This is a genomic window from Pseudidiomarina sp. (assembly GCF_048268165.1).
In the GTDB taxonomy this organism is placed as follows: domain Bacteria; phylum Pseudomonadota; class Gammaproteobacteria; order Enterobacterales; family Alteromonadaceae; genus Pseudidiomarina.
In genome coordinates this window covers 461373-518336 of record NZ_JBLWWA010000001.1, presented here as the reverse complement: position 1 = coordinate 518336, position 56964 = coordinate 461373, and the positions used below count along the sequence as shown (strand labels likewise).

The following is a 56964-nucleotide window of genomic DNA, read 5'->3' as shown; positions in this document are numbered from 1 at the left end:
CGACCTAGTCGCGCAAGTTATTTCCGATAGCGTAGATAGCACTAACGACGTCAGCACCGAATTGTTGGCTACGATTCGCTGACCAACCGAAGTCGGCATCAGGCAAGTTGGCATTATCTTTAAATGGCATCTCTAAAGTAAATGCTAAACAGTTGAATCGCTCGCTAACTGCGTTACTTGCAACCGTTAAGTTGGCTTCACCTGGCTTATCAACTTCGTAACCGTATTCAACCTGAAACTCAGGCGTGATAGAAAGCAATACCTGCTTAAACTTCTCACCGAGTGCATGGTTGCGCTCGCTGTAACTGGGTACGCCCTCGCAACCCGCTAAAAAGTTGTAAGGCAGTGCTTCATCGCCATGCACATCAAGGTAGAAATCAACACCAGTTTCTTGCATCGCATTGAGTACATAGAATACTTCTGGGCTTTTCTCCAGCGACGGTTCAGCCCATTCACGGTTTAAGTTCACGCCAACGGCATTGGTACGTAAATGACCGCGCACGCTGCCGTCAGGGTTCATGTTTGGTACGACATAAAACACATTATTCTCTAATAATTTCCGTGCAGCAGCATCTTCATCATCCAACAATCGGCTCAGAAAGCCCTCCATAAACCATTCGGCCATGGTTTCGCCCGGATGTTGTCGCGCGGTCACCCAAATTTTGGCTTTGTGATCTGCAGGCTCACCAATTACCAGCAAGTTCATATCACGGCCGTCTAGAGTTGGGCCGAGCAACACATGTTGGCATTCGATCGACTGCTGTGCCCACTGAATAAGGTCTTGATGGCGTTCGTATGAATACGGGGTAAAGTAAGCGTAATAAACACTCTCTTGGTCTGGCGTATGACGAATAACGAGCTCTTTGCCGTTATATTCGGTGGGTACACGAAACCAGTTTTCGCGATCATAAGAAGCTAATGCTGAATAGTCTTTCCACCCGTCAGGATACGCTGACTGACCCGCGTTAGTGATATGCATAACGTGTTCAACGCCCGGTTCACCGTACAGTTTAAAATGGAACCACTGATAAAAATCAGATTGATTGTCCTGGCGAATGGCTAATTGGATTGAGCTGGCCTTATTGGCCTCGATAACTTCAATATTGCCACTATCAAATTGCGCAGTTATAAACATGAATTCCCCTATTCCTGAAAAAACAAAAGCGCCCCTAAAAGGCGCTTTTGATAACACTATTTTATTTTGGTAAGTTCAGCAACTGCTGCCCTGCCATCTGTTCAGCGACACGCACTACCTGACAGCTATAGCCAAATTCGTTGTCATACCAAACATATAGAACCGCACGATCTTCGTCAACGATAGTTGCTTGTGAGTCAACCACCCCCGCATAACGCGAACCAACTAAGTCAGTAGAGACAATTTCCGTTGATGCTGTGTAATCAATTTGCGCTTGTAATTCAGAATGCAGCGCTTGATCACGTAAAAAAGCATTGAGTTCTTCTTTATTAGTTTGCTTATTAAGATTTAGATTCATAATCGCCATAGATACATTCGGCGTTGGCACTCGAATGGCATTGCCAGTTAGTTTACCCGCAAGCTCAGGCAATGCCTTAGCAACCGCTTTCGCTGCACCGGTAGACGTTAACACCATGTTTAATGGCGCCGAACGGCCGCGACGGTCAGCTTTATGGTAATTATCAATTAAGTTTTGATCATTGGTGTACGAATGCACCGTTTCAACGTGACCATTACGGATACCATATTGGTCATTGATAATTTTCAATACAGGGGTAATCGCGTTGGTGGTACAGCTTGCCGCACTGATAATTAAATCATCGGCCTTGATGTCTGCCTGATTCACACCAAACACCACGTTTTTAATGTCACCCTTGGCTGGAGCAGTAAGAAGCACTTTCTTCACACCTTTTGATTTTAGGTGCAAGCTGAGCCCTGCTTCGTCGCTCCAAATACCCGTGTTATCAATGATAATTGCGTCATTAATACCGTACTGCGTGTAATCGACCTGGTCTGGCCCATCTGAGTAAATCACTTTGATACTGGTACCATTGGCTTTAATTGCGCTGTTTTCGTGGTCAACAGTAATCGAACCATTGAATGGACCATGAATTGAATCACGACGCAACAAGCTTGCACGTTTCTCAAGGTCGCCATTACGCCCGCCGCGCACCACAATTGCACGTAAACGCATTTTGTTGTTGCTGCCGTTACGCTCAATTAATAATCGAGCTAGGAGTCGGCCAATACGCCCGAAGCCATAGAGAACCACGTCTTGAGGTGCAATTTCATCGGCTTTATCGACAATGTCGATCAGTTCGCGTTTCAAGTAGGTTTCAATGCTGTCGCCCTTGCCCGCATCTTTGTGCAAGTAATTAAACGCAAGCTTACCTAGGTCAACACGCGCAGGCGCAAGTTTCATTTTGCTTAAGGCTTCAATAAACGGAAAACTTTCACGTAAGCGCAACTTCACACCTTCATGGCGACGAATCAAACGATGCGCCTTGATGATGTTAATTGTATCGACATTAAGTAGTGAACGACCATACACCAAAATTTCAACACCGTAGTTCCGGTATAGGCGGCCAATAATTGGCTGCATCATTTCGGCATATTCCTGGCGCTCCTGCCAACTAGCTAAGGTCAGATCCTGTTGCTGATCACTCATGTGGTTACCTTTATGTTACGTGAATTTGACGGTTGCATTAAATCAGGCGGGTATTGTACTGAAATACTCCCACGAGCGCCAGAATCTATGTAACTCCTGTTCAGGCGTGGTATAATTTTGGACAAAATAACAGGAGTATAAATATGTTACGGCGCACCAAAATCGTTACCACACTCGGCCCTGCAACTGATGACCCACAAGTACTTGAGGCACTTATTAAAGCAGGCGCAAATGTTGTTCGACTTAATTTTTCGCATGGCGTTGCAGCGGATCATAAGCGCCGTGCTGTTCAAGTGCGTGAGATAGCCCAGCGCTTAGGTATACACGTAGCTGTTCTGGGTGACCTTCAGGGACCAAAAATTCGAGTCGCAAAATTTGAAAGTGGCGCCGTAACCCTTGATGTTGGTGATGTGTTCGTGCTTGACGCAGAACTTGAAACCAATGCAGGCAATCAACAGCGTGTAGGCATTGACTACAAAGAGTTACCCCAAGACGTAAACGAAGGCGATATCCTGTTACTTGATGACGGTCGCGTACGGTTGCAAGTTGAAGATGTGAGCGGTGCTCAAATCACTACAACGGTTACGGTCGGCGGTAAGTTGTCCAACAATAAAGGTATCAATCGACTCGGTGGTGGCCTTTCTGCGGCGGCCTTAACTGAAAAAGATTATCAAGACATTGTAACTGCAGCTGAAATTGGCGTTGACTACTTGGCCGTCAGTTTTCCGCGCAGCAGTGCTGATATTCATGAAGCGCGTCGGCTACTTCGAGCTGCTAATGGGCGTGGCTTGATTTGTGCCAAAATTGAACGTGCAGAAGCAGTTGCCACTGATGCAGCGTTAGACGACATCATTCGTGCATCCGATGCGGTAATGGTAGCGCGTGGCGATTTAGGTGTGGAAATTGGTGATGCCCAGTTGGTCGGTAAGCAAAAACGAATCATCGAGCGTGCGCGCCAATGCAATAAAGTTGTTATTACTGCCACACAAATGATGGAGTCGATGATTGAGAGCCCGATGCCAACACGTGCAGAAGTCATGGATGTTGCCAATGCGGTGCTTGACGGCACCGATGCAGTAATGCTCTCAGCAGAAACTGCTGCCGGTAAATATCCTGTGGCCACGGTTAAAGCGATGGCTGAAATCTGTTTGGGCGCGGAAACTCATCCAAGTGTAACGATCGATAAGCATGATTTAGATGAAACCTTTACTTCAATCCAAGAGGCAACGGCTATTTCAGCAATGTACGCGGCAACCCATTTGGCTGGCGTAAAAGCTATCATTGCGTTAACTGAGTCAGGCTCTACGGCCAAACTTATGTCGCGTATCAATACCAATCTGCCAATATTTTCGTTGTCGCGACATGATGAAAGCCGTGCTCGCTGCGCGTTGTATCGTGGTGTCTACCCTATCGCTTTTGATTCAACCAAAAGTGAGCCGCAGCAACTTGTTCATGATGCGGTGAATGAAATTAAATTACGCGGCCATGTGGTGCCGGGCGATTTGGTTATTCTCACCCACGGTGATGTAATGGAAACCGTTGGTTCTACCAACACCTGTAAAATTATTGAAGTAAAATAGTAGCTGTTAGTTCGTTGGCCCTTGCTGGCGAAAATGTTCAGCGAGTTCCCGCATGTCTTCAATATATTCGTCCAGCTTCGCCAACACCCGGCGACGCTGGCGGTCAGTTAACGATTGTTCAAGCTTTAATATGAGCGAAAGCGTCGCATCTTGATTGGTTTGTATGCTTTCGCTCAGTTGTTCTGAACGTAACTGTTGCGGTTTAAACATCAGCATATCGAGTTGGGCAGTAAATCGCTCTGTATCGTGACGAATCATCAAGGTTTCCTGAAACGATGACTGCCATTTTTCGTTATAATCCAACCATAACGCTCTGGTTGGTATGCGCTCTGTAACCCAACTACGAATCAGTCTTTCTTGCAACGGGGTCAACTGGCCTAACCAACTCCGGGCATTCTTCTCTGCGCGCTTCCGAGTCCGCTGAACAAGCTCTGAATCATTGTACTCAGCAAGCTCGTCACGTTCTTCTTGCTGGCGTTCATGTAACTTTTCAATTAGCTGTGTGACTTGGGCGTCAGTGAGCTCTGGTAACAATTCCAACGCGTGAGGCCGCAAGCCGTTCAGAATGCGTTGCCATGCCACAAACACCTGTTCATAGGTCGCAATCAAATTGGCCTCATCAAGCTGTTTATCGGCCACTTGATCACGCAACTGTTGCAGCTGTTCGGCATAAAAAGGTAATTCAGACGTAGCATGCCAGTAATGAAGAGAGGTTATTGCGCTATCAACACGCTGTTCTTGCTGTGCATTCAATTCAACGTAGTCATCGAGCTTCCACTCAACAAAAGTATCGGCAAAGCGATACCCAAGCTGGCTCGAGCAAGCACTCAACAACACGACAAGAGTTACAGCGACTAGCATACCTGCATAGCGCATAAGTTCGCTCCGTTAAGAGTTTAGAATTAACTTCTTGATGCGATCTTTGTAACTGCGGCTAACTTTTAATTCTTTACCATTACGTAAAATAATGTGGTATTCGCCATTTTGGCGGCTACAGAGCTTTTCAACATGTTCCATATTAACAATTGCCGAGCGATGAATACGTTGAAAGCGCTGTGGGTTTAATTCTTCTTCAAGCTCTTTCATGGTACGCCGCAAAATATGCGTTTCGTTACTTGCATGAATACACATGTAGTCGCCCGCCGCATCAACCCATTCAATAGAGTTTATTGCTACGCGGGTTATTTCACCGCTTTCTTTAATCGCGATATGCTCAGGATAACGCGCTACCCCAACGTCTTCGCCACTAGCCAAGCGTTTTAAAATGTCTTCGCAGTCTTCACCGGTCGCATCGGCGAGTAAGTTTAAAATACGGTCTTGCTGAACTTTTTGTTCACGGGCCGCTAAACTTTTTTCAATACGCTGAATACTTTGCGCCAAGCGCTCGTTGTCTACCGGTTTAAGCAGGTAGTCAATGGCCCGCACTTCAAACGCCTTAATCGCATATTGATCGTAAGCCGTTACAAAGACAATAAGGGGCATTTTATAACCATGGGCTTGAACTTCCCGAAGTAGCTCGAAGCCATTCATGCCAGGCATCTGGATATCAAGGAAGACTAAATCTGGTTGTTCTTTGCCGATCATCGCCAAAGCTTCACGAGCACTTGGGCACTCTTGCAATAATTCAATATTTTCAAATTCTTGCAGTCGTACCACCAACCCTCGACGGGCTAATGATTCATCATCAACAACAAGAGTACGAATTTTATGCGTCATGCCTGCTCTACCTGCTCTAACGGAATGCGAATTTCAATACGAAAACCACGTGGCTTGTTAGCTGTTAATGTAAATGAGTAGTTCTTTCCATACAAGGCCTGTAATCGTTCTCGTGTATTAGCGAGCCCTACACCACCAGCTTTGGTCAGTGTTTCGAGCGGCTTGGTGCAGCCTGGGCCGTTGTCTGCGACGGTAATTAACAAGTCTTCGCTGAAGCGCTGTGCACGAATGGTAATTTCACCGCCCTCTTCTAATTTTGCAATTGCGTACTTGATTGAGTTTTCAATTAGGGGTTGCAGAAATAAGCTTGGAACCAGTGCTTTTTGAACATCCTCATCAATCTCGAAATTCACCTGCAGGCGTTCATCAAACCTTACTTTCTCAATATCTAAGTAAAGTCGCAGCGCATCCAGTTCGCGTTCTAGAGGGATTTTTTTAATCGGTTCATTATCAAGGCTAAAGCGCAAAAACAAGCTTAACTTAGACATCATCCGGTTAGCGAGCTCATTTTCTTTCACCAAGATAAGCGTTGAGATTGCATTTAAGGTATTGAATAAAAAATGCGGGTTCAGTTGGTAACGCAACATTTTTAATTGTGCTTGATGGGCCATCGCCGTCGCCATCAAGGCTTTCTCTTTCTCGTCTTGCAGCATTTGGTAATACTTAATTCCAAAATATAGCCCGCTCCAACTCAGCATGATGTAAAACTTGGCAATGGTATTTTTAAAATAAAACCAGTTACTGTCCGGACTAAAACCAAATTTATAAATTTCCCAGTAGGTTGCGTTATCAACTACAGCCCATAGCGCCGCTGACACATAACTTGCGGCGAGCACAACGATAATCAACAACCACGGGCTTGCATCCCAGATACGGCGATACAAGTAACGCAACGGAACGGTTAATAAAAAACCCGCATAAGCGCCGAGTAATAGAATTAAAGCGTAAATATCACGCATTTCGTGCATTAATGAGCCAATATAATGCACTAATGCATAACCGCTCCAACCGGCTGCCTGCAGCACCCAGAAGAAGCGATTGCGATCATCAAGAAGTGTTTTCCAATTGTTCAACATAAAGCCTCAAGTGAGGTTAAATCATTGCTAGTAGTATACCGCGTTAACAGCCGCAAATAACGCTCTTCATCGCAATTGAATAGCTATATAGCGCGACCAACGCATGCTAAGATATTTAACAAACGCTAATACTAGAGCGAATGCTCCCCCCCTATTCGCTGTAAGAGGAACCTTATGCTTCACTACCGAATTCGCGTCAAAAATGCTAATGCTCACATCTTTGCTGTAGCCATTGAGATTCCTATTACAAAACCGCAAGACTTCGTTAAGTTGAGTTTGCCTGCTTGGATTCCCGGTAGTTATATGATTCGTGACTTTGCTAAAAACATTAGCGATCTTCGCGCCGAGCAGCAAGGCACAGCATTAAAGGTAAAGCATTGCGACAAGCAAACTTGGCAAATTGACGCGCCTGACGTCGGCATGCTGCTTATTAGCTACGAAGTTTATGCCTTTGATTTGAGTGTGCGCAGCGCCTACCTCGACCAGTTTTGGGGGTTCTTCAATCATTCAAGTTTATGCATGGCCGTGGCAGAGCGAACTCATGAAGCCTGTCGCGTGACCGTCGAAGCACACGAAGGTTGGCACGTAGCGACAGGCATGCAACGCGACCAGGGGCATCGATTCGGTCCGGGCGAGTTTCGTGTCGATAGTTATGAATCGCTCATTGATTATCCAGTATTAATGGGGCCACTAGATATCCACGAGTTTATTGCCGGCGGTGTCAAGCATGCATTGGTATTCGCTGGCCGCCATTACGGCGATGTCGATCGTATATGTCGCGATCTTGCCGCTATCTGCGAATACCAAATCGAATTATTTGGCCACGAACCGCCATTTAAAGACTATCTATTTTTAACTATGGTTGTCGGCAAAGGGTTTGGTGGGCTTGAGCATCGCAACTCAACGGCGCTCGTTTGCAGCCGCAAAGATTTAGTCTTACCGGGAAAACAAGGTAACGACAATGACTACCGTACCTTTCTTAGCCTATGCAGCCATGAATACTTCCACAGCTGGAATATCAAAACGCTGAAACCAAAAACCTTTATCCCCTATCAACTGGATCAAGAGCATTACACCGAGCAACTGTGGTTCTATGAGGGCGTGACCTCTTACTATGACGACTATGTGTTGCATCAATCCGGATTAATCGATTCAGGTGCTTACTTAACGCTGATTGGCGAAACCATGGCGCGTGTGCAGCGCGGTGCTGGTATTGACCGGCAAACGGTTACAGAATCAAGTTTTCATGCCTGGACAAAGTTTTATAAACAAGATGAAAACTCACCGAACAGCATTGTCAGTTACTATGCCAAAGGCGCGCTCATTGCGTTATGTCTGGATTTAACCTTGCGCTTAGAGTCAGATCATCGAGTTACCCTTGCCCAAGTCATGCATGACTTGTGGCACCGCTACGGTAAAACCTTAGAAGGTACTGACGACGACACGGTGCAAACGTTTATTGAAACAACTTATGGCATCGACGTATCCGGTTTCTTGCAGCAAGCGCTCTATACTACGCAGCCACTGCCAACAACTGAACTACTCGCAAAGTTCGGTGTTACGGTGAAAAAAGACCAAAGTGCGGATGACAACAGTTTTGGCGGTAAACCGGCGACAGCACGATTACCTGTCGCTTTAGGTGCCAAATATAAGGCATCCAACAATGGACTGGAATTATTAGTTGTATTCGCTGGTGAAGCGGCACAAGAGTGTGGGCTAAGTGCTACAGATCGGATTATTGCTATCGACAACTTACAGATAACCGATAGCAATATTAAAGAAATTTTTGAGCGTTATCGGCCCGGTGATGAAGTCACCGTACATGCCTTTCGACGCGATGAACTAATAACGCTACAACTAAGCTGGCACGCCCCGAAACCTACTAGCTATCTGCTCAGCGTTAGCGATCCGCAGCAGGTACAGGGCTGGTTGCGGTTGCAGAAAAATGCTCAATAACCAAAGCTGGGTCTAACCGCTCATGGCGCCAGTTAATGCGCCAGTCAAGGTGAGGCCCAGTTACACGTCCGGTGGCACCAATTTCTGCAATTTTTTGACCTTGCGTTACTTCTTCACCAACGGTTGCATGCAACTTGTGTAGATGGATGTAAGTGCTGGTAACACCATACCCATGATCGATAATCAACGTGCCACCGGAATAAAACAAATCATTTTCGGCTAGAATGACCTTTCCTGACCAGGGAGCTAAAACTGGGCTACCTGTCGGCGCGGCAATATCGAGGCCAAAATGTGGGTTACGCGGTGTACCATTAAAAATACGTTGGCTACCATACACCCCACTAATTCGGCCTTGTGCTGGCATTTTCACCTGCGCTAAAAAGTCGGTGCGATCACTGAGCGCGTTATTACGTGCTGTCCACACCTGTGCAGCTTCGCGTTTGGCGCGTTGTTGTTGTTCGGGATCAGGGGTAACTGTTTGTTGCGGCACACCATCAACCCGATCAATCTTGTACTGGCGCGGTTTTATCTGAATCGTTTTCTTGAATTTGCGCCCATGATGGTCAAATAGGGTCAGTTCTTGCGCACCGTGCTGATCGCGACCAAAACCAAACACCACCTGCCCCTCTGGGGTCATGCGCAGCGGTTCGCCGTTGAGTTCAACCCGTTCTGCAGCGCGCACATCACCAATGAGTAGAGTGCCCGAGGTTAACGCACCGCGGATATCAATGTCAGGTGTAACAGGTTGCTCATGAGCCTGAGCCGTTGCTGCAATAGCTAGAATTACCACCAGTATTTTACGCATACCCAATAGCTCCTTTGCCGACGCCTTCAAAACCGGTGACTTTAACCGAAGCGTCAGGCTGTTGGTGTTTGATCTTTTGCGCCAAATAAGTCGCAATGCACTCAACCGTGGAGTCCGTTGGAATAGTATAGTTTTCGGTTTTCGGAACCAGCAGCTCGAACAAGCCTTGGTCTGCCGTATAACTATAAGCGACGTGCGTGGCTGAACTTAGCTGCTGGCTATGTTCGGATAGCTGTAACACATCGAACGCTACGATATCTTCTTCTGACCCCAAGTAGATATCCTGCCAGGTCGTCGCCCAAAATTGTTCCAGCGTGGTGTCACGCTGATCATTGAGGGCAATATAAATACGCGAACGGTGGCCGTGTGCAATGCGTTGGCAATTACCGTCATGCTTTTTCAGGCCATGGGTATAGTGATAAAACGCGCCGGGAATTTCCTCAGCGCGTAGCTGCAATTCCAAACCCTGTACATTATCGGGTAGCTCACGTTTTATCACCGCTCTTAAATAGTCGGTGATACTTGCCATAGTTACCTGCTGCGCATCAATAAACGCAAAGGCGTCGGCGGGACAAAATAGGTGAATGGAACGATTATTAGGCCGCATGAAGTCCACCCAGTAGCTGTTTCCATCTTCATGATGGCTGACTTGAGTGTATTCATGCTCGGCAGGAACCGCCAATTTATGGTCAACCGCGCTATCAATGATGCGCTTGATTTGCTTCTTAACTCGACCAAAATCAAGCACCATAGACTGCTCATTCAGTGAGCCATCTAAAATAATATCAACAATCCAACTTTCACCAACCATTCCGCGCTCTGGGCACAGGTATGAGAAGTCGATGACGGTCAAATCGTTTACAAATAACTGCATAGTTCTCTCGATTAAATGATTCTCATAGCAACATTAGGCGAAAGTATACCACTACCTATCACTGGGCGATAACTTTGATAAGCATCAACCAGTCGTAAATTAACTTCGCGCTCAACAGCAGTAAAGCCAGCCCCATCGCACGATCTATCCAATGACTAGCTGCCCACATGCGACGATAAAACGGTGGCCAAGTGATTAGTGTGGCTAAAAACGAGAACCACAACCCGGTTGCGATGGCCATGTAAATGCCATACCCAACTTTTACCGATGTTGGCGTAGCAGGCGCGATAACCGTGCTGAAGAGGGCTAAGAAAAAAAGAGTGGCTTTGACGTTTAAACCATTCGTTAGAAATCCAATTCGGAACGCTTTAAGTGCCGTGATGCCGTGTGTTGGTATATTTAAGTTGTTTGGCAGCGGGCCGCGCGGCTGGGCGCGAATTGCCTGCCAACCCAACCAACCCAAGTAGCCAGCACCAACCAAAAGAAGCAGCCCATAAACCCATGTATAGCGGTGAATAATTAACGCCACCCCAAGTACTGAATAGGCAACATGCAAAAGAATGCCTGTACCTATACCAAGCGCTACCCAACGTCCGATGCGTCCGCCATAGCTGATGCTGTAGCGTGTTGTTACAGCAAAGTCGGGCCCGGGGCTCGCTACAGCAAGCAAGTGCAAGGTAGCGATAGTTAAAAATTCTGCCCAATAGATTGCTAAATGTTCCATTGTGATTTACTTTTAGTTAATTAAACTTGCACCAAGGTTATTCAGATGGCTAGCGAAAAATCACCTTCACTCAATGCATTACGGGTATTCGCGGTTGCGGCCCATGCCGACTCATTTAAACAAGCTGCACAACAACTTGGCGTATCGCAATCGAATATTACGCGACAAATCCAAGCGTTAGAAGAGCAATTGGGTACACGATTATTTCAGCGCGACAACCGTGTTCATGCCTTAACCCCAGCGGGTGAAGCATTAGCACCCGATTTATTGCGCTTGTTTAAAGAGCTTGATCGTACCGTTGAGCGCACGCGCCATATTGGCGACAGTGAATTAACGACATTGCGGATTGCGCTTCCAGAGAGTTTATTACGTTGGTGGTTATCAAGCCGACTGGCGGAATTTTATGCGCTGTATCCGCATATTCAAGTCCAGTTTAACACGGTACCGCTCTTTCCTGACGCCAATGAACGAGCAAACATCTGCGCACAACTTCAGCACGAACAACTCGACGTGGCCATTCATTATGGCCATTTACGTGACAAAGCCCTGAAACAGGTAGCCTTGTATACCCCAACCTATGTGCCTGTTGCCCCGATGCATAGTGACAAGGCTTTAGCATCACGACCTTGGTTAGTTGACGTGAATGCCCCCTACTGGCTCCATTTTAAAAAAGCACAGGCCCATTTAGCGAAGCAATTGAAAGCTCACCCGGTCGGAAATAGTAATATTGCGGTGGACTTAATTCAGGGTACCGATCAAATCACGCTTATTGATCAATTATTTCTTGCCCACACGCTATTACGTGATTACGTCAAGCATACTGAGTACCAAGTAACTTTGCCTGAGCCGGTCGCCTTAACCCTTAAACAGCGTCAAAGGCAGCCTGTTGCACTTGTCGCGTTTGTTAAATGGCTTGAAGCACGCTTAGCTAGTTCACTGGCGGGTAATGTTCGGCCAAACTAACACTGATACCGGTATGCGTAACCACCCGCGCATGACGGCGGTTTAATTTGCGCGGATCAGAAACACCGCATGAGTGCGCGATAATATTCACACCATATTCCAAAAACTTGTGGTAATTGGCGACTCGAACGCTCTTGTCGGCAGGGTCTAAGCCCTGCTGCAGTCGTTTGTCATGCGTTGTTACGCCTGTTGGACAGGTGTTTTTATTACATTGCATTGCTTGAATGCAGCCCAGCGAGAACATAAAACCGCGCGCTGAAACTACGAAGTCAGCGCCAATTGCCAATGCCCAAGCTACATCAGCCGGGGTTATCATTTTTCCTGAGGCAATAACCCGAATACGATCTTTGATACCGCCGGCAGCAAGCTTATCAATCAGTATTGGTAAACTTTCAGACAGCTTTAACCCAACGTAGTCCATGAGCGGTTGTGGCGATGCACCGGTACCACCATCCGCACTATCAAGCGTAATAAAGTCAGGTGCACTGCTTGGTCCGCGCGCGTTAATGGCGGCAACGAGCTCGTCAATCCAGTTGGGTTCGCCCATCACAAATTTAATTCCCGTAGGCTTCCCAGTTATTGTGCGTACACGTTCAATAAAGTCGAGCAGCTCTTCGTTGTTTTGAATTTCCGGGTGGCGATTTGGTGATATCGAGTCTTTACCTACGGGTATACCGCGAATTTCTGCAATTTCTTGATTTACTTTAATGGCTGGCAGAATGCCGCCTTTACCTGGTTTAGCGCCCTGACTTAATTTAATCTCGAACATTTTTATCCGCTCGTCACTCGCCAACTGCCTGAGCTTACCTTCGTGCAATGCGCCGGAACCAGTTCTTACACCATACTTGGCGGTACCTATCTGAAACACGATGTCGCAATCACCAGCTAAATGGTACGGGCTTAATCCACCCTCGCCAGTATTTAACCAACACCCAGCCAATTTGGCGCCTTTCGATAATGCAGTAACAGCAACCGGTGACAAGGCACCGTAACTCATGCCTGAAATATGAAAATAACTGGTTGGCGAATAAGGCTGCTCACAGTCAGCGCCAATGGTGACCGGTTCAGGGTGTGTCTTCTCTTCTTCTTGATGGGGGTAAGCACTGTTAGCGAAGATTATCGTACCGTTTTTGGTTAAATCGCGGGTGGAGCCAAACGCTATGGTTCGGTCTGCATTTTTTGCTGCGCGATACACCCAACTGCGTTGTGAACGGTTAAACGGCATTTCTTCACGATCCATTGCGTAGAAATACTGTCTAAAAAATTCACCAAGATGCTCAAACATATAACGAAAACGCCCAATAACCGGGAAGTTTCTGCGTATGGTGTGGCGTGTTTGGCGTTTATCAACCACATACATAACGATAACAGCGCCGAGCCCAACAATTAGTAGCAAGACAAAAAGTGCAACCAGCCATTGTGCCAGTATTAATAATGTTCCCATCCACCCTGCTGCTTCCATAATTGCTGCCTTTTTTATTTGCGTTTATCGTTCAAGCTTATAATACAACATATAAAAAGCCCTCGAATTTAGCGAGGGCTTTCGTAAAAAAGGTTTAATTTCCGACACTTTCGGGATGCTTTATTGCATTAAAAACTTCCGCAAAAGTTGTTGCGCGCGGATACAAACGAATGGACTCGCCCGTTACCGCCATGATTTTAAGAGAAACGACGATACCGCTAATACTGTTATCGGTTGTAATCACAATAAAATCAGAGCCTGCTGCTTGCATGGTTGCGGCAATATCGCCAATTTTTGCAGCCCTGACTTGCTGAGAGCTTAACATCGGAATTTGGCTTATCGGCCGCATTAAGTACCCTACAGTTAACTCGTGCCAAGGCACTTGCAGTAAATTGGCAATCACGCCACCATGGCGGCCATGCAACTCGCGGGCCATTAACACGCCAACAACTTGTCGATTATCATCTATTACAACACCATAACGCTGTTCTGACGCATTAAATACCGACTCAGCTTCCAGTACTGGCATCTGCGGCGTTAACAGTACCAGTGTATTGTCTTGCAGTTCATCAACGATATGGTGCGCGCTTTGATGCCAATCTAAACGTTTTTGACCCAATTGTTTTTGGGGTAACGGCAAAAAGTGCGTGTGTGGGGATGACTCCCAGTGTAATGCGTGGAATTCGGACATAACTCACCTCAATACTGATTGATTAATTTTGTATTTAAAATAATTAAATCAATTCAGAACTGGTGGAGCTCTAGCCGGATTAGACGAAACAATATAACTGAAGGCTGCAACCGCAGTACCAATTATAGATTGGTGGGTATGCGTACTTGCAAGTGGGCTCGTGTGCGTACATAGCGCATAATCAGGCTCATCCAGCGAGTTTCGCTCGGATGAAACATTCAATTCAACGGCGGTTTGCTGCAGGTGGTAACCGTCAACAGCATTAACCTCAGCTTGTGGCGCCAACCACAACAAGGAAAATATAACTGTAACAATCCCAAAACGTAACAAGGCCACTGTTCAACCGATTATGTTTGCATGATGTAGTAAAGATATGGGTGGTTTAGATGTTTGACAAGCGTCAATAAAAAATAAATTCTGAGGAAGTGGTGCCCGGGGCCGGACTTGAACCGGCACGCTGTTACCAGCGAGGGATTTTAAATCCCTTGTGTCTACCAATTTCACCACCCGGGCACATACTGTATTACCTGAGGTCTCTCAATGGAGGCGGGTCCCGGAGTCGAACCGAGATCCACGGATTTGCAATCCGCTGCATAGCCATTCTGCCAACCCGCCATTGAGTTTGGAGCGGGAAACGAGATTCGAACTCGCGACCCCAACCTTGGCAAGGTTGTGCTCTACCACTGAGCTATTCCCGCATCCAGTGCTGACGCATTCTACTGTCTATTTCGGCAAGGTCAACGACTTTTTCGCCTGAACACGTCTGTTTGCCTATTTTTAATCCACTTGGCTTAAATCTGACCATGCGGCGCGCAAATATTCGCCCATTGACCACAGTGTTAGAACAAAAGCGACATAGAGCAATACGGTTGCCGTTACGATAACAAAGGTGTTGGCTTCCCAAATCAAGCCACCAATGGCGACCATTTGTGCAATCGTTTTGTATTTACCTAAATTTGATACTTTCACCTGATCGTGTCTGCCAATCTGCGCCATCCATTCACGCAGTGCTGAAATAACCAGTTCACGACTGATAATTGTTAATGCAGGTATGCTTATCCACCAAGTGGCATAGTGCTCAACAACCACCACCAATGAGGCTGCAACCATTACTTTATCGGCAACTGGGTCTAAAAAAGCGCCGAACTTGGTAAATTGATTAAATTTACGCGCAACCCACCCATCAAGAGCATCCGTAAATCCAGCCACGGCAAACACAAAAGCGGCCCAAAAATGGGCATCTTGGCCCGGTAAATAATAGATAATCAGAAACACCGGAATCAGTAAAATCCGGAAGCTGGTCAAGATGTTAGGAATATTCCACATCAGCGCTATTGTCCTCTATTCATCACGAAATGCATGGTAGATAATTTCTGCTAGTTCGCGACTAATTCCTGGCACTGCAGTAAGTTGCTCAATACTAGCCTGTTTTACTTCCTGTAATCCACCTAGATTTTGCAATATTTTTTGTCGGCGCTTGGCACCAATTCCTGGAATATCTTCAAGTTTTGATGATCGACGAACTTTCGCGCGACGTTGACGGTGCCCAGTAATGGCGAAACGATGTGATTCGTCACGAATATGCTGAACTAAGTGCAAAGCAGGCGCATCGCCGGATAATGGAACGGTCGCATGACTGCCGGCCAAAATTAGTGTTTCTAGCCCAGGTTTGCGTGACTCGCCTTTCGCCACACCAATAAGTAATGGTGGCCGCACACCTTGCTCATCGCCCCAATCGTTAAAATACGCTTCAGCCTGAGCCAGTTGGCCTTTACCACCATCTATAAATAAAATATCGGGTACTGCAGCCTTCCCTTCTTCACTTAAGAGTGCGGCATCAAACCTTCGTTGCAACGCCTGAGCCATGGCTGCGTAGTCATCACCAGGGGTAATGCCTTTGATATTAAACCTGCGGTAATCTGATTTTTTCGGTCCCTGTCGATCGAATACCACGCACGAAGCAACAGTCTCTTGGCCCATGGTGTGGCTAATATCGAAACACTCCATGCGCTGCACGGGCTGCTCAAGGTCCAATACCTGTTCCAGCTGTTGGAGCCGCAGAACCATCGTATTTTCTTGATTTAATTTACTTTCTATCGCATTCAACGCGTTCTTTTGTGCCAGCACTTGATATTGCTTCCGCTCACCTCTTACGTTGTGAGTCATGCGAACATTCTGCGCGAGTGCTTGCTCAAGAATCTGTAAATCGTGTTCAGGGTCGAGTACCTGAGCCGCATTGGCTTCCGGCAAAATAATTTCACGCGGTAAGCGCCGACCTACTTGGTCATTCAAGTAAAATTGCAGCATAAACGCGAGTAAAATTTCTGAATCTTCAGTATTCGGCGGTACCTTGGGAAAATAACTGCGACTGCCCTGCACCGCGCCTTCGCGAATAAACAACAAATGTACAGCGGCAATTCCACCGCGACGTACAAACCCGATCACATCAAGTTCTTGTTGATTACCGGTAACAGCATTACGCTCTTGCACCTTACGCATCGCACCGATTTGATCGCGAAACCGCGCAGCACGCTCGAAATCCAAAGCCGTGCTGGCTTGCTCCATGCGTGCAACCAACTGATCAATAACTTGCTGGTTCTTGCCTTGCAAAAACGCTTTGGCGAGATCGACCTGCTCTTGGTACTCATCGTCTGTGCAGTAACCTTCCACACAAGGGGCTAAACAGCGCTTTAATTGATACTGTAAACACGGGCGGCTGCGAGCTCGGTAATAGGAATCTTCACACTGGCGCACGGGAAACAGTTTCTGCATGAGCCGCAGACTTTCCCGCACCGCCACACCGCTTGGGAACGGCCCAAAATAGTCACCTTTCTCACGTCGCGTTCCGCGATGAAAAGCTAAACGCGGGTGAGAATGATGACTGACGAATATATAAGGATACGATTTATCGTCGCGCAGTAACACGTTATAACGCGGCCGATATTTTTTAATAAAGTTGTTTTCGAGTATGAGTGCTTCGGCTTCCGTATTGGTTACCGTCACATCCATGGAATTAATTTGCTTAACCAAGGTTTGCGTTTTCGGGCTGTCGACATTTTTACGAAAGTAGCTGCTTACGCGCTTCTTTAAGTCTTTAGCTTTGCCCACATAAATAACAACACCCTCACCATCGTACATGCGATACACGCCAGATTGATGGGTCAGGTGTTGGATAAATGCTTTAGCATTGAATACGGAGTCAGTCATACCTTTGCGATTGGTCAATTTCAACAAGCCCTGATTGTATCGCAAGATGAGTCAATTCAACATCACCCGCAACACCTAGCTTCTGAAATATTCGATATCGAAAGGTATTTACTGTTTTACTGCTGATATTTAGATGCTTCGCAATATCAACCACGCGAATGCCGCGGCCTAACATTTGCGTGACTTGAAGCTCTCGGTCACTTAGCGACTTCATCAAACGGCGGAAGTTTTGCGAACGTGGGTTTTTCGCCAAATACTCAGCCACAGCACTGGCGACGTACATCTGGCCCCGGCTCGTATTCGCACACGCGCGTTCAAACTCCTCATAACTCGCATTCGCTAACAAAAACGCATCGACTGTGTGCGTATTGCATTGAAAATCGAGTACATCCTGGAAGTTTTCAGCCCACAATATGAGTTGCAAGTCATTGTACCTTCGGTGCAGTCTTCGCCAACTTTCAATTGTCCCATCACCTGCGAGTCGACTGGATAAAATAACAGCTGCAAACGGATGATTTTTTACTTCATCACGTAATTCATTTATGGTCGAAACACTCGCTACTACGCGGTATTTTTTATTGCCCGAACTTAATGTTGTGTACATCCCAGATCGCAACAAGTCGCTCGGTATTGCAATGATAAAGTCGGTCATGACAACACATTCCTTGTGAGGTATTTCCTAGTGACGAATTCACTAGGTGAGTTCAGATATGACCTATTTGTGAGCTAAAATCAATAACAAATTCATCGAATTACAGTAAGATCATTATATTTCTTACAAACTGATCAAGTATTAACCAAACACCGTCACAGTTTGTCGGCTGATGGCCACTAATTTGCCTTCATCGTCCCAAATGTGCGCATGCGTATGCCCATATCCGTGTGCGGCGTAATCGATATATGCGACATATTGCCACCAATCGTGCGTGCTCTTTTGCGCATCCAGAGGTTCTGGAAATTCGATAGTCCATGTGAGTGAACTGGCGGGTGCTGGTTGTTGCAAATGTGGCAAAACAGCCGGTGGCCATGCATCGACCAACCCTAACAATAAACCGATCGTAATTGGCTGTTGTTCCTGGCGGTAGCGCATCCAGCCACCAAATTCGCGTGAGGTATTGCCTGAAAAAGGTAAACCGCCAACAGAAACCGCGTAATCATAGTGCTCTGTAAATTCAGGCAGAATACTTACTTTGGGAAACTCAGCGCCAAGTTCACGGCTTGGTACATTTGCCTGAAGGGTGTCCGTTACTTGCACTGCCGAAGGGCGTGACCGACCATAGCTTGCTAAAGCCGACAGCACCACAGCACCGCCCTGTAGAATTTCAACAGCAATCTGAGTCACATTTTTACCTTCACGCAGAATACGTCGTGCCAGTGTCGCCTCGCCCGGTTGCACCGGCGCAACAAAGGACACAGTGAATGCGCGCAGAGCTTGTTCCGCGTTTGCCCCATAATGTGCATGTTGCCACGCAATAGCTGCGGTAATCCCGCCAAAGAGTGCACGGCCCTGCCCCCATCCTTCAGGCAGTTGAATGGTCTGTTCCGCTGCGGGCGTTATTTGTTGAAGTATCGCTGAAAACTGCATGTGGCCTCCTTGACTGCACGACTCGATATTCTAGCAGACGCAAAACGAAAAAAGCCCGCTCAAATGAGCGGGCTTTCCGAATGTGGCGGAGAGAGAGGGATTCGAACCCCCGGTGGGCGCGAACCCACGCCTGATTTCAAGTCAGGTGCATTAAACCGAACTCTGCCATCTCTCCGCGGTCTCTAAGGTGTGTGCCTCAAGACGAAGCGAATGATAAAGAGCTGAAACACGCTTGTAAAGGAAAAATTTAAACCAAATGGTTCGTTTGCTGTCATTTTATACAATCAGGTATGAATTTCGCTTGAAAACATTGCCTTTGGTACCCATTTATACGGTACACTCTAGGTGATTAACTTGTTCGTAGAATAAGCCATTGAGAACAACACGGAGATTTACATGAGTAACCAAGCTCACATTTCTACCGCACAGCGCGGTGAAACAGTTTTACAAACTAACAAGGTACTGCGTAACACCTACATGTTACTCGGTTTAACACTGGCATTTAGCGCCTTTACCGCGTTTATTGCTGCGAGCATGGGATTACCTCATCCAGGCTTCATCATTACGCTGGTCGGTTTCTATGGTTTATTATTCCTTGTTCATAAAACGGCTAACAGCGCAGCAGGATTAGTTTCCGTGTTTGCGTTAACAGGATTCATGGGATACACCCTAGGCCCAATTCTTGGTTCAATCAGTGCCATTGGTCCTGCTGGTGATCAAATTATTATGACCGCGCTTGGTGGCACCGCATTAACCTTCTTTGCCTTGTCAGCTTATGTGTTGACAACCAAAAAGGATATGTCGTTTTTAGGTGGCATGATGACCGCATTATTCGTTGTGGTATTGGTTGCCTTTGTCGCGAATATCTTTATGAACGTGCCAGCGTTGAGCTTAACCCTGTCAGCCTTGTTTATTCTGTTTTCGGCAGGTGCCATTCTTATGCAAACCAGCGCCATTATTCATGGTGGCGAGCGTAACTATGTGTTAGCGACAGTTACGTTGTACGTTTCAATTTATAATATTTTTGTAAGCCTACTGCATATTTTAACCGCGTTTGGCGGCGACGAGTAAAGGTAGGGCTGTGGCACGGATTATTCTAGCGTTACATGCCGCACCTGCGGCTGACGTTCCGGCCCATAATCGCAGCCTGTTAGCGTATCACTACGCGCAGGCTGCGCTTGTTTCTGGCCATCACATTGATATGGTGTTTTTCTATAGCGCTGCGGTACTGCACGCACAGCAACCCGCCGAGTCTGATGCAGTGGCGCTTTGGCAAACATTCGCGCACGAACACAATATCCCACTGGTCATTTGCAATACCGTTGCAGAAACAACCTATAACATGGGTGTCGATGAACTTGTGGCCCCCTTTCAAAATGGTGGTCTCAGCGAGTTTTCGATGGCTGCAGCTGCAGCCGATCATGTCATTCAGTTTTAGCATCGCGGACCCTAATCATCATGACACTCGCTGTAATTCAAACCCAGCCAAGTGATAGCCAAACAGCCTGGCATGGTCAGGATATGTTGTTGGCCCTTGCCAGCATGGACTTGAACCCCCAACTGATACTTACCGGTCGTGGCATAGATTTGTGGCTGCATAACGGTGACACACTACAAAACAATCGTTCATTGCATAAACGTTACGCCATGTTGGAGTTATTTGATTGCCCTGCGCCATGGGTTCATGAAGAAGAACTGGCAGCGCGCGGCTTGTCAGAAAGTGACTTTATAGCTGCTATCAAGGTACTTGACGCCGATAGCTGGCAGGCGAAACTTTCACAACTAACCAAAGTACTTACCTACTGAGCGCCTATTATGATTGATTTTTCTTTACCTGATACTCAGCCGGCGCCTGTGATGCTTGTGAGAAGTTGGCCTAATCAAGCGTGGCTACAACGTTGGCTATTGCCAAACACCATTTTAATTTTAAGTGAACAAGCGTTGTTGGATGTTGTTGAAAGGCCTGAGCTGGTTGAACAACTGCCAGTTACTCCCTATGCCCTGCATGCAGAATTGAAGTTACTCGATATCGAGGAATTACCTGCTACTATCATTCAACTCGGCGCTGCGCGCTGGGTTGAAATGACGCTTGAGGCCACTAGCTACATAGTTTGGGATGAAACCAGCGATGTTTAAGTTTAATGGGCGGGAATATGAAACCGACAAGCACGAATATCTGGCTAATTTCGATGAGTGGTCACCGGAGCTTGCGGAGTATATTGCGAGCTTGGAGAGCATAGAGCTAACAGCAGCGCATTGGGAAGTGGTGAATTTTGTTCGAGAGTTCTACCAAACTTACGATACCAGCCCTGCCATGCGGGTATTAGTAAAAGCCATCGGTAAAAGCTTGGGGCCAGACAAAGCCAACAGCATTTATTTATACAAATTATTCCCTAAAGGCCCAGCCAAGCAAGCGACACGTATAGCGGGCCTGCCCAAGCCCGCTAAATGCATTTAAACAGCCTCGAAAGCTAGCAGCGACATTATTTCGCTGCAATTCGAGTAACGCCACCCATATATGGCTGCAAAGCCTTAGGTACAGTTACAGAGCCATCTTCTTGTTGATTGTTTTCCAGTAACGCAACCAGAGTACGGCCAACTGCTAAACCGGAACCGTTCAAGGTGTGCATGAGTTCTGGTTTGTTCGCACCTTTACGACGGAAGCGTGCTTGCATGCGACGCGCTTGGAAGTCCTGCATATTCGAGCAAGAGCTGATTTCCCGATATTTTTCTTGAGTGGGTAACCACACTTCCAAATCATAGGTTTTCGCAGCACCAAAGCCCATATCACCAGTACATAGCAGCACTTTTCGGTAAGGTAGCTCCAATAACTGCAATACTTTTTCGGCGTGCCCAGTCAGCTGTTCCAAAGCGTCCATTGATTCTTCCGGTTTCACCAGCCACACCAGTTCCACTTTATCGAACTGATGCTGACGAATTAAACCACGGGTATCACGGCCGTGTGAACCGGCTTCACTACGAAAACATGGGGTATGCGCCGCATACTGCAATGGCAGCTGGTCTTCATCAGCAATTTCGTCACGCCACAGATTGGTTAATGGCACTTCTGCTGTGGGAATTAACGACAGCGCTACCTGATTTTCAGTTGCGCCCTGAACATGAAATAGGTCTTCACCGAATTTAGGTAACTGCCCTGTACCGAATAACGTGTCATGATTCACCAAATAAGGCACATAGGTTTCTTGATATCCATGTTCCGTGGTGTGTAAATCAAGCATAAATTGGGTTAACGCACGGTGTAGGCGCGCTATTTGCCCTTGTAAAACAACAAAGCGCGCACCCGCCAACTTAGAACCTAATTCAAAATTCATACCGTCATTGATTGCACTTGCCACATCCACATGGTCGCTCGGCGCGAAATCAAAACGGCGTGGCTCGCCCCAACGGCTAACTTCCTGATTATGGTCCTCATTTGGCCCCAATGGCACCGACGGATCAGGTAAATTAGGCACGCCAGCAATAATTTGCTGCAGTGCATCCTGCACAGTCGCTAACTCTGCTTTTGCTGCATCGAGTTGGGCGCCCAAATCATCAACGGCGGCCAATAACGGTGCGATATCTTCGCCTTTAGCCTTCGCTTGACCAATCGATTTCGAACGGGAATTGCGTTCAGCCTGCAAGGTTTCAGTGCGAACTTGCAAGTCTTTGCGCTGCTGCTCTAAGGTTTCTAAGCGTGATACATCCAATTCAAAACCACGTGTGGTCTTGAGGCGTTCTGCCGTTTCAGCGAGTTCACTACGAAATAACTTAGCGTCTAACATGAGTTTCCCAATCGATTAAATTTATGACTTCAGCCACAGCGCCAACAGCACCGCAGCAATACATCCAAAAGCGTTTAAGCAAGCATAGAGCAATGCTTTTATGTAATCCCCTTGCTGTGCGAGCAATACTACGTCCAGCGAAAAGGTTGAAAAGGTTGTGAATGCGCCTAAAACACCAACACCTAAAAAGAGCCAGAGTTGTTGGTTTGGCTCTGCTTGTTGGTATTGCGTAGCAAATAGCAAAGCCAACAAAAATGAGCCCGTTATGTTAACGATTAGCGTCGCGAAAGGAAATATTTTGCTGAGATTAATTAACCACATTCCCATGCCGTAACGTGCCATGGCGCCAATCGCTCCACCTGTAGCAACCCAAAATAAGTTAGTCATCTTCGCCGCGCTGCCAATCGCTATTTTGGTGTTGTTGCTGCATCCACTTTAATTTTTCGTGCAATTGCTTTTCTAACCCGCGCTCAGTTGGAGCATAGAGCTGCGTATCGGCAATCGCACTTGGTAAATAGCGCTCACCCGCCACAAAAGCGCCGGGATAATCGTGTGCATAGCGATAGTCCTTACCATAACCATCCGCTTTATGCAGTGCGGTTGGGGCATTGGTTAAGTGTTTCGGCACGGGTAAATCTGGATAATCTTCTGCGAGGCGTTTCGCTTGATTAAACGCTTGATAAACTGCGTTGCTTTTGGGCGCCATTGCACAAAATATAATCGCCTGCGCAATCGCGCGCTCGCCTTCGGCCGGCCCTACCCGCGTGAATGTGTCCCATGCATTGAGAGCCAGTTGCATGGCTCTCGGGTCGGCATTGCCGATATCTTCCGAGGCAATAGCGAGTACGCGACGCGCTACAATCAGCGGATCTCCGCCACCGTGCAGAATGCGCGCATACCAATACAAGGCGCCATCGGGTGACGAGCCACGCACTGACTTATGCAACGCCGACAGCAGTTCGTAATAAGCATCGCCCTGCTTATCAAACAGCGCCTGCCGTGAACCAACCGCTTCTTGTGTTAGCTCTAATGAAATCACGCTATCGGTGGCAGCATCCGCACAAATTTCTAAAAAGTTTAAAACACGCCGGGCATCACCGGCCGCTGCATGAATCAAAAAATCTCGCGCGTTATCACTCAGCTGTAACGGGCGTTTGCCCAGCCCTCGTTTTTGATCAGTTAACGCTTGCGATAAAACCTGCTCAATCTCGGTATCAGCAAGTAACTGCAAGCGATAAACGCGGGTACGGGACAACAAAGCGTTATTCAGCTCAAACGCTGGGTTTTCTGTGGTTGCGCCGACAAAAATGATGGTGCCGTTTTCAATATGCGGAAGAAACGCATCCTGCTGACTTTTATTAAACCGATGTACCTCATCAACAAACAGCACAGTACGTTGCTGGTGGCTTGATGCACGCTGCTTTGCGGCTTCTATAGCCGCACGAATATCTTTTACACCTGCTGTTACAGCACTAATTCTATCCAGTACCGCAGCACCACTCATGGCCACCAGTTCTGCTAAGGTTGTTTTCCCAGTTCCTGGCGGCCCCCAAAGAATCATCGAATGCAAAAGCCCCCGGCTAATCGCTTCATAGAGCGGTTTACCAGGGGCCAGAATATGTTGCTGCCCGATGTATTCGTTTAATGCTGTCGGCCGCATGCGGGCAGCCAACGGCCTAAAATCAGGCTCCAGCTCAAATTCGCCGTTAGCGTTGGTCATCCAGATCAATCCCTTCCGGCATATCAAATTTAAAGAGTTTACCGTCAAGTGCCTTGTTGAGATGCACTTGCTCTAGCTCAATTGTACTGATTTGGCCTTGCCCATCATCAAGAATAATACGCTGTAGCTGAGCCGGTGCGCCCTGTTCGGCAAACACCAACTGTAAACTTTGTGCGCTTGCGGCACCTGCGTTGGGTTGTAATGAAAAGCTGTTGGCTTCGCTTTTCACGTTGTAATCGCGCCAAGCTTGGCTATCACCATCGAGTAGCAACAGTAATGGGCTTTGCGCCACAGCATCCGACTGGCTGTATACCGTAACTTGTTCCACAAATGGATTGTAATACCAGAGGTTTTGGCCATCAGCGACCATCAATGTTTCGTCGGGCGCGTCAGTTTGCCAATATAGTAAGTTCGGGCGAGCAATTGCCATGCGTCCGTGCAACTGTTGCACCAACTCACCATTCACATCGGTAACCTGTTGACTAAAATCAGCCTCTAATGTGGTTAAACCTTCTAAGCGCTGCAATAGCGCTTGGCGATCGGCTTCACTGGCTTCAGCCGGGAGCCATGTTGCGGTAACGAGCGTTGTTACAGTAACGCCAACAGCTACTAATAATTTCAATGCGTTCATGTTGTGTATTCCATTTACTTCAAATTAATCGCGCGGTGGACGCGGCGCGAGCACTTCGCGTTGACCGTTATTACCGGCACTACTAACGACACCACTGGCTTCCATTTGTTCCACAATGCGCGCGGCACGGTTGTAACCAATTCTAAATTTGCGTTGTACACTGGACACTGAAACACGACGTGCTTCGGTAATAAAGGCGACCGCCTCGTCGTACAATGGATCGCTTTCTTCGTCGCCCAAGTCGAGTTGTTCGCCGGGTAGCAGGCTGTCTTCATCCACACCGCCTTTGAGAATTTCTTCTAAGTAATTCGGCTTACCACGTTTCTTCCAGTCTGCTACCACCGCATGCACTTCGTGATCATCAACAAAAGCACCGTGCACACGCGTGGGCACACCGCTTCCCGGTGGTAAATACAACATATCACCCTGCCCTAACAACTGGTCAGCGCCCGGTTGATCCAAAATGGTGCGTGAATCAATTTTGGATTGCACCTGAAACGCGATACGCGTTGGAATGTTGGCCTTGATTAACCCGGTAATCACGTCAACAGACGGTCGCTGCGTGGCTAGAATCAAATGAATGCCAGCTGCCCGAGCCTTTTGTGCAATCCGTGCTATGAGTTCTTCTACTTTTTTGCCGACAATCATCATCATGTCCGCAAACTCGTCGATAACAACCACAATACTTGGCAGCTTCTCTAAGTACGGTGGCAACTCATCCATTGAATCACCGGGTTTCCAGATTGGATCGCGCAGCGGCTCACCGGCTTCTTTCGCGTCCATAACTTTCTGGTTGTAGCCTTTGAGGTTACGAACCCCAAGCGCAGACATGAGTTTATAGCGCCGTTCCATTTCGCCAACACACCAACGCAATGCATTGGCAGCATCTTTCATGTCGGTGACTACTTCGGTTAATAGATGCGGAATGCCCTCATAAACAGACAGCTCAAGCATCTTAGGGTCAATCATAATAAGGCGAACGTCTTCAGGTGAGCTCTTATAAAGTAAGCTCAGAATCATCACGTTCACGCCCACTGATTTACCTGAACCTGTGGTACCCGCCACCAGCAAGTGCGGCATTTTAGCTAAATCGACCACTACCGGTGCACCAGAAATACCTTTACCCAATACCATTGTTAGCGGTGACTGGCTTTGCTGGAATACATCACAGGCAATGACCTCACTGAAAAACACGGTTTCACGGGATTTATTTGGCAGCTCAAGGCCCACGTACGACTTACCTGGAATAACTTCAACCACGCGTACCGAGATTGCACTCAGCGAACGCGCGATGTCTTTGTCTAAGTTCGAAATCTTAGAAACCTTTACACCCGGCGCTAAATCAAGTTCAAAACGCGTAATAACCGGGCCTGGCTGAACGTTGGCAACCTTCACTTCAACGCCAAAATCTTGCAAGACGGCCTCAACGGTTTCACTGATTTGCGCAAGTTCTTCTGGTGTCAGCGGATTACCTGTTTTATTGGGTCGATCTAGCAGTTCAATTGACGGTAATGGGTCAACCGATAATTTGATCGGCCCATCAGTATCTTCGTCGTCATCATGGTTAACATCAGCGCTAGGTGCTTTAGCCGCAGTTGCTTTTGGTGCAAAGCGCGCTTCATCTTTGTTCTTGGCCTTTGGCGCAGGCGCATCGTCGATAAAGATTTCTGGGTCATCATCGTCCAGTGCATTAATAGATAAATCTAAATCCAACTCGGGCTCTTGCCGAATGGTGGTCGCTGGTAAAGTTTTCTGGCTAGGTGACAGTGCTGCTGGCTTCTGCGCTTTGATATCTGGCGAGTGTGTTCGTTCGCGCGAGCTGTTGTAAGACTTAATGCGACTTGCCAAACGTTTGGTTAGTTGAATCAGGCCTAGCGTGCCGGCAATGGTTATTTCGCCAAGTTTATCAGCTAGCCAAATCCAGGAAATACCGGTAACTAGGGTTAACCCAGTACACAAAAACGTCAGTAATAATAAAGTTGTTCCAATAACATTAAAGTAAGGCAGCAACGACGTGCTAATGACATCGCCAACCACGCCACCCGCAGAGAATGAATAGATGTCATTGAAATTTAGCGAGGCCAGCGCCGAACTGCCAACCAAAGTGAGTACCAAGCCAATTAGACGCAGCCCCACCGCTAAATAATCTAGCTCCAGTAATCTATGCGGCTGGCGAAACATCATGTAACCGAGCGCGGCGAGACCAAAAGGGATTAAGTATGCAACAAAACCAAACGCAAACAACAACGCGTCAGCAAACCACGCGCCAATTGAGCCCGCAGCGTTATGAATGGTGCCTTCGTAGGCCGTTTGCGACCAACTTGGGTCGGCTGGATTAAAACTAGCCAGCGCTAAAAATAGAAAAATTGCAAACGCGCCACATAGAATCAGGCCAACTTCGAGTACCCGTTGGACTCCACTCATGCGCTTCTCCAGCTTGGTGATTGAATGACCATATGGTTGCGTATTCCCTAATGTTCTGATGTTGCGATAGTTGTTTTTGTTAGTACCCAGCATTGTAACGTGGTTAGCAGGGTTATTCAGCTATTTATACCACCTTTTCTTAACCTTTAATGAGAACCTTATTATCATCTTTTACCTCTTCCATCACCACATAGGTGCGCGACTCGTTCACGCCCGGCATGGTTAGAATTGTTTCGCCCAGCAGCTTACGATAGGCCGGCATGTCCGGTACCCGCGCTTTAATGAGAAAGTCGAAGTCACCTGCCACTAAGTGGCACTCGAGAATTGCCGGTGTGCGGCGCACTGCCTCACCAAATTCGGCAAATGCATCCGATGAAGTTCGGGTTAATGTGATTTCAACAAACACCATCAAATTTGCACCGAGTTTGGCAGGATTAATTCGTGCATGGTAACTATCAATCACCCCTTCACGCTCGAGCTTACGTACACGTTCGTTGCACGCTGTAGGGCTTAAGCCGACGCGTTGCGCCAGATTAACGTTACTGATACGTCCGTCGTCCTGCAAAATCCGTAAGATCTTCCGGTCTATCCTGTCAATAGTTATTTCTACGGGTTCTTCAGCATTAAACATTGGTTTTCTCTATTGTGAGGCGCTATAACCTATTTATAGACTATAAATAGATATAAAAAAAGTACGAAACACACCTAGCTTATCATCTATAATTGCCGCCGTTAACTTATCGTGTCTTGCTGACTCGATATCATTGATTACCACAAGTAAATTGGAGAAGCACAACCATGCTGATTGGTGTACCTAAAGAAATTAAAAACCACGAGTATCGCATCGGCCTAACCCCTGCCGCGGTTCGCGAATACGTTGCACACGGTCACCAAGTCATGATTGAACAAAATGGCGGCCTTTCAATCGGCTTCACCAATGAAGATTATGAGCAAGCTGGCGCAACCATCATTGCTGACGCTAAAGAAATTTTCGCCAAGGCGGAAATGATCATCAAGGTAAAAGAGCCGCAGCCACATGAGTGTGAGCAATTGCGCGAAGGTCAAATTCTTTATACTTACCTGCATTTAGCACCAGATCCAGTGCAAACCGAGTTACTCGCTAAAGCTGGCGTAACCGCAATTGCTTATGAAACGGTAACTGATCGTAACGGTGGCTTACCACTCTTAGCACCAATGAGCGAAGTTGCCGGCCGTATGTCCATTCAAGCGGGCGCGCATCATTTGGAAAAAGCCAATGGCGGCAGCGGTACCTTGCTTGGTGGTGTACCCGGTGTTGCACCAGCTAAAGTTTTAGTGATTGGCGGCGGTGTTGTAGGTACTCAAGCAGCTAAAATGGCTGTGGGTATGGGCGCTGACGTGACAATTTTAGACCGCTCACTGCCGCGTTTGCGTCAATTGGATGACATTTTTGCGGGCCGCGTAAAAACCATCTACTCCACCGTTGATGCAATTGATGTGTTCTCGCGTGAAGCTGACTTGGTTATCGGTGCCGTACTGATTCCAGGTGCAGCAGCGCCAAAATTGCTGACTCGTGAACATTTGCAAAACATGAAGCCTGGTTCTGTTGTGGTTGACGTAGCTATCGACCAAGGCGGTTGTTTTGAAACCTCAAAAGCAACCACCCATCAAGATCCAACCTACGTTGTTGAAGATGTTATTCACTACTGTGTAGCAAACATGCCAGGTGGTGTTGCACGTACCTCCACCATTGCGCTTAATAACGCCACGTTGCCATTTGGTCTTGCGTTAGCGAACAAAGGCTTAAAAGCGATGGCAGATGACCCGCACCTATTAAACGGCTTGAACATGCATAAAGGTAAAATTACCTATAAAGCAATTCATGACGATTTAGGCGCGCAGCTTGGGCTTGACTATATTGACCCAATGCAAGCCATCAAAGCCTAATCTGCTTACGCAATCGTAAGCCGGATTGATTTATTGACAAGACCCGTGGAGGATTTCCTCTACGGGTCTCTTGTTTCAAGGGCTTGTAATCCATACAATCACCCCCATAGTCAATCTAAGCTAGCGTAAAAATAAAGAACAACGGAGTATTACACTTATGGCTGAAGCCAAACATTGCCGTCTGCTCATCTTGGGTTCAGGTCCGGCCGGATATACCGCAGCCGTTTATGCTGCGCGCGCTAACCTTAATCCTGTCATGGTGACCGGTATGCAACAGGGCGGTCAATTGACCACCACCACTGACGTTGAAAATTGGCCCGGTGATCCTGAAGGTTTAACCGGCCCTGACTTGATGGTGCGCATGCAAAAGCATGCTGAAAAATTTAATACCGAGATGATTTTTGATCATATCAATCGCGTTGATTTTTCTGTTAAACCGTTGAAGCTTTTTGGTGATTCTGGTGAATACACGGCTGATTCCGTGATTATTGCAACCGGAGCGTCGGCAAAATATTTAGGTTTGGATTCAGAAGAAGCATTTATGGGCCGCGGTGTTTCAGCGTGCGCAACCTGCGATGGCTTTTTCTATCGCAATCAGAAAGTAGCAGTTGTCGGTGGCGGTAATACCGCTGTTGAAGAAGCCCTTTATCTTGCCAATATTGCCAGCGAGGTTCACGTCATTCACCGTCGCGATACATTCCGTGCTGAAAAGATTTTGGTTGATCGTTTGCACGACAAAGCGAAAAACGGCAACGTCACTTTGCATTTAAATAAAACACTCGACGAAGTGCTCGGCGATGATGCTGGAGTAACCGGCATTCGTATTAAAGACACCCAAGATGGGGCCTTATCAGAACTTGATGTTATGGGCTGTTTCATTGCAATTGGGCATCAGCCGAATACGGGTATTTTCGCAGACCAGCTTGAAATGCAAGACGGTTATATTGTGGTTAGCTCGGGGTTACACGGTAATGCCACGGCAACCAGTGTGCCTGGTGTATTCGCTGCGGGCGATGTTATGGATCACATTTACCGTCAGGCGATCACATCAGCAGGTACAGGCTGTATGGCCGCGCTCGATGCCGAACGCTATCTTGATGGTTTAACCAAGGCGTAATCTAACGCGCCCTAGGAGCTCTGGTGCTGTTCGAACTGAATCCGGATTCGGTAAAGTTTCCATCACCAGAGCTTGCTCTTGCTGAACCCAATGGGTTGCTCGCCTTTGGTGGCGATTTATCGGTAGCGCGTTTAGTTGAAGCCTACCAGCACGGCATTTTTCCTTGGTATGGCGATCAAGATCCCATTCTGTGGTGGAGCCCTAACCCACGCACCGTGATCACTTCGTCAAGTTTACATGTAAGCCGTTCAATGCAGCGGTTTTTAAAACGCACCCCTTTCACCGTTACTCTTAATAATGCCTTTAAACAGGTGATTCATGCGTGCGCGAAAGTGCATGACGACGCTGGACGCGGCATCTGGATTCATCCTGAAATGATGCAAGCTTATATCAACCTCCACCATCACAAGCGCGCACACTCGGTAGAGGTTTGGTCTGGCAATGACTTGGTCGGCGGGCTCTATGGAGTAGCCGCAGGCAACGTTTTCTGTGCTGAAAGCATGTTTCATACCCAAACAAACGCCAGTAAAACCGCACTTATTTGTTTTGCTAGGCACTTTTTTACCGCCGGCGGTGCACTTATCGATGCGCAAATTAGCAATTCACATACGGTACGCATGGGCGCACATGATTTACCGCGCACCGAGTATTTACGGTGTTTGCAGCAGCAAGAAGGCGCTTTGCGTAAGAATTTGTGGACACCAACAACGCTAAAAGCCTGACGAAAGGCGATAAGCAGTGGCAATTCCATGCAAAAACGGCTAAAATTCTGGCCACTTTTAGCGCGATGCATCCCTTTGATGTGTCGGGCACACTATAAATTTGCGAATTATTCGCACAATCAGAAAATTTATCGAGGACTTGAATGGCAAAAGAAGACAGCATTGAAATGCAAGGCACGGTTTTAGATACCCTGCCAAACACAATGTTTCGCGTTGAACTAGAAAACGGCCACGTGGTGACCGCTCATATTTCTGGCAAAATGCGCAAGCACTATATTCGCATTTTAACTGGTGACACTGTAACTGTGCAGCTCACCCCATACGACCTGACGAAAGGTCGAATCGTCTTCCGCGCGCGCTAATTTAGAACTAAGTTCGCGGTTCAACCAGTTGTTGAACCGCGAACTTCTCTCTCTTCCACTTCCAGCGCCAACTCATCATTTACGACGCTTACGTTCACGGAACCGCCTTGAGCTAACTTGCCAAATAATATTTCGTTGGCGAGTGGTTTTTTCAGGTGTTCTTGAATAACCCGTGCCATTGGACGTGCGCCCATGGTTTTGTCATAGCCTTTAGCCGCCAACCAACTAATTGCTGCCGGTTCAAGCTCCAGTGAAACATGCTTTTTATCCAGTTGCGCTTGCAGTTCACAGATGAATTTATCAACTACCTGCTCTATCACATTTTGATTTAAGTGATTAAACCAAACAATGCTGTCTAAACGATTGCGAAACTCCGGTGAGAAGGTTCGATTAATTTCAACCATAGCGTCAGGCGCATGATCTTGTTGCTGGAATCCAATCGACTGCCGTACCGTTTCCTGCACACCCGCGTTGGTGGTCATTACTAGTATCACATTACGGAAATCGGCTTTACGACCATTGTTATCCGTTAATGTGCCATGATCCATAACCTGCAGCAGAATGTTATAGATATCGCTATGCGCTTTTTCGATCTCATCCAACAGCAACACGCAATGCGGGTTTTTGATAATGGCCTCGGTGAGTAAACCACCTTGCTCAAACCCAACGTACCCGGGTGGTGCACCTATCAGGCGGCTTACCGCATGTCGCTCCATGTATTCAGACATGTCGAAACGCTGAAACTCAATACCAAGAGCTTTCGCTAACTGTTGTGTGATCTCGGTTTTACCAACACCTGTTGGGCCTGCAAATAAAAACGAACCAATTGGCTTATGCTCTTGGCTTAATCCTGAACGCGACAAGCGGATTGCAGCAGTCAGTTGATCGATTGCTTGATCTTGACCAAACACCACCAGTTTCAAGTTACGATCTAAGTTCTTGAGTATTTGCTGATCACTGCGCGACACCGACTGCTCAGGGATACGTGCAATTTTAGCAATGATTGTTTCAATGTCCTGAACACCAATGGTTTTCTTACGCTTTGACGGTGGCAGCAAACGCTGACTCGCGCCCGCTTCGTCTAGCACATCAATGGCTTTGTCCGGCAAATGGCGCTCGTTAATGTAGCGCGCAGACAGCTCAGCCGCAGCACGAATAGCTGGTTGCGTGTAGCGAATGCCATGGTGAGCTTCGTAGCGGTCTTTTAAGCCTTGCAAAATTCGTGTGGTGTCATCAACCGATGGCTCAGCCACATCAACTTTTTGAAAGCGCCGAACAAGTGCTCTATCTTTCTCAAAAATATTTTTAAACTCGGTATACGTGGTGGAGCCAATACATTTCAAATCGCCATTGCTTAACAATGGTTTAAGCAGATTTGATGCATCCAGCACCCCACCACTGGCCGCACCTGCGCCAATAATGGTGTGAATTTCATCAATAAACAAAATACCGTCAGGTTGCTCTGACAATTCCTTTAGCAGTTGCTTAAATCGTTTCTCAAAATCACCCCGGTATTTAGTACCGGCCAGCAATCCACCCATGTCTAATGAATAAATGATTGCGTTTGCCATAACTTCGGGCACTTCGTTATGAACAATTCGATAGGCTAAACCTTCAGCAATAGCAGTTTTACCCACGCCCGCTTCACCAACTAATAACGGATTATTTTTCCGCCGACGGCATAATATTTGAATGCAGCGTTCCAATTCACTGTCACGGCCAATTAACGGGTCAATTCGGCCTTCTCGTGCGCGTGCATTTAAATTGGTACAAAAGCGCTTTAAGAAGCTTTGCTGTTCTTCGGTTTGCGACTCTATCGTTTCCGCGTCGCTGCTGTCTGGCTGTGACGACTCATCATCAATTTTGGTCAACCCGTGCGAAAGGTAATGCACCACGTCTAACCGCGTGATGTCGTGCTTATTTAATAAGTAAACCGCATGCGACTCTTGTTCACCGAAAATGGCAACCAGCACATTGGCGCCGGTTACCTCACTGTTGCCAGACGATTGCACATGAAATACCGCGCGCTGCAATACCCGCTGAAAACCTAACGTCGGCTGTGTATCGGTATCAGCGCTTTCATCATCAAAACTTGGGGTACTGCGATCAACGTAGCTCAACAGTTCCTGTTTTAATTGCGTAAATTCAAGCCCACATGCGCGCAGCGCTTTTGCCGCCTCAGGGTTATCCAGTAAAGCTAATAGGAGATGCTCGACAGTCATTAACTCGTGACGGTGATCACGAGCCAGACGGAACGCATCGTTCAATGTTATTTCTAGCGCTTTATTTAACATGAGCTACCTCTTAAATGGCCCAGTTTACAGCTGCAAAGCATTAGGCTTTTTCCATAGAACATAACAATGGATGGTCATGTTCCCTTGCATACTGGTTCACTTGCACAACTTTGGTCTCTGCAACTTCGGCAGAATAGACGCCACAAATAGCGCGCCCCTTGTAATGAATCATTAGCATCGTATCCGTCGCGCGTTCTTGATCCATCCGAAAAAACTTAATCAACACTTCAATGACAAAATCCATTGGCGTGTAGTCATCGTTGTTTAAAATCACCTTGTACATTGGCGGCGGCTGTAGCTTTTGCTTTTCAGCAACACGTTCACTGCCCTGTTGGTGACGATCTGTCATGCCCATGATGACCCTTTACTTATATATAGTAGTTATTTAAATATTTGGCTTAAAAATTTGTGAGTTCTGTGAAAAAGCCTTCAAAAAAACTGCAATTTGGTCACAAAACACACAAAAAACGCCTTGACTCTCACCAGAACTCACCTAGAGTAAAACATGGTGTTAACAAGGCGACATTTCAAGTGTTTAAGCACTCTCGTTTTCGTTAGCAACCATTCTAACAATAACTAAATTTTAAATGCAGAATAAAGGACGTAGAAGTATGGCAACCGGTAAAGTGAAATGGTTCAATAACTCGAAGGGTTTTGGCTTTATCGAGGCAGAAGATCGCGAAGGTGATATTTTTGCACATTACTCAACCATTGATATGGAAGGCTATCGCACATTGAAAGCTGGACAAGATGTTGAGTTTCAACTCGAGGAAGGCCCAAAAGGTCTTCATGCAACCAACATTATTCCGGTGCAAGGTAGTAAATAAACCTCCCTCCGCACCAAATAAAAACGCCGATTATACTCTAGGGTACAGTCGGCGTTTTTTGTTTATTAGCTATCGATACCAAAATAGCGACGTAATTGTTCACGCAAGTTTGGCGGCGTACCATGCACTGTGAGTTTGTCGGTATGCGGGTCATACTCGACGCGACTGCCTAGCAACTCCTGATCAAACCCCAGACTAAGCCCACCGCCCTGGCCTTGAAACTTCACTAATTTACGTAATGTGGTTCTATCGGTACGAATTTCTTCGGGTAACGGTTGTGCTTGCGCGGCACTAAAATCAGCGAAGCTGCGCTCTGCAGGAACCGCTTCATGCAACTGCTCAGATAAATCTTTAACGCGCACCGGCTCATTGTTTTGCCATGAGTTGTCACAGATGTCATACACCGATTTACGCAATGCTGTAGCTTGCTCAGTGGGCATTTCCGCTTCTTTAACGTACTGATGAAGGCTATCCACCAACTGCTGTGATTGCTTCTTGGCATTCAGGCCTTCAGCACAACCAAGAAAATCAAGGAAGAAGTCAGAAACTTTGCGTCCAACACGCCCCTTTATAAATGAAATATACGTCGCCGAATCAGGCTCTTCTTTCCATTCGGTCAAATTAATTGTGGCCGCCAACTGCACTTTGCTGATGTCCAGCTGAGAGGAACGATCGACCGATAAGTCGGGTGCAATAGAAACCCCGTCTTTACTCGGCAAAAATGCAACTACCAGGTAATCTTGACCAAGTTCGGTATAGCTCGCAATTACCAAAAAACCATCTTCTAAAATACCGTAATGCTGCAATTGCTGATGCAATATCTTCGCTGCTTGCTGCGAAAATGCGACGAACTCTTCGCTGCCAGAGCGCCAAGCCTGCAAACAGTTGGGAAACTCACTGATTTGATGGCTTTCCGCATCGTCATTTTGCGGATCAATAAAACGCGCATACCCTTTACTTGGCTTCGCGTTGTAAACATCGGTTAGCTCGCTAAGCAGTAGCCCAACCTCATCGTTAATCGCCAGCGTCGCGGGCGCAACGCGCAGTCCAATCTGCCCATCGTTGGTGTAGAATTGATGAATAATGCTATGTTTCACATCAGCTTGCATGTTATCTCGGTGTCCTCTGTCAATCCCTGTGGTACTATGACGGCTAGTTTAACATGTTGAGAATTAAAACCATGCCGATTGTTTCTAAATACGATGCGAAAACCCAGCAGCAGCTACTTGACGAAGTTATGGACGTATTGAATCAACACAATGCGCCAAAAGATTTAGCCTTAATGACCCTCGGTAACGCGGTGACCAATATCATCAGCGCAAACTACCAACCGGAAGAAGCTTACAAGGTTGCTGAACAATTTGGTAAAGTGCTGCTACAATCGATGGAAAAACAAGCATAAAGGTTCATACAACGCATGAAACAACGTAAGCAACGCCGCGACAAAATTGCCCGTTTAATCAGTTGGGGACACTGGTTTACGTTTTTTAATATCCTGCTTGTACTGGCCATAGGCACATTATACATTGAAGCAACTGAAGCTCCCGGTAGTGCATTAGGTGTTATCTACTTAATGCTGAACTGGATTGGCCACTTCGCGTTTCTACCTTTTATTGTTTTTATTATCCTGATTTTCCCATTCTGCCTGATGGTGCCATTTTCACGCATACTTCGCGGTATTGCCACGTTGGTCGCTTCGTTTGGGTTAATTGCGCTGGTGGCAGATGCTTTGTTTTATCGCCAATACGGGTATCATTTAAATACGTACTCGCTGTCACAACTCGCCACTGACGCCGAAACAGCGTTTGCAGGCGCAAGCTTCTTGATTCTAATCGGCATGCTTTTGATATTTGTGGTGTTGCTGATCTTTGAATTGGGTTTAGCCAATATCGCTTGGAAGCGTCTTGACCGGTTGCAGGAGAAGCATTGGGGCAATGCCTTCAGCGCAGTGTTTGTGTTGTGCTTTCTAGCCAGCCATAGCATTCATGTTTGGGCTGATGCGGTGTTCTATACCCCTATCACCAAGCAAGATGACATGTTTCCATTGAGCTACCCAACCACAGCTAAAACCTTAATGAGTAAGCATGGTTTGCTGGTTGAGCAACGGCTTGAAGCCACTGAAAGTCTCATTCGCACGGGCACCTCAATTGATCTGATGTATCCAACCCGTGCGTTACAATGTGCGCGCGTATCAGAAGCGCCGGACACGCTTCTGGTAGCCCTAAACAAGTTGGACACGAATACGCTACAGGCGTTACAAACAGAATTTCCTGCGCTACGTAAGTATGCATCCACGGTAATTGGGCACCCGAATAGTCAAAGTGCCTTGTTTGAATTGATTTACGCACTGCCTGATTTGTACCAACAGCCTATTAATGAAGCGGATAAGCAACCCGTTTATTTCTCAACATTACGTGATTATCGTGTTGAGTTTACCCTTCATAATTACTCAGAAAATCAGCTAATGCCGGCGCCTATGGCAGAATTCGATGCATTTAACTTGCCCGAACCCGCCGCCTTTATCGGCTTAGCTGTTGACGACGCTTTAAGCGACGATGTGACTCGCGTTATTCGTCGCCAACTGCAGCAAGGTAGCCAAGTAATCGTGGTTGGTTTACAACCAAGCATGTCCGTACAGAAAGAAAACTTTTCCAGTAACGCCATGCAAGTCACTTTGCTGCATACTGAAAATTTAGCACTGCAGGAGCAACCTTTGGTGCTGCTCACTGACATCATGCCAACGGTATTAAGCGACTACATGAATTGCGTTGATGATGCCGATGCCTATTCAATTGGTATTAACTTGACCGAAGAGCAACGCCGTATGCCCGTTATGACCAGCTTTGGTCATGATTTGGTGGTTTATGACGAACAAATGACGTCAATTATTAAAGCGGACGCAAGCATTCGTACCTTTGACAACGCCGAATTAAAGTTACTTCCGGGCGTATCACCAGCCACTCCGGTATTGGTTGATGGCATTCGAAAACTAAAACGTTTTAGTTATGATAAAAGCAACGAGTAAAACTGCACAATAAAGCAACAGTCAGTGCAACGTGGGCTTGCCTATTTGGCATTAATCAGTAATATAGCGGGCTCGGTCGGCGTGTGGCGCAGCTTGGTAGCGCACTGTCATGGGGTGTCAGGGGTCGGAGGTTCAAATCCTCTCACGCCGACCAACTTATACAAAAAAGGGCTTGATACATGGTATCGAGCCCTTTTTATATCCGCACTGTAATTTCCACGAACTATTCCGCTAGGCAGTATCGGTTTCGGCCACCCTGCTTTGCTTTGTACATGGCTTCATCGGCGAGTTTTAATAGGCGTTGTGCGTTTTTGCCGTGCTGAGGAAATATCGCTATTCCCATAGAACCCCCAACGTGAATGTTGAGTTCGCCAATTCGAAATGGCTCTTGTACCGCCTTGATAATATCGCCTGCGATACGCTCAATATCAGCTTGCTGCTGAACATGTTCGATAACAATAACAAATTCATCGCCTCCAAGCCGCCCAACGATATCTGCCGCACGAAGTTGTTCACTAATACGTGGCCCTATAGCTTGCAGCAACGCGTCGCCAACAGCGTGACCATGGGTATCATTTACGGGCTTAAACTTATCAAGATCAAGAAATAGCACAGCAAATTGCTGCCTTGAGACGGTGATGCGTGCAATGGCATCATCAATATGTTGTAAAATGGCGAAACGGTTTGGTAAATGCGTTAGTAAGTCAGTCAGTGCAAGTTTCCGTAAGCGTTCATGGTCATGCATTTCAACAGATATATCGTTGAATATATGAATAAGCTGCAGCGCGTTACCGTCACTATTTCGCACCGGTGATATGGTTTGTAAAGCCGGAAAGCTGTCGCCTTTAGGCTTCTTGTACCAAACCTCGCCCTGCCAGCTGTCATGCTTTTTAACGTGTTTGCGTACTTCATTTTGAGTGGCTCGCGTCATCCGCTCTTTATCTGCGAATAATAATAAGTTTTTGTCGCGCACTAACCCAGGCTCAATTTCAAATAAATCCGCAAATGCTTGATTAGCCCTGAGAATGACTAAGTCTTGATCGGTAATAACAATAGCTTCCTTAGCTTTCTCGAATACTGTGTTGGCTAAGCGCAGCTTGTGATTTGTTTCACGCAATTGCTTATGTTGCGATAGCTGCGCCCGAATAATCGGTTGCAAGTGCCGGCGCAGTAATAACGTACCCAGCATCACAGTCAGTAAGATAACCGCCGCTATCCAAATGAACTCGGATAAAAGTGCCTTAAACATACTCGGGTTTGTACTCACCGCAACCAGTCCCCAGTCTGAATCCACAAACGGAATAAAAAAGTGCTGCCGCTTGGTGTCGTCATCTAGAGTTTCACTATAGGTAAACGGTGCCGATCCATAGGCCACGATGTTAAATAGTTCACCTCTGCTAAACGCTTTTTGTGTAAGTCGACCACTACGCTGGTCAAATTCGATATAGACGTTTTCGCGCGTATTAACTAAGCGAAATTCAGTGGTTTGCCCCGAGTTATTTAGTTCAGCAATAATATTTAGAATTTCAATGTTGCTAAATAGTAGAACATCGACACCAATCACCCTGCGATTGGTGTCATAAATAGGCGCGGCCGCTGTAATTAATATTTTGACATCGGCTGGGTTATTGCCGTAGCTCAAATAATACAGCCCCTGCCGGCTCAGCTGGTCGGTATCTATTGCATCAATTGACTCGATAATACCAGCAGAGGGTCCTTCATAAGCGGCAATAACAGTTCCATTAGACTGAATACGGTACCCAACAATCAATTCTGGAATAAAAACAGCCGCATCTTTAATACGGTTTGTGGTTTCATGACGTAGAAGTTCAGATGACACATCACCTTGCGTGTAGGATTCAAATAAGTTTCGAATTTGCGTGCGACTGGCAAATTGATTGGCAATAGCTTGATAATGTTGCAGTTGTTGTTGCACAGACAATGCTTGTGCCGATGCATAAGCTAAGCCCATATTATTGGCTGATTGCTTGATGTAAAACGACAGCGGGATAAGCGTGGCAACACTGGCAATCACGCCGGTAACAAAAGTTGCGAGCACGACGCGTCGAATCAGCGTTTTATACTTATCTGAAATATTCGTAGCAGAGTCTTTCACCGAGTTTCCTTTTGGTGTTTAAGAGAGTTACTACTCTTTACTCTTCTATATTTTAGTTCAGTGTCAGTATAGCTAATGATCAACGCGTTCGAAGACAACTAAAGCGAGGTAATGCGGCTACCTAAACTTAGGCACATCGTTTAGTTTAGTTTAGTTTAGTTTAACTTTGACTCCAAAAACCACGACAGAGCTCAGTGACATCGCTTACACAAGCCTGCCGCTGAGCGTCTCGCACGAAACTACGCTGGTTCAAACTCGACCACTGTGGATTGCGACGTGCCAATTTTAATCGGGTCGATAATGCGCGTAGAAATTGTTCGCGCAGCTTTGACGACTGGGTAACCATTAACAGCGCTTGCGAACCATGGCCGCGGGTTGCCAGCTGTTGCAATAGGTTCATCTGTCGCAAGGTAAGCAGTTTGAGAATTTCATCGTCAACAATGAGTTCGCGTTCACCTTTTAAATGGCCAACGAGTTTTTTCCCATAGTGCGTCCAACCCTGCCAAGCGCCACCAATAGCGGCACCTATGGCTGTTCCGGCACCTAAACTTGCACCACCAACCATTAAGTCAATGCCAGCACCTATGGCAGCGCCACTGCCTAGGCCCACACCAGCTTTAATGCCAAACTCTTTCAATGTGTCTATTTCAAATAAATCGTCTTTCCACTGGCCGTCATTTAGTCGCAGTTGTTGCAGGCGCACGTGTTCAAGTCGAAACGCATAGAGCGCCAGCATTTCAGTTACGCAATTGCGCTCCCGCCGTTTCACTAAGCTTTGCATGGATTCAATAATCGGCTTCAGTTGCGCGTCATCAGTGTTTGGTTTTACCTGCTCATGAAAAGCTGCAACATCAACTAAAAGCTCAGCTATTTGCGTTAATCCAGTGTCTAAACGTTGCTGGCGTTGCAGTTCGCGATAATCCGCAAGCTGCTCAAGTTGCTGGTGAAAGCCCGGTACAATAGCGCTTAAACGGTTGAATAAAATCGATTCGCCACCGTCTGGCGGGCTTACCGCGTCAAATTCAATGTGAGCGTGCAAGTTTACTTTGGTCAGTGCCAGCTTCCATTGGTTAACATGATTCGGTTTTTGCCCAGTAAAATTTAGAATCGGTAAAATAGGTTTACCACAACGTGCTAGCACGCTTAACTCATCTTGGTACTTCGGTAAAACAGGGTCGCGCACATCAATAACATAAAGTGCCGCATGACATTTTAATAACTGACGCAACACTTTAGATTCTTGCTCAAACTCATGCCCAGCGGCCATTGTATTCAAAAAGTGGCGAACCTGAGCTGGGCCATCGTGACGGAAGTTTGACTCGCTTTGTACCAAGTGTTCGTACAAATCAGAGCCAGCTTCCAATCCTGGCGTGTCAAACAAACGAATTAGGGTGTGCCCATCAGCCTCAACGTCGATGCTGGTAACTTCACGGGTCGTGCTGGGGCGCGAATCAACTTCACCAAACTGGCTGTCATGCAGCAAGGTGCGCATTAGCGATGTTTTACCCGTATTAGTGTGCCCAACAACGGCAAGCATGAGTGCGTTTATTGGTTCCATACAACGCCCTCCTCAGTTAGGCCATCTTGCCAATGTTTAATCCGCTGTTCATCCGCGCGTTCCGTAGTAACCAAGTGCGCATGCACATCGGTACAATACTGGCGCAGCAAGGCAATAAATCGCAGTGCCGCGCGATCTGGCGTCAATTGGCCATTCACGCGAACTGTTAACTTCGCAACCGGATGCTCGGAAAGCCGGTCAAGCAACCTTTGCTTTTCTTCCGTGCGCGCAATTACCCCACCAAACCAGGACTCAGCTTGATGCTGACGCAACCATTGTTGGTCCGCTTCGTGGTCAAGGCTGATAACCAGCTCACCGCGGCCAGGTTCTGGGGTACGCTGCTGTACATTGTACATACCGGAGACATCACTATCGGCATCCACCAGCTCAGTTGCCGCAGAAATAGTGAGTTTACGTATAATGGGCGCGTAACCAGGCAACGTCAGATCAATTTTCATACGCCGCACTCGTGCAAGTAACAGGATAATTGCGCCAAGCAAAAAAATCCCCCGCCACACAACACCATAAATAATCACGCAGCTTAACAACCAACGACCTGCCGAAAGTTGAGCAGAGGCCTCAGGGCTATCCCACAATGCCTTAACCGAAGGCGCATCAATGCCAAACATGGACGGTAGAAAGCCAATTATACTCACCCAAGTTTGCAAGGTATCCGCTGGCCAAATTGTCGTGGCCCATGTAAAAACATAAGCACTGGTGCTGAGGTGGAAAAACAACACGAACCAAACCATTAACATAAACAAGGTCCAGTAGCCGTGGGTTAGCGCTGCACCTGCTGGTTTGGTTAATCGATATTGGTTTGCAATAGTCAGCAAGGTGTTGTTGAACTGCTGGTTATAATCGCGCTGACCAATGTGTTCTAAACCCCACAATGAAATGCGCCCTACCCAACCAAAACTATCCTTGATAAACAAAGAAACACACCATAAGAAGAACAAGATCACGTGCAACCCCAATAACATCATTAGGGCGTAACTTAATGAAATGGGTTCAGCGACGGTTAAGGTGCCACGCACCAGTGCAACAGCACCAAGCACTGCCAGTAACGACAATACAATAGCTATAAGGCGGCGGAAGTGATCCCAAAGTCTGAGTTGATGGACTAATCCAAGTCGCGCGGCCAATAGTTCAGCGCGTTTAAATACTCGCTGTTCCATGGTTGGAAGCTGCCGCGCTTGCTGTTCTATCGCGTCGGCACGTTGAAAGCCATTTTGCAATTCATGACGACGGACAAGCTCCGCCATCCAAACTGAACGAAATCGAGAGAATAATTTAAGCATTGAACCGCTGTCTACTTAGCTAATGTGTGGTTTTATTAATTATTATAATGTGTTTATTTAACCTGAGAAGCAGCAGTAATACAACGGCTGATTAAGTCTCTTTGCGAACCAAGCGATCAAAGTTGCGTGCGCTGACGGCAACTGGCTTCAGACAAGTCATGGTTAACGCTGACATAGTGGTCTTCAGGACACACGAGTTTCTTGGTTCCCTTCTTCGAAGGGGAAATTTGCGTCAGCTTCACTGCCCAGTCTGAAAGATTCACCTCTGGCGTGATGTCAATCTGCTGGTCGCGATTATAATATTGGAACGCAACACCGGCAAAAATAAGAAGCAACAATAATCTGCGCATGGCTATTTCCACCTATTTACTGGGCTCAAATTTCCGAGTTTAAGGAACAGGCTCGAGCCTCGAGGCTATACAACGGACTAAACGTAGCACTGAGTTTAATTAATTCTCGCAGTTTGCACCGTAAATTTACCGTAAATTCCGTGTAAATAATTGTGATCAAGCCATTACCTGTCGAATTTCTGGCTACTCAGCCAGGAACCCTCCAGATTGACGCGCCCACAGTGACGCATACAAACCACCAGCTGCCAGCAACTCTTCATGAGTCCCCTGCTCTACTATGCGCCCCTCGTCCATCACCACCAATCGATCCATCGCTGCTATGGTTGATAACCGATGTGCGATGGCAATAACAGTTTTGCCTTCCATGAGCCGATACAGGTTTTCCTGAATTGCAGCCTCCACTTCGGAATCAAGTGCTGAAGTTGCTTCATCCAAGATCAAAATGGGAGCGTCTTTAAGCATCACTCGGGCAATTGCAATACGTTGGCGCTGCCCGCCAGAAAGCTTGACGCCTCGCTCACCAACATGCGCATCAAAACCATGACGGCCTTGCGAGTCTTCTAAATCAGCAATAAATAAATCAGCCTCGGCCTTGTGTGCCGCGTGGGCAATCATCCCTTCTGTCGCGTCTGGGCGGCCGTACGCTATGTTACCGCGCACTGAACGGTGCAATAGTGATGTGTCTTGTGTCACCATGCCAATGTGCTGGCGCAGGCTTTCTTGTGTAACGTTGGCAATGTCTTGGCCATCAATGGTAATTCGGCCGTCATTAACTTCATAAAAACGTAACAGTAGATTAACCAAAGTTGATTTACCGGCGCCCGAGCGCCCTACCAGACCTATTTTTTCGCCAGCACGAATATGCAAATCAAGTTCGCGCAATACCGGTTTGTCAGCGCTGTAATAAAAGTTAACGTGTTCAAACGCGATATGCCCTTCGCGAACAACAAGCGGCTTTGCGTCCGGTTTGTCTTGAATATCTTGCGGCACCGATACCGTCTTAATACCGTCTTGCACCGTACCAATATTTTCAAACAATGAAGAAATTTCCCACATGATCCACTGGCTCATGCCCCACAGTCGCAGCACCAAGCTAAGCGCCACAGCTATTGCGCCCACAGTGATCAAGCTTTCCACCCACAAATAAATGGCTAGAAAACCAACGCCAAACAACAGTGCTGAATTCAACAGATACAAACAGGTATAAAGCTTGGTCACCAAACGCATTTGGCGGTGTACGGTGCCAAGAAATTCACCCATGCCTTCTTTGGCGAATGTTAACTCACGCTGCGCGTGGGAGAATAACTTCACGGTTTGAATATTGGTGTAGCTGTCGACAATTCGCCCCGTCATGATTGAGCGCGCATCGGCTTGATCGGCTGCTACTTTGCCCAAACGCGGAACAAAATAACGCAGCAATACAACGTAAATTGCTAACCATGCCAACAACGGCATCGCTAAACGCCAATCAGCTGCACCGACAATAACCACAGTACCTATGAAGTAAACGGTCACGTAGTTCAAAACGTCAAATAGCTTGATGACACATTCGCGCACAGCCAGCGCAGTTTGCATAACTTTGGTGGCTATACGGCCAGCAAATTCGTCCTGATAAAAAGTGACCGACTGGTTCAGCAAATATTTATGCACCAACCAACGAATTCGCATTGGATAATTGCCAAGCAACGACTGATAGGTAATGAGCGAGTGCAAGATTACCAGCGTCGGCAAACCAACCAGCACCACCACCGCCATGCCGGTTAAACTCCAAAACTGTTCCTGTACAAACGTTTCACGATTCTGTTCAGCAAGCCAGTCGACGATGCTACCAATAAAACTAAATAGCCATACTTCAGTTACTGCAATTAACATCATCAAAGCGCCGGCAGACAGAATATAGGGCCAAGCACCACGGCTGTAATGCAAGCAAAAGGCCACTAATGTTTTAGGTGGCTGTTGCGGCGTGCCTTCCGGGAAAGACTCTAAACGTTGTTCAAACCAACGAAACATGAAACATCCTTAATTGCAGGTTAAACGTAAGAAGCTAGACTTTGGTCGTATGTCGGTCTTAACTGACATTGAAGTACCATTATGCAGTTATTGTTGTACCAATAATAAACTAAAAAGGGTAAAGCCATGAATGCAATTATGCTGATGTTACTCGGTTTAGGTGCGATGTTTTTAGGTTATGTATTCTATTCAAAATATATTGCTGAAAAAATATACAAACTTGACCCGAACTTTCGAACGCCTGCACACGAATTTGAAGACGGTGTAGATTTTGTTCCGACTAATAAATACGTACTCTGGGGTCATCATTTCACCTCTGTAGCCGGTGCTGCACCAATTATCGGCCCTGCCATTGCAGTCATTTGGGGTTGGGTTCCCGCCTTCTTGTGGGTTATTTTCGGTACAATCTTCTTTGCTGGAGTGCATGATGCCGGTGCTATTTGGGCATCAAACCGCAATAAAGCACGTTCTATCGGTGCGTTAACCGGTGACGTGGTCGGCAAGCGCTCACAAAGCTTATTCATGATTGTTATTTTCCTTGTGTTGCTGATGGTAAACGCAGTATTTGCTACCGCAATTTCTGGCTTACTCATTAACTTCCCGAGTTCTGTAGTACCCGTTTGGGGCGCTATTTTTGTCGCCTTAATTATCGGCCAGTTTATTTTCCGCAAATGGATGAACCTCGGCACAGTTTCAATTATCGGCGTGATTGCGCTGTACGCGCTCATATATGCAGGTCCATCGATGCCAATATCACTGCCAGAAACGGTTTTTGGCATTTCTGATAATGCGCAATGGATTTTGGTGTTGTTCTTTTATGCTGCAATTGCATCGTTACTTCCGGTATGGATGCTGCTCCAGCCGCGTGACTACATCAATGGCTTACAGCTATTTATCGGGTTGATTTTGGTTTACGGTGCCGTCTTATTAAGTGGGCCTGAACTTGTTGCTCCGGCGTTTAACACCAACACACCAGAAGGTACCCCGAGTTTAGTGCCTTTGCTATTTGTTACCATTGCGTGTGGCGCAATTTCCGGATTCCACGGGTTAGTCGCATCAGGAACCACCTCTAAACAGCTTGATAAAGAAACTGACGCACGTTTTGTTGGCTACTTTGGCGCTATCGGGGAAGGTTCTTTGTCATTAGCCACCATCATTGCCGCAACCGCTGGTTTCGCAACCCTTGCTGATTGGCAGGCGGTGTATCACAGCTTTGGACAAGGCGGTGTTGCAGCATTTGTGCAAGGTGGTGCCAACATTCTGCAAAACGGTATTGGTCTGGATGTCGATATAGCACAAACCTTGCTGACGGTAATGGCCGTCTTGTTTGCTGGAACAACCATGGACACCGGCCTGCGTTTACAGCGCTATATTTTCCAAGAATGGGGTAATATCTATAACATTCGCTGGATGGAAAAAGCGGCGCCCGCTACTCTTCTTGCCGTTGCGTCGTGCCTGCTATTGGCCTTTGGTGCTGGTGGCGCAGATGGTTCTGGCGGCCTACTGATTTGGCCACTGTTTGGCACCACCAATCAACTATTAGCTGGACTGACCTTACTGGTTATAACCACCATGCTAGTGAAGTTGGGTCGCCCAATGTACGTGACGTTATTACCATTGCTATTTTTATTGGTAATGACCATTTACGCGTTGTTAATTCAACTGATGGGCTTCTATCAAAAATCAGATTGGTTCTTGTTTAGCCTCGATTTAATTGTTCTGATTGCTGCAATTTGGATTGCACTAGAGGCTGCAAGCACACTCACGCGCTTGCGCCGTGAAAACAAAGCTAACGCTGTTGAAGAGCAATAAGGTAAATTTTGATATGAAGATACGTGCAATTACTGAATGGTTAAAAAAGGCAAATGACTACGCGACCAACGTGTATAACGCGCCCTATCGTTCAGCTATTGCACGCGCCAAGCGGGATGAAGACGACCTATTCATGTTATTGGTTTTCTCCGAACTCATGGGCGTACCGAATCCCGCTTCTTATTACACGCTTGAGCTGCAACCTTTGCTGCTTGAGCGCTTTCACGACTGGCATTTACGCATGGGGATGGAACATTCCCCGCTTGATGGCTTTCGCTGCTGCTAAAAGAAGTACCGTTCATGTTTAATTTACAGAGCAAGAATATTGTTTTCGTTGGCGGTAAAGGCGGTGTTGGTAAAACCACAATATCGTCAGCTATTGCCTTGCAACAAGCGGACCGTGGCAGGCGCGTACTGCTAGTGTCTACCGACCCTGCCCATAGCTTGGCTGATGCATTTGATCAAACAATCGGCGACACCATAATCCGTGTAGCCGCGGGTGTTGACGCGTTAGAAATTGACCCTGACCGCGAAGTTGAAGCGCATATTGCCCGTGTAATGCGCACCATGAAACGTTTCAGTAAGCCCGATATGTTTCCTGAGATTGAGCGTCAAATGCGGCTTACCCAGCAATCGCCAGGCGCACAAGAAGCCGCATTATTAGAACGTATTGCGCGTCTGATTGATGAAGCACCCGCCACTTACGACATCGTCATTTTTGATACGGCGCCTACGGGCCATACCTTGCGCTTATTAACACTGCCGGAAGCCATGGCCGCCTGGACACAAGGATTACTCAAGCAAAGCCAGAAGGCGAAACAACTCGAAGGAGTGCTTGATCACCTGTCGCCCAAAGCTGGAAAAGATATTGCAAACCCAATGGCAGACCCGGCCAAACACGAAACCGCCAATATGGACGACCGCACAGCAGAAATTACCGAAACCCTCCTGCAGCGGCAGCGCCTGTTTCATCGCACGCGGCATGTGCTCACCGACACCGAGCGAACTGCACTGGTATTTGTGCTAACACCAGAAAAGTTACCCATTCTTGAAACTGGGCGAGCTGTGAGTACATTAAAAGCCGAGAAGTTGCCAATTGCTGGCTTGGTGATTAATCGAAATTTACCGGCTGAAGTCGACAGCGAGTTTTTTGCGCAGCGGCGCCAGCAAGAAGGTATTTACCGCACCGAAATCGAGCAACAATTTTCCGACTTACCGCGGGTTTATTTGCCATTGTTCCCTACCGATTTACATGGCCTTGATGCCTTGCAGAAAATAGCCGCTGAATTACCTGATGAATAAAAAAAAGCGCGCTAACCATAAGCCAGCGCGCTTGTTGCTGTTACCTTTTGGCGACAATGATTACTCGCCGAACGCACCTGCAGCACCTGGGTAGACAACTGGGCTTTCGAAGCCGTTTTGACTTACACTTGCCACGCCGAAGAAGTAGTTATCAATAACCACATTCTCTAAGGTGAATTCGGTGACATCACCCGCATAACGGCTAAATTCCCAGTTCGGTGCATCAGTATGGCGCCAATAAACACGGTAGCCTTTAATTAAGTCCTTTTCTGCAGCACTCGGTGCGGCCCAACTTAAGGTTGTATTCGGGCTTACTGCACCCGCAATTTTAACTTGCGCTGGCGGGCTTGGTGCCCACGCCATACCCGCTAATGAAACAGCGTTGAGCGCGGTTAATTTAGCCGCATAGTCGAAATCTACGCCGTCGATGGTGTCGCCATAAGCAATGCCGTCTTCAACGCGTATATCTTGGTGCTGACGATTGTAGTTTTCATTGGTTTCCATGATCCGCACACCTGGATAGCCCAAGTCGTTGAACGGACGATGATGTCCGCCACGGGCAAAGCGATCAAGACGATAAATTACCATGGTGTCCAAATTTGGAATGTAACGATCTGCCATCCAGTCAATATAGCGCGCGACATTGCGGCTTGGCGAATCAACTTCGCCCCCCATGAAACGTCGACGACGAACATCTTCAGGAGTTTCGTCTTGACGGGTTCCTTCGGCAAAAATGCGCGCCGTGGTGTTGTTAATAACACCATTTATTCCTTCAATATTACCAATCATGTCATTGTTTAAGACCGCTTTTATACGCCAGCCATCTTTTTGCGCCTGTTCGGCCATGATCTTGCCGCCAAATAAACCTTGCTCTTCACCGGCCAATGCTGCGTATACGATACTTCCTGCGAAATCATATTTACTTAATACGCGCGCCGCTTCTAACGTGCCCGCAACACCTGATGCATTATCGTTGGCGCCCGGAGCATCTGAGGTATAGTTCATAATGTCGGTAACACGCGAGTCGATATCACCCGACATGATGACGTAGCGACTAGGGTCTACTGTGCCCTTTTGCACAGCAATTACACTGACCACTTCAACAGGATCAGGAATCCGCGGTTCGCCAGAAATTACACGGGACTGGTAATAAACCTCGAGACAACCTCCGCACTGTGCCGAAATTCGTTCAAATTCGGCCTTAATCCAGCGGCGCGCAGCACCAATTCCACGGGTATCTGACTCGGTTTCCGACAAGGTATGGCGGGTACCGAAACTTACCAGCTTTTCAATATCTTGTTGAATGCGCTGGGCTGAAACAGCCGCTTGAATGTCATGTAAAGCTTGTTGATCAACATAATCAACATCAGCGTGCGCAGTGCCAATAAATAATGCAGCGGCGGCCGAAGGCAATAACGCCCATGGAGTGAACTTCATGAATACTTCCTCTAGTTGGTCAAGCCTGAATAACGTACTATACCTTTATACGTCACTCATTCATGAGGAAGCAACCATGAAAGCTGTAGGTTACGAGCACTGTGGGACAATTGACGCAAAAAATGCGTTAGTTGACGCTGTAGTCCCAGACCCGGAAATCGGACCCAATGATATTTTAGTCGCCGTCTATGGTATTGGGGTGAACCCCGTAGATACCAAAATACGCTTGCGCCGCGAGCCAAGTTCAGGAGAGCTTGCTATTTTAGGCTGGGATGCAAGCGGCACTGTCTTAAGTGTCGGCGAAAACGTTTTCGACTTTAAAGAAGGCGATGATGTTTGGTATGCAGGCGCGTTGACGCGACAAGGTAGTAATGCTCAGTATCAAGTTGTTGATGCGCGTATTGTCAGTAAAAAGCCGAAAACTCTAAACTTCGCAGAAGCTGCGGCCATGCCACTAACCTTCCTTACCGCATGGGAAATGCTTTTTGACCGCTTTCGTTTAGACCGCGATAGCTCGGCTACACTGCTAATAACTGGCGCGGCCGGTGGCGTTGGTTCAGCAATGCTGCAGTTGGCTAAACTGTGCAATAATATCACCGCAATTGCGACAGCTTCGCGTGCAGAATCACAGCAATGGGCGACCGATATGGGCGCTGACATTGTCATTGATCATACCAAACCCCTCGCCGACCAACTACGTAAGCACGGTATTGAACAGGTTACGCATGTAGCCAGCCTGACCCATACCGATCAACATTTTACCGCACTGGTTGAGTTACTCGCGCCACAAGGCCATTTTGCGTTGATTGATGACCCTGAACACCCACTTGATATTAAGCTAATGAAACAAAAGAGTTTGGCGTTGCACTGGGAATTTATGTTCACACGGTCGTTGTTTGAAACGCCAGACATGCACCGTCAAGGACAAATTCTACATGAAGTGGCCGAGCTAACTGACGCCGGCAAGGTCGTTACAACCATGACCTCGCATTTTGGCGAGCTCAATGCAGAAAACCTACTCCGCGCTCATCGCCAGCTCGAGTCCCATAGCACTATTGGTAAAATAGTATTAGACGGCTATAACCTGCCTTACGATTAATGAACTTAGATTACTTGCAGTCGTCAGCGGTGAAGCGAAGTTCAAATAACTTCGCTTCATTGCGATCTAAATAACGAATCGCTAAAAAATCTGCATTTTCGCGGTAATAACGTAATGAATCGCTGCTGCAAAACGCTCTTCGCATAGCTGGTTCCAGCTGTTCTCGAACGCTCTCTATGTCATGTTGATAACGATCAACACCAACCAAGCGGTACACAAAGCGCATTCCGTAATGACTCACCTCAGCTCGCTCGAACCGGGTTTGTCGATCAAGCAATTTCGGTAAATCACGATTCAATTGGCCAGAGCGCTCAAGCAGCTCCTGATACAAATGGTTACGATTCTTCGTTGAGTCAGCAGCCCCCCATTGCACCGCAATAGTTACAACGAAACTAACGACTACTAGAGCCGCAAAACCTATAAGTAACTGGCGTTTAGTCCAGATTGTCATAAACTTATATCCACCATTTGCATCATTTTTATTGATTGCACGTATCGAAAATATCGTCGTTTCTCACTTACAAACATACATGAATGTATGTATAATTATCGCCATCAAAAAATCATTAACAAAGCACGAGGTATTTCCATGCAACAACGTTTTCGTAAGCCGTTGTTCGTATCTGTTTTAGCAAGTTCTATGCTACTTGCTAGCTGTGGCGATGCTGAGCAAGCCAATTCTGATGCCGCTCAGCAACAACAAATGACTGTAGGCGTAGTGACCATCGCCAGCCGCAGTGTTGATTTAACCACTACTCTTCCTGGGCGTGCAAGTGCATTCCGCGTAGCTGAAGTGCGCCCCCAAGTAAATGGGATTATGAAAGAACGCTTGTTTGAAGAAGGGTCAATGGTTACAGCAGGCCAACAACTGTACCAAATTGACGCCGCAATGTATCAAGCGGAGCTTGCTAGCGCTAAAGCTGAAATTGCCCGCGCTAATGCCGCCGTTAAAGCTAGCAAGTCGCGTTTTGAGCGTAGCAAAGGGCTTCTAACTGATAAAGCCATTAGCCAACAGGATTTTGATGAAGCAGAAGCAGCCTATCTGCAAGCCGAGGCCCAATTAAAAGTTGCTGAAGCAAATCTGTCACGCGCCCAACTTAATCTGGAATATACCCGTGTTAAAGCACCAATTTCTGGGCGCATCGGGCGCTCACAACTTACTGAAGGAGCGTTGCTAAGTGTCGGTCAGGCGCAAGCTTTGACCACCATTACGCAGCTTGACCCTATTTATGTCGATATCGCACAAAGCACCAGTGATTATCTTAAGTTACAGGCTGCAATAACCGATGGTCGCATCGTTACTGACGACGACAACCGCGCTGAAGTGACCGTTCGCGTTGGTGAAGATGGTGATTACAGCACCACTGGAGAATTACTCTTTAATGAAGTAACTGTTGATCCGCAAACCAGCGCGATTACGCTCCGTGCACGTTTAGAAAACGCGAACCACTCTATCCTACCGGGCATGTATGTGCGTGCAGAAGTTGGAACCGGTGCGCTACAAAATGCTATTTTGGCCCCACAAACGGGTGTTACGCGTGATCCACGCGGCCGCGCAATTGCCTTTATCGTTAACGAAAACGGCGAAGTGGAGCAACGATACTTAACCGTTGAGCGCACCGTCGGCAGTGACTGGGTTGTTACTGACGGTTTAAACGTTGGTGACCAAGTTATAGTAGAGGGTCTGCAGAAAATTCAGCCCGGTATGCCTGTCAAAACTGAAGAAGTGAAGTAAATCATGGCAAAGTTTTTTATTGATCGCCCAATATTTGCTTGGGTAATCGCGATTGTGATCATGCTTGCAGGCGGGCTTGCGGTAACGCAGCTACCTATCGAGCAGTATCCAGAAATCGCGCCACCTTCTGTGCAAATTAACGCCAGTTATCCTGGTGCAACTGCGGCCACCTTGGAAGAAAGTGTTACGCAGGTTATTGAACAAAATATGAATGGTATTGATAACCTGAAGTATTTCTCTTCAACCAGTGATTCTGCAGGCAATGCCAGCATCACCTTGACCTTTGAAGCCGGAACCGACGCAGATATTGCGCAGGTTCAGGTGCAAAACAAGCTGCAACTTGCCCTGCCCTTATTACCACAAGCTGTGCAAGATCAAGGGTTAGTCGTCGCCAAGTCAAACAACTCGTTTTTGTTGGTTGCCGCATTAATATCTGACAACCCAGATATCGACCAAATTGACTTGGGCGATTACATTGCCAGTAACATGCAAGACCCGATTAGCCGCACTAAAGGTGTAGGTAATGTGCGCTTGTTTGGCGCACCCTATGCAATGCGTATTTGGTTAGACCCAGATAAACTCGTGCGTTACAACATGAGTACGACGGACGTCGTGCTGGCTTTGCGTGAACAAAACAACCAAGTGGCAGCTGGCCAGATTGGCGGCACCCCGGCGGTTGAAAATCAACGTTTAACGGCGTCAATTATTGCACAAACACGCCTTGAAACCGTGCAACAGTTCAACGATATCTTATTACGAGTCAACCCGGACGGCTCAAAGGTTACCGTTGCCGATGTCGCTGAAGTTGAACTCGGTGGCCAAAGCTACGGCACTGTCGCACGCTACAACCGACAACCAGCCAGTGGCCTTGCAGTAAACTTAGCTACCGGTGCAAATGCGCTTGATACCGCCGAAGCCGTTAAAGCAAAACTGGCTGAATTGGAACAATTTTTCCCAGCAGGCGTTGAATTAGTTATTCCCTATGACACCACGCCCTTTGTAGAAATATCCATTCAGGAAGTGGTCAAGATTCTGTTTGAAGCGGTGATCTTGGTGTTCATTCTGATGTTTATTTTCTTGCAGAATTTGCGAGCGACGATTATTCCTTCGTTGGCTATTCCCGTGGTGCTTCTCGGTACCTTCGGCATCATGTCGGTGCTTGGTTTCTCAATCAACACCTTAACCATGTTTGGTTTGGTTCTCGCCATCGGTTTATTGGTCGACGATGCCATTGTTGTGGTTGAAAACGTTGAACGCTTAATGAGCGAGGAAAAACTCTCGCCGCGCCAAGCCACCATAAAGTCAATGCAACAAATAACCGGTGCCTTGGTTGCTATCGGCTTGGTTATGGCAGCTGTATTCGTACCCATGGCGTTCTTCGGTGGTTCAACAGGTGCGGTGTACCGTCAGTTCTCAATCACTATTATCTCAGCCATGTCGCTATCGGTATTGGTCGCGATAATCTTTACGCCGTCACTATGCGCAACCATTCTTAAGCCTTTGGATCATAGCCATGAGCCTAAAGGAATATTAGGCTGGTTTAACCGCATGCTAGACCGTGCAACCAATAAATATACCAACTCAGTACAATCAATCATTAAGCGGAGTGTGCGCTTTGTGGTGATTTACTTGGCACTTGTGGTTGTTGTGGGTTTCCTGTTTGCGCGTATGCCAAGCTCGTTCATTCCGAATGAAGACCGCGGCGTATTTTTAACGCAAATGCAATTGCCATCCGGTGCCACGCAAGAACAATCGCGTGAAACCATGACCAAAATCGAGGACTACTTCCTTGATCAAGCGGAAGGAATTCGGTCAGTCTTTTCCGTTGTCGGCTTCAGCTTTAGCGGCCAAGGCCAAAACTCAGGGTTAGCGTTCGTACGCTTAACCGATTGGGATGAGCGGACCTCGCCTGAGCTACAAATTGACGCAATTATTGGCAGCGCGTTTGGCTACTTTAGTCAAATTCGCGAAGCCATGATATTTGCCTTTAATTTGCCATCAATTCCGGAGCTTGGCACCGCAAGTGGCTTTAACCTGTATCTTCAAGACCGCGGCGGGCTTGGCCATGAAGGTTTATTAGCAGCACGTAACCAATTGCTGGGCATGGCTGCTCAAGAGCCAATGCTGACCGGTGTGCGTCCGAATGGTTTAGAAGATACTGCACAACTGCGTATTAATGTGGACTATGAAAAAGCCAAAGCACTTGGCTTGAGCATTAGTGACATCAATGCAACCTTGTCAAACGCCTTTGGTACCACATACGTTAACGATTTTGTTGACCGTGGCCGGGTTAAAAAGGTTTATATGCAAGGTGTTCCAGAAGCTCGCATGACCCCTGATGACATCGGAAAATGGTATGTACGCAATGCCAGCGGTGACATGGTCTCGTTTTCATCATTCGCGGACACCGAGTGGGACTTTGGCCCACAACGGCTGGAACGTTATAACGGTGTTCCAGCCATGAATATTCAAGGCGAAGCAGCGCCAGGCTATTCTTCGGGTGATGCAATGCTGAAAATGGAACAGCTGATTGGTCAATTACCTACAGGCATCGGGTATGAATGGACAGGTATTTCTTTAGAAGAACGTACCTCCGGCGATCAAGCACCATTGTTATATGCACTGTCGTTGCTCATTGTGTTCTTATGCTTGGCAGCACTTTATGAAAGCTGGTCGATTCCATTCGCGGTTATGCTTGTGGTACCGCTGGGTATTCTCGGTGCAGTTATTGCAGCTACCCTGCGCGGCTTGGAAAACGACGTGTATTTCCAAGTGGGGCTACTGACCACTGTTGGTGTTTCGGCCCGTAACGCGATTCTTATTGTTGAATTTGCGAAAGATTTACAAGCCCAAGGCAAAGAGTTGCTGCAAGCAACATTGGAAGCAGTGCGCTTGCGCTTGCGTCCTATTTTGATGACCTCATTGGCGTTTACCTTTGGCGTGTTACCACTGGCCCTATCTACCGGCGCTGGCGCGGTGAGTCGTCAAGCGATAGGTACTGGTGTTATTGGGGGGATGCTGGGCGGTACGATATTGGCTATCTTCTTCGTACCTTTACTGTTTTATATTGTGCGGCGTAATTTCCCACCGAAGCCGCCGTACCAAGACTAGCGGCTTTCGATAGGAACGTGCTAAGGTTGAGTGGTGTTTCATCACTCAACCTTTTTTTATGCTGCATCGTTATTTTGTGATTGTGTTGGCGCTCGCAGCTGTGCTGCTTGGCGTGCAACTGCCAAACTTCATTACCCAATACCAACAGCGTTTAGATGCGCAGTTGACTGAAGCTATGGTCTACTACAAAGAGTATCAGCGTATTGCGGATACCTACCTAAACGGCGACATGAATGCGTTGATAAAAATGCATGAGCAAAGTGATAACCCCATATTCAAAGAAGAAGCGACCCCAATTCGCGAGCTTATTCGACGCGTTGACCTCTACCGTCACGAGCAGCAACAATTATCACAGGGCTATTTAAAGCAGATTTGGTTTATTGCTACGGCAGCGAATCCAGAAATGCGCGACAACACATGGCGTATGTATAGCTTTAACGTGCCGCTAACACGCCAGGCGGTGTTTACTGGCATTATCGCGGCATTGGTCGCTGTATTGACTTTTGATGGCTGCTGGGGCGGTTGTAAGATGGCCTATCGGCGCTGGGCACGGCGACGTGAGAAACGCCACCCGCATCGGCATGTCCGTTAACGGCGACTACGTGTATCGTCGTCTTTAACTTCGTATTCACCTTCAATAACACCGTCATCTTGACGATTTCGCTGATGATCACGTTGTTGTTGATAATGCTGCTGAGCTTGTTTTTGTGCTTCGCGGGTCGCCTTGGTGAACTGCCACATCTGTTTCATTTGGCGGCGTTTGCGCCACATCAACGGCAATAATAATATCCAGCCGAACAACAACAGCATTAAGCCCATCGCTAAACCGACAAGCAATAACATACCAAACAGCAGCCAGCTGAGAATAACCATGAGCGGATTTGCCCCAGGTTGCGGCTTAACTTTTTGCTGCCATTGTTTAATGTAGATCAACATAGATAACCACTTTGTTCGTTAAAAGACCACGCCTATGAACACTATATTGGGATCAATTACGCTCAGACAAGCGTTCACTGCGACGA

Annotated in this window: 53 protein-coding genes, 5 tRNA genes and 2 pseudogenes (1 of these 60 cut by a window edge); 23 read left to right on the top strand and 37 right to left on the bottom strand. The window is 47.1% G+C overall.

Annotated features, from left to right (window positions below):
* Positions 1–4 precede the first annotated feature (4 nt).
* Positions 5–1135 (bottom strand): M14-type cytosolic carboxypeptidase, encoded by a 1131-nt coding sequence (locus tag ACN0UY_RS02430; RefSeq protein ID WP_417665206.1) that lies wholly within the window; start codon positions 1133–1135, stop codon positions 5–7.
* A 61-nt stretch (positions 1136–1196) separates the two neighbouring features.
* A complete protein-coding gene (locus ACN0UY_RS02425; RefSeq protein WP_417665205.1) occupies positions 1197–2642 on the bottom strand; it encodes a glyceraldehyde-3-phosphate dehydrogenase in 1446 nt (481 codons plus the stop codon).
* A 143-nt stretch (positions 2643–2785) separates the two neighbouring features.
* On the opposite strand from ACN0UY_RS02425, the gene pyk reads away from it, so the two are divergent.
* Positions 2786–4222, top strand: a complete 1437-nt coding sequence (gene pyk / locus ACN0UY_RS02420) for a pyruvate kinase (RefSeq protein WP_417665204.1) — start codon at positions 2786–2788, stop codon at positions 4220–4222.
* A gap of 6 nt (positions 4223–4228) precedes the next feature.
* Here the strand turns inward: pyk and ACN0UY_RS02415 are convergent, their stop codons facing one another.
* Genes ACN0UY_RS02415 through ACN0UY_RS02405 form a run of 3 tightly spaced genes read right to left on the bottom strand, consistent with a single transcriptional unit; the run spans position 4229 to position 7014 of the window.
* Positions 4229–5098: a DUF6279 family lipoprotein gene (locus ACN0UY_RS02415; RefSeq protein ID WP_417665203.1), complete on the bottom strand. Its 870-nt coding sequence runs from the start codon at positions 5096–5098 to the stop codon at positions 4229–4231.
* A 12-nt stretch (positions 5099–5110) separates the two neighbouring features.
* On the bottom strand, positions 5111–5938 hold the full coding sequence (locus ACN0UY_RS02410; protein WP_339879886.1) for a LytTR family DNA-binding domain-containing protein: 828 nt from the start codon (positions 5936–5938) through the stop codon (positions 5111–5113).
* On the bottom strand, positions 5935–7014 hold the full coding sequence (locus ACN0UY_RS02405) for a sensor histidine kinase (protein WP_417665202.1): 1080 nt from the start codon (positions 7012–7014) through the stop codon (positions 5935–5937). Before ACN0UY_RS02405 ends, ACN0UY_RS02410 begins: the two co-directional genes overlap by 4 nt.
* A gap of 174 nt (positions 7015–7188) precedes the next feature.
* Here ACN0UY_RS02405 and ACN0UY_RS02400 point away from each other — a divergent pair, with 174 nt between their 5' ends.
* A complete protein-coding gene (locus ACN0UY_RS02400; protein WP_417665201.1) occupies positions 7189–8970 on the top strand; it encodes a M61 family metallopeptidase in 1782 nt (593 codons plus the stop codon).
* Here ACN0UY_RS02400 and ACN0UY_RS02395 read toward each other — a convergent pair.
* The 3 genes from ACN0UY_RS02395 to ACN0UY_RS02385 are packed head-to-tail and all read right to left on the bottom strand — an operon-like array spanning position 8915 to position 11373.
* Positions 8915–9775, bottom strand: coding sequence for a M23 family metallopeptidase (locus ACN0UY_RS02395; RefSeq protein WP_417665200.1), 861 nt, complete (start codon positions 9773–9775; stop codon positions 8915–8917). The genes ACN0UY_RS02400 and ACN0UY_RS02395 overlap by 56 nt on opposite strands.
* Positions 9768–10649: a 6-carboxytetrahydropterin synthase gene (locus tag ACN0UY_RS02390; protein ID WP_417665199.1), complete on the bottom strand. Its 882-nt coding sequence runs from the start codon at positions 10647–10649 to the stop codon at positions 9768–9770. Before ACN0UY_RS02390 ends, ACN0UY_RS02395 begins: the two co-directional genes overlap by 8 nt.
* Positions 10650–10707: 58 nt before the next feature.
* Positions 10708–11373 carry a LysE family translocator gene (locus ACN0UY_RS02385; protein ID WP_417665198.1) on the bottom strand — a complete coding sequence of 222 codons (666 nt, stop codon included), beginning with the start codon at positions 11371–11373 and terminating at the stop codon, positions 10708–10710.
* Positions 11374–11418: 45 nt separating this feature from the next.
* Here ACN0UY_RS02385 and ACN0UY_RS02380 point away from each other — a divergent pair, with 45 nt between their 5' ends.
* Entirely contained in the window at positions 11419–12336 is a 918-nt protein-coding gene (locus ACN0UY_RS02380) for a LysR family transcriptional regulator (RefSeq protein WP_417665197.1), read from the top strand.
* Here the strand turns inward: ACN0UY_RS02380 and ACN0UY_RS02375 are convergent.
* The 10 genes from ACN0UY_RS02375 to ACN0UY_RS02330 form a co-directional block, all read right to left on the bottom strand.
* A complete protein-coding gene (locus tag ACN0UY_RS02375; protein ID WP_417665196.1) occupies positions 12302–13798 on the bottom strand; it encodes an FMN-binding glutamate synthase family protein in 1497 nt (498 codons plus the stop codon). The genes ACN0UY_RS02380 and ACN0UY_RS02375 overlap by 35 nt on opposite strands.
* Before the next feature lie 94 nt (positions 13799–13892).
* Complete coding sequence (locus ACN0UY_RS02370; RefSeq protein ID WP_417665195.1) at positions 13893–14489, bottom strand: hypothetical protein; 597 nt, start codon at positions 14487–14489, stop codon at positions 13893–13895.
* 426 nt (positions 14490–14915) lie between these two features.
* Positions 14916–15002, bottom strand: a tRNA-Leu gene (locus ACN0UY_RS02365).
* 28 nt (positions 15003–15030) lie between these two features.
* Positions 15031–15104: transfer RNA gene (locus tag ACN0UY_RS02360), tRNA-Cys, on the bottom strand.
* An 8-nt stretch (positions 15105–15112) separates the two neighbouring features.
* Positions 15113–15187: transfer RNA gene (locus tag ACN0UY_RS02355), tRNA-Gly, on the bottom strand.
* Positions 15188–15266: 79 nt separating this feature from the next.
* Positions 15267–15815 carry a CDP-diacylglycerol--glycerol-3-phosphate 3-phosphatidyltransferase gene (gene pgsA, locus ACN0UY_RS02350; RefSeq protein ID WP_417665194.1) on the bottom strand — a complete coding sequence of 183 codons (549 nt, stop codon included), beginning with the start codon at positions 15813–15815 and terminating at the stop codon, positions 15267–15269.
* 15 nt (positions 15816–15830) lie between these two features.
* A complete protein-coding gene (uvrC, locus tag ACN0UY_RS02345) occupies positions 15831–17696 on the bottom strand; it encodes an excinuclease ABC subunit UvrC (protein WP_417665898.1) in 1866 nt (621 codons plus the stop codon).
* Positions 17689–18348 (bottom strand): LuxR C-terminal-related transcriptional regulator, encoded by a 660-nt coding sequence (locus tag ACN0UY_RS02340; protein WP_128351505.1) that lies wholly within the window; start codon positions 18346–18348, stop codon positions 17689–17691. The genes uvrC and ACN0UY_RS02340 overlap by 8 nt, the downstream gene beginning before the upstream one ends.
* A gap of 141 nt (positions 18349–18489) precedes the next feature.
* Positions 18490–19281, bottom strand: a complete 792-nt coding sequence (locus tag ACN0UY_RS02335) for a thioesterase family protein (protein ID WP_417665193.1) — start codon at positions 19279–19281, stop codon at positions 18490–18492.
* Positions 19282–19364: 83 nt separating this feature from the next.
* Positions 19365–19456, bottom strand: a tRNA-Ser gene (locus ACN0UY_RS02330).
* A gap of 221 nt (positions 19457–19677) precedes the next feature.
* Between ACN0UY_RS02330 and ACN0UY_RS02325 the strand changes: the two genes are divergently transcribed.
* Genes ACN0UY_RS02325 through ACN0UY_RS02305 form a run of 5 tightly spaced genes read left to right on the top strand, consistent with a single transcriptional unit; the run spans position 19678 to position 21739 of the window.
* Positions 19678–20352, top strand: coding sequence for a Bax inhibitor-1/YccA family protein (locus ACN0UY_RS02325; protein WP_128351503.1), 675 nt, complete (start codon positions 19678–19680; stop codon positions 20350–20352).
* 10 nt (positions 20353–20362) lie between these two features.
* A complete protein-coding gene (locus ACN0UY_RS02320) occupies positions 20363–20719 on the top strand; it encodes a DsrE family protein (RefSeq protein WP_417665192.1) in 357 nt (118 codons plus the stop codon).
* A gap of 20 nt (positions 20720–20739) precedes the next feature.
* Positions 20740–21087 (top strand): DsrE family protein, encoded by a 348-nt coding sequence (locus ACN0UY_RS02315; RefSeq protein WP_417665191.1) that lies wholly within the window; start codon positions 20740–20742, stop codon positions 21085–21087.
* 9 nt (positions 21088–21096) lie between these two features.
* Positions 21097–21417, top strand: coding sequence for a hypothetical protein (locus tag ACN0UY_RS02310; protein WP_417665190.1), 321 nt, complete (start codon positions 21097–21099; stop codon positions 21415–21417).
* The gene (locus ACN0UY_RS02305; RefSeq protein WP_417665189.1) at positions 21410–21739 is read left to right on the top strand and encodes a TusE/DsrC/DsvC family sulfur relay protein; all 330 of its coding nucleotides are present in this window, start codon (positions 21410–21412) and stop codon (positions 21737–21739) included. Before ACN0UY_RS02310 ends, ACN0UY_RS02305 begins: the two co-directional genes overlap by 8 nt.
* Before the next feature lie 25 nt (positions 21740–21764).
* Here the strand turns inward: ACN0UY_RS02305 and serS are convergent, their stop codons facing one another.
* The 7 genes and pseudogenes from serS to lrp form a co-directional block, all read right to left on the bottom strand.
* The gene (serS, locus tag ACN0UY_RS02300) at positions 21765–23063 is read right to left on the bottom strand and encodes a serine--tRNA ligase (protein ID WP_417665188.1); all 1299 of its coding nucleotides are present in this window, start codon (positions 23061–23063) and stop codon (positions 21765–21767) included.
* A 21-nt stretch (positions 23064–23084) separates the two neighbouring features.
* Positions 23085–23450, bottom strand: a complete 366-nt coding sequence (gene crcB, locus ACN0UY_RS02295; protein ID WP_128351497.1) for a fluoride efflux transporter CrcB — start codon at positions 23448–23450, stop codon at positions 23085–23087.
* A complete protein-coding gene (locus ACN0UY_RS02290; protein ID WP_417665187.1) occupies positions 23443–24783 on the bottom strand; it encodes a replication-associated recombination protein A in 1341 nt (446 codons plus the stop codon). The genes crcB and ACN0UY_RS02290 overlap by 8 nt, the downstream gene beginning before the upstream one ends.
* Positions 24770–25414: an outer membrane lipoprotein chaperone LolA gene (gene lolA, locus ACN0UY_RS02285; RefSeq protein ID WP_417665186.1), complete on the bottom strand. Its 645-nt coding sequence runs from the start codon at positions 25412–25414 to the stop codon at positions 24770–24772. Before lolA ends, ACN0UY_RS02290 begins: the two co-directional genes overlap by 14 nt.
* Before the next feature lie 24 nt (positions 25415–25438).
* Positions 25439–26932: pseudogene (locus ACN0UY_RS02280) on the bottom strand (DNA translocase FtsK); the annotation flags it as partial.
* A 438-nt stretch (positions 26933–27370) separates the two neighbouring features.
* Positions 27371–27838 (bottom strand): annotated as a pseudogene (locus ACN0UY_RS02275) (DNA translocase FtsK 4TM domain-containing protein); the annotation flags it as partial.
* 139 nt (positions 27839–27977) lie between these two features.
* Positions 27978–28469 carry a leucine-responsive transcriptional regulator Lrp gene (lrp, locus tag ACN0UY_RS02270; RefSeq protein WP_417665185.1) on the bottom strand — a complete coding sequence of 164 codons (492 nt, stop codon included), beginning with the start codon at positions 28467–28469 and terminating at the stop codon, positions 27978–27980.
* 167 nt (positions 28470–28636) lie between these two features.
* Here lrp and ald point away from each other — a divergent pair, with 167 nt between their 5' ends.
* The 4 genes from ald to infA all read left to right on the top strand — a co-directional run bounded on the left by ald (position 28637) and on the right by infA (position 31965).
* A complete protein-coding gene (gene ald, locus ACN0UY_RS02265) occupies positions 28637–29764 on the top strand; it encodes an alanine dehydrogenase (RefSeq protein WP_339880158.1) in 1128 nt (375 codons plus the stop codon).
* 157 nt (positions 29765–29921) lie between these two features.
* Entirely contained in the window at positions 29922–30881 is a 960-nt protein-coding gene (trxB, locus tag ACN0UY_RS02260; RefSeq protein ID WP_417665184.1) for a thioredoxin-disulfide reductase, read from the top strand.
* A 23-nt stretch (positions 30882–30904) separates the two neighbouring features.
* Positions 30905–31603: a leucyl/phenylalanyl-tRNA--protein transferase gene (aat, locus tag ACN0UY_RS02255; RefSeq protein ID WP_417665183.1), complete on the top strand. Its 699-nt coding sequence runs from the start codon at positions 30905–30907 to the stop codon at positions 31601–31603.
* Between the two features lie 143 nt (positions 31604–31746).
* Positions 31747–31965, top strand: coding sequence for a translation initiation factor IF-1 (gene infA / locus ACN0UY_RS02250; RefSeq protein WP_008489926.1), 219 nt, complete (start codon positions 31747–31749; stop codon positions 31963–31965).
* A 20-nt stretch (positions 31966–31985) separates the two neighbouring features.
* Here the strand turns inward: infA and clpA are convergent, their stop codons facing one another.
* Both clpA and clpS read right to left on the bottom strand, forming a co-directional pair.
* A complete protein-coding gene (gene clpA / locus ACN0UY_RS02245) occupies positions 31986–34259 on the bottom strand; it encodes an ATP-dependent Clp protease ATP-binding subunit ClpA (protein WP_417665182.1) in 2274 nt (757 codons plus the stop codon).
* Positions 34260–34299: 40 nt separating this feature from the next.
* A complete protein-coding gene (clpS, locus tag ACN0UY_RS02240; protein WP_128351488.1) occupies positions 34300–34608 on the bottom strand; it encodes an ATP-dependent Clp protease adapter ClpS in 309 nt (102 codons plus the stop codon).
* A gap of 262 nt (positions 34609–34870) precedes the next feature.
* On the opposite strand from clpS, the gene cspD reads away from it, so the two are divergent.
* The gene (gene cspD, locus ACN0UY_RS02235) at positions 34871–35086 is read left to right on the top strand and encodes a cold shock domain-containing protein CspD (protein WP_092854897.1); all 216 of its coding nucleotides are present in this window, start codon (positions 34871–34873) and stop codon (positions 35084–35086) included.
* 65 nt (positions 35087–35151) lie between these two features.
* Here the strand turns inward: cspD and yejK are convergent, their stop codons facing one another.
* On the bottom strand, positions 35152–36195 hold the full coding sequence (gene yejK / locus ACN0UY_RS02230) for a nucleoid-associated protein YejK (RefSeq protein WP_417665181.1): 1044 nt from the start codon (positions 36193–36195) through the stop codon (positions 35152–35154).
* A gap of 53 nt (positions 36196–36248) precedes the next feature.
* Here yejK and ACN0UY_RS02225 point away from each other — a divergent pair, with 53 nt between their 5' ends.
* From ACN0UY_RS02225 to ACN0UY_RS02215, 3 genes are all read left to right on the top strand, one after another.
* On the top strand, positions 36249–36488 hold the full coding sequence (locus ACN0UY_RS02225; protein ID WP_417665180.1) for a DUF1414 domain-containing protein: 240 nt from the start codon (positions 36249–36251) through the stop codon (positions 36486–36488).
* Between the two features lie 15 nt (positions 36489–36503).
* Positions 36504–38111 carry a DUF3413 domain-containing protein gene (locus ACN0UY_RS02220; protein ID WP_417665179.1) on the top strand — a complete coding sequence of 536 codons (1608 nt, stop codon included), beginning with the start codon at positions 36504–36506 and terminating at the stop codon, positions 38109–38111.
* A gap of 77 nt (positions 38112–38188) precedes the next feature.
* Positions 38189–38265: transfer RNA gene (locus ACN0UY_RS02215), tRNA-Pro, on the top strand.
* Between the two features lie 69 nt (positions 38266–38334).
* Here ACN0UY_RS02215 and ACN0UY_RS02210 read toward each other — a convergent pair.
* From ACN0UY_RS02210 to ACN0UY_RS02190, 5 genes are all read right to left on the bottom strand, one after another.
* Positions 38335–40227 carry a diguanylate cyclase domain-containing protein gene (locus tag ACN0UY_RS02210; RefSeq protein ID WP_417665178.1) on the bottom strand — a complete coding sequence of 631 codons (1893 nt, stop codon included), beginning with the start codon at positions 40225–40227 and terminating at the stop codon, positions 38335–38337.
* Positions 40228–40387: 160 nt separating this feature from the next.
* A complete protein-coding gene (locus tag ACN0UY_RS02205) occupies positions 40388–41785 on the bottom strand; it encodes a GTPase/DUF3482 domain-containing protein (protein WP_417665177.1) in 1398 nt (465 codons plus the stop codon).
* Positions 41773–43086 (bottom strand): DUF2868 domain-containing protein, encoded by a 1314-nt coding sequence (locus ACN0UY_RS02200; RefSeq protein WP_417665176.1) that lies wholly within the window; start codon positions 43084–43086, stop codon positions 41773–41775. The genes ACN0UY_RS02205 and ACN0UY_RS02200 overlap by 13 nt, the downstream gene beginning before the upstream one ends.
* Positions 43087–43202: 116 nt before the next feature.
* A complete protein-coding gene (locus ACN0UY_RS02195) occupies positions 43203–43436 on the bottom strand; it encodes a hypothetical protein (RefSeq protein WP_417665175.1) in 234 nt (77 codons plus the stop codon).
* A gap of 183 nt (positions 43437–43619) precedes the next feature.
* The gene (locus ACN0UY_RS02190) at positions 43620–45446 is read right to left on the bottom strand and encodes an ABC transporter ATP-binding protein (protein ID WP_417665174.1); all 1827 of its coding nucleotides are present in this window, start codon (positions 45444–45446) and stop codon (positions 43620–43622) included.
* Between the two features lie 126 nt (positions 45447–45572).
* Between ACN0UY_RS02190 and ACN0UY_RS02185 the strand changes: the two genes are divergently transcribed.
* The 3 genes from ACN0UY_RS02185 to ACN0UY_RS02175 are packed head-to-tail and all read left to right on the top strand — an operon-like array spanning position 45573 to position 48560.
* Positions 45573–47258 carry a carbon starvation protein A gene (locus ACN0UY_RS02185; protein ID WP_417665173.1) on the top strand — a complete coding sequence of 562 codons (1686 nt, stop codon included), beginning with the start codon at positions 45573–45575 and terminating at the stop codon, positions 47256–47258.
* Positions 47259–47271: 13 nt separating this feature from the next.
* Positions 47272–47544, top strand: coding sequence for a cory-CC-star protein (locus ACN0UY_RS02180; protein WP_128351479.1), 273 nt, complete (start codon positions 47272–47274; stop codon positions 47542–47544).
* A 14-nt stretch (positions 47545–47558) separates the two neighbouring features.
* Entirely contained in the window at positions 47559–48560 is a 1002-nt protein-coding gene (locus ACN0UY_RS02175; RefSeq protein WP_417665172.1) for an ArsA family ATPase, read from the top strand.
* Between the two features lie 60 nt (positions 48561–48620).
* On the opposite strand, the gene ACN0UY_RS02170 is transcribed toward ACN0UY_RS02175, so the two are convergent.
* The gene (locus ACN0UY_RS02170; protein WP_417665171.1) at positions 48621–49997 is read right to left on the bottom strand and encodes a M28 family metallopeptidase; all 1377 of its coding nucleotides are present in this window, start codon (positions 49995–49997) and stop codon (positions 48621–48623) included.
* Positions 49998–50073: 76 nt separating this feature from the next.
* Between ACN0UY_RS02170 and ACN0UY_RS02165 the strand changes: the two genes are divergently transcribed.
* Complete coding sequence (locus tag ACN0UY_RS02165) at positions 50074–51096, top strand: zinc-binding alcohol dehydrogenase family protein (protein ID WP_417665897.1); 1023 nt, start codon at positions 50074–50076, stop codon at positions 51094–51096.
* 10 nt (positions 51097–51106) lie between these two features.
* Here the strand turns inward: ACN0UY_RS02165 and ACN0UY_RS02160 are convergent, their stop codons facing one another.
* Positions 51107–51547 carry a hypothetical protein gene (locus ACN0UY_RS02160; protein ID WP_417665170.1) on the bottom strand — a complete coding sequence of 147 codons (441 nt, stop codon included), beginning with the start codon at positions 51545–51547 and terminating at the stop codon, positions 51107–51109.
* A gap of 138 nt (positions 51548–51685) precedes the next feature.
* Here ACN0UY_RS02160 and ACN0UY_RS02155 point away from each other — a divergent pair, with 138 nt between their 5' ends.
* Genes ACN0UY_RS02155 through ACN0UY_RS02145 form a run of 3 tightly spaced genes read left to right on the top strand, consistent with a single transcriptional unit; the run spans position 51686 to position 56534 of the window.
* On the top strand, positions 51686–52831 hold the full coding sequence (locus ACN0UY_RS02155) for an efflux RND transporter periplasmic adaptor subunit (RefSeq protein WP_417665169.1): 1146 nt from the start codon (positions 51686–51688) through the stop codon (positions 52829–52831).
* A 3-nt stretch (positions 52832–52834) separates the two neighbouring features.
* Positions 52835–55942, top strand: a complete 3108-nt coding sequence (locus ACN0UY_RS02150; RefSeq protein WP_417665168.1) for an efflux RND transporter permease subunit — start codon at positions 52835–52837, stop codon at positions 55940–55942.
* Positions 55943–56000: 58 nt separating this feature from the next.
* Positions 56001–56534: a DUF2937 family protein gene (locus ACN0UY_RS02145; protein WP_417665167.1), complete on the top strand. Its 534-nt coding sequence runs from the start codon at positions 56001–56003 to the stop codon at positions 56532–56534.
* Here ACN0UY_RS02145 and ACN0UY_RS02140 read toward each other — a convergent pair.
* Together ACN0UY_RS02140 and ACN0UY_RS02135 are read right to left on the bottom strand one after the other, a co-directional pair.
* On the bottom strand, positions 56531–56878 hold the full coding sequence (locus tag ACN0UY_RS02140) for a hypothetical protein (protein ID WP_417665166.1): 348 nt from the start codon (positions 56876–56878) through the stop codon (positions 56531–56533). The genes ACN0UY_RS02145 and ACN0UY_RS02140 overlap by 4 nt on opposite strands.
* Positions 56879–56930: 52 nt before the next feature.
* A protein-coding gene (locus ACN0UY_RS02135) for a YgjV family protein (protein ID WP_417665165.1) crosses the window boundary here: on the bottom strand, positions 56931–56964 show its end. Its footprint extends 485 nt past the window's final position; only the last 34 of its 519 coding nucleotides appear in the window; its start codon lies beyond the right edge, outside the window; its stop codon occupies positions 56931–56933.

Bases quoted from the DNA above. Each gene is read 5' to 3' on its own strand.
- ACN0UY_RS02430 (WP_417665206.1), bottom strand. From the start codon at position 1,135: ATGTTTATAACTGCGCAATTTGATAGTGGCAATATTGAAGTTATCGAG.
- ACN0UY_RS02425 (WP_417665205.1), bottom strand. From the start codon at position 2,642: ATGAGTGATCAGCAACAGGATCTGACCTTAGCTAGTTGGCAGGAGCGC.
- pyk (WP_417665204.1), top strand. From the start codon at position 2,786: ATGTTACGGCGCACCAAAATCGTTACCACACTCGGCCCTGCAACTGAT.
- ACN0UY_RS02415 (WP_417665203.1), bottom strand. From the start codon at position 5,098: ATGCGCTATGCAGGTATGCTAGTCGCTGTAACTCTTGTCGTGTTGTTG.
- ACN0UY_RS02410 (WP_339879886.1), bottom strand. From the start codon at position 5,938: ATGACGCATAAAATTCGTACTCTTGTTGTTGATGATGAATCATTAGCC.
- ACN0UY_RS02405 (WP_417665202.1), bottom strand. From the start codon at position 7,014: ATGTTGAACAATTGGAAAACACTTCTTGATGATCGCAATCGCTTCTTC.
- ACN0UY_RS02400 (WP_417665201.1), top strand. From the start codon at position 7,189: ATGCTTCACTACCGAATTCGCGTCAAAAATGCTAATGCTCACATCTTT.
- ACN0UY_RS02395 (WP_417665200.1), bottom strand. From the start codon at position 9,775: ATGCGTAAAATACTGGTGGTAATTCTAGCTATTGCAGCAACGGCTCAG.
- ACN0UY_RS02390 (WP_417665199.1), bottom strand. From the start codon at position 10,649: ATGCAGTTATTTGTAAACGATTTGACCGTCATCGACTTCTCATACCTG.
- ACN0UY_RS02385 (WP_417665198.1), bottom strand. From the start codon at position 11,373: ATGGAACATTTAGCAATCTATTGGGCAGAATTTTTAACTATCGCTACC.
- ACN0UY_RS02380 (WP_417665197.1), top strand. From the start codon at position 11,419: ATGGCTAGCGAAAAATCACCTTCACTCAATGCATTACGGGTATTCGCG.
- ACN0UY_RS02375 (WP_417665196.1), bottom strand. From the start codon at position 13,798: ATGGAAGCAGCAGGGTGGATGGGAACATTATTAATACTGGCACAATGG.
- ACN0UY_RS02370 (WP_417665195.1), bottom strand. From the start codon at position 14,489: ATGTCCGAATTCCACGCATTACACTGGGAGTCATCCCCACACACGCAC.
- pgsA (WP_417665194.1), bottom strand. From the start codon at position 15,815: ATGTGGAATATTCCTAACATCTTGACCAGCTTCCGGATTTTACTGATT.
- uvrC (WP_417665898.1), bottom strand. From the start codon at position 17,696: ATGACTGACTCCGTATTCAATGCTAAAGCATTTATCCAACACCTGACC.
- ACN0UY_RS02340 (WP_128351505.1), bottom strand. From the start codon at position 18,348: ATGACCGACTTTATCATTGCAATACCGAGCGACTTGTTGCGATCTGGG.
- ACN0UY_RS02335 (WP_417665193.1), bottom strand. From the start codon at position 19,281: ATGCAGTTTTCAGCGATACTTCAACAAATAACGCCCGCAGCGGAACAG.
- ACN0UY_RS02325 (WP_128351503.1), top strand. From the start codon at position 19,678: ATGAGTAACCAAGCTCACATTTCTACCGCACAGCGCGGTGAAACAGTT.
- ACN0UY_RS02315 (WP_417665191.1), top strand. From the start codon at position 20,740: ATGACACTCGCTGTAATTCAAACCCAGCCAAGTGATAGCCAAACAGCC.
- ACN0UY_RS02310 (WP_417665190.1), top strand. From the start codon at position 21,097: ATGATTGATTTTTCTTTACCTGATACTCAGCCGGCGCCTGTGATGCTT.
- ACN0UY_RS02305 (WP_417665189.1), top strand. From the start codon at position 21,410: ATGTTTAAGTTTAATGGGCGGGAATATGAAACCGACAAGCACGAATAT.
- serS (WP_417665188.1), bottom strand. From the start codon at position 23,063: ATGTTAGACGCTAAGTTATTTCGTAGTGAACTCGCTGAAACGGCAGAA.
- crcB (WP_128351497.1), bottom strand. From the start codon at position 23,450: ATGACTAACTTATTTTGGGTTGCTACAGGTGGAGCGATTGGCGCCATG.
- ACN0UY_RS02290 (WP_417665187.1), bottom strand. From the start codon at position 24,783: ATGACCAACGCTAACGGCGAATTTGAGCTGGAGCCTGATTTTAGGCCG.
- lolA (WP_417665186.1), bottom strand. From the start codon at position 25,414: ATGAACGCATTGAAATTATTAGTAGCTGTTGGCGTTACTGTAACAACG.
- lrp (WP_417665185.1), bottom strand. From the start codon at position 28,469: ATGTTTAATGCTGAAGAACCCGTAGAAATAACTATTGACAGGATAGAC.
- ald (WP_339880158.1), top strand. From the start codon at position 28,637: ATGCTGATTGGTGTACCTAAAGAAATTAAAAACCACGAGTATCGCATC.
- trxB (WP_417665184.1), top strand. From the start codon at position 29,922: ATGGCTGAAGCCAAACATTGCCGTCTGCTCATCTTGGGTTCAGGTCCG.
- infA (WP_008489926.1), top strand. From the start codon at position 31,747: ATGGCAAAAGAAGACAGCATTGAAATGCAAGGCACGGTTTTAGATACC.
- clpA (WP_417665182.1), bottom strand. From the start codon at position 34,259: ATGTTAAATAAAGCGCTAGAAATAACATTGAACGATGCGTTCCGTCTG.
- clpS (WP_128351488.1), bottom strand. From the start codon at position 34,608: ATGACAGATCGTCACCAACAGGGCAGTGAACGTGTTGCTGAAAAGCAA.
- cspD (WP_092854897.1), top strand. From the start codon at position 34,871: ATGGCAACCGGTAAAGTGAAATGGTTCAATAACTCGAAGGGTTTTGGC.
- yejK (WP_417665181.1), bottom strand. From the start codon at position 36,195: ATGCAAGCTGATGTGAAACATAGCATTATTCATCAATTCTACACCAAC.
- ACN0UY_RS02225 (WP_417665180.1), top strand. From the start codon at position 36,249: ATGTTGAGAATTAAAACCATGCCGATTGTTTCTAAATACGATGCGAAA.
- ACN0UY_RS02220 (WP_417665179.1), top strand. From the start codon at position 36,504: ATGAAACAACGTAAGCAACGCCGCGACAAAATTGCCCGTTTAATCAGT.
- ACN0UY_RS02205 (WP_417665177.1), bottom strand. From the start codon at position 41,785: ATGGAACCAATAAACGCACTCATGCTTGCCGTTGTTGGGCACACTAAT.
- ACN0UY_RS02200 (WP_417665176.1), bottom strand. From the start codon at position 43,086: ATGCTTAAATTATTCTCTCGATTTCGTTCAGTTTGGATGGCGGAGCTT.
- ACN0UY_RS02195 (WP_417665175.1), bottom strand. From the start codon at position 43,436: ATGCGCAGATTATTGTTGCTTCTTATTTTTGCCGGTGTTGCGTTCCAA.
- ACN0UY_RS02190 (WP_417665174.1), bottom strand. From the start codon at position 45,446: ATGTTTCGTTGGTTTGAACAACGTTTAGAGTCTTTCCCGGAAGGCACG.
- ACN0UY_RS02185 (WP_417665173.1), top strand. From the start codon at position 45,573: ATGAATGCAATTATGCTGATGTTACTCGGTTTAGGTGCGATGTTTTTA.
- ACN0UY_RS02180 (WP_128351479.1), top strand. From the start codon at position 47,272: ATGAAGATACGTGCAATTACTGAATGGTTAAAAAAGGCAAATGACTAC.
- ACN0UY_RS02175 (WP_417665172.1), top strand. From the start codon at position 47,559: ATGTTTAATTTACAGAGCAAGAATATTGTTTTCGTTGGCGGTAAAGGC.
- ACN0UY_RS02170 (WP_417665171.1), bottom strand. From the start codon at position 49,997: ATGAAGTTCACTCCATGGGCGTTATTGCCTTCGGCCGCCGCTGCATTA.
- ACN0UY_RS02165 (WP_417665897.1), top strand. From the start codon at position 50,074: ATGAAAGCTGTAGGTTACGAGCACTGTGGGACAATTGACGCAAAAAAT.
- ACN0UY_RS02160 (WP_417665170.1), bottom strand. From the start codon at position 51,547: ATGACAATCTGGACTAAACGCCAGTTACTTATAGGTTTTGCGGCTCTA.
- ACN0UY_RS02155 (WP_417665169.1), top strand. From the start codon at position 51,686: ATGCAACAACGTTTTCGTAAGCCGTTGTTCGTATCTGTTTTAGCAAGT.
- ACN0UY_RS02150 (WP_417665168.1), top strand. From the start codon at position 52,835: ATGGCAAAGTTTTTTATTGATCGCCCAATATTTGCTTGGGTAATCGCG.
- ACN0UY_RS02145 (WP_417665167.1), top strand. From the start codon at position 56,001: ATGCTGCATCGTTATTTTGTGATTGTGTTGGCGCTCGCAGCTGTGCTG.
- ACN0UY_RS02140 (WP_417665166.1), bottom strand. From the start codon at position 56,878: ATGTTGATCTACATTAAACAATGGCAGCAAAAAGTTAAGCCGCAACCT.